The organism is Catellatospora sp. NPDC049111, from assembly GCF_040648615.1.
Lineage (GTDB): Bacteria > Actinomycetota > Actinomycetes > Mycobacteriales > Micromonosporaceae > Catellatospora > Catellatospora aurea.
In genome coordinates this window covers 1-57,671 of record NZ_JBEZEB010000052.1, presented here as the reverse complement: position 1 = coordinate 57,671, position 57,671 = coordinate 1, and the positions used below count along the sequence as shown (strand labels likewise).

Below are 57,671 nucleotides of genomic sequence, written 5' to 3'. Positions count from 1 at the left end.
GAGCAAGGGCGAGCAGGGCTACTGCGGCGAGGGTGAGCAGGCGCAGGCCGGCCAGGGCGCCGAGCAGGCCGCCGAGGGCGGTGACCAGCCCGGTGAGCAGCACCGCGACCGGGCCGTAGGGGGTCGGTGTGTGCCACCACAGCTCGGGCACCGCCGCGGTCCAGGGGCAGCCGCCGTCGGCGACACCCATCGCGTACGGGTCCAGGCCCGCACGCCACAGCCAGCCCTGGCAGGCGTACGCATAGGCGTCGCGGCTGCCCAGCGGCGGTGCGACCAGCAGCGGAGCGGCCCATGCCGCGCCGACGGCCAGCAGCCGCCACGACGAGCCGGGCCACCGTCCGGCCGCACCGGCCCGGCCCAGCCGCCACCACGCGACCGTCCAGCCGGCCAGGCCGGCCAGCCAGCACGCCAGTCCCAGCAGGAAACTCCCCGACACCGCGCCGAATCCGCCCAGCCGCAGTCCAGGCCCTGGATCGCCGCCCGGCAGCGCGCCCGCCAGGTAGGCGGAGACGGCGAGCAGCACGCCCGAGACGCAGCCCAGGGCGACGGTGGCACGGGAGGTGGTGTGGCTGCTGGCTTGGCTGCTGACTGGGGGGAGCACTTGTCGATGATTCCACGGTCCTTGATCGCGACCACGCGACACCGCACACTCCCTGATGTGGACAGGTACGCGACGCGGCGCAACATCACGATCGCCGCCGTGGTGGCGGTGCTGCTGATCGCCGTCATGGCGCTGCTCGGGTACTGCGCGCGCACCGCGCTGGCGCCCTCAGGCGGGGACGGCGCGCCCGCGGCGTCGGCGGCTCGGACCCCGGTGTCGGGGCTGCCCACGGTGCCCTTGCGCGACCTGCCCAAGGAGGCGGTCGCCACGGTCGCGCTGATCGACGCGAACGGGCCGTTCCCCTACGACAAGGACGGCACCGTCTTCGGCAACCTGGAGGGCATCCTGCCCCGGCAGCCGCGCGGCTACTACCGGGAGTACACGGTGCCCACGCCGGGTTCCCGCGACCGCGGCGCGCGGCGGCTGGTCGCGGGCCGCGACGGCGACCTCTACTACACCGCCGACCACTACGAGAGCTTCCGGCAGGTGCTGCGCTGACTCAGGTGGCGCGGTGCACCGCGGCGTCGGCCAGCTCGCGCAGCATCTCGGCCGCCTCCGGCTCGACCGGCGCGGCCTCCAGCGCGGCGAGCGCCGCCGAGGTCAGCTCGGCGATGTACGCCTCCGTGCGGGCCAGCGCGCCCGACTCCGTGATGATCCGGCGCAGCTGCGCCACCCCCGCCTCGTCGAGGTCGGGGCTGCCCAGCGCGGCGGCGAGCGTGTCCCGGTCGGCGGGCGCGGCGTGCGCGAGCGCCATCACGATCAGGTAGGTCCGCTTGCCCTCGCGCAGGTCGTCACCGGCCGGCTTGCCCGTGGCGACCGGGTCGCCGAACACCCCGAGCACGTCGTCCCGCAGCTGGAACGCCTCGCCCAGCGGCAGCCCGAAGGCGGAGTACGCCTCGCTCAGCGCGGCGGGCGCGTCGGCCAGCGCGGCCCCCAGCAGCAGCGGGTGCTCGACGGTGTACTTCGCCGACTTGAACCGGGCCACCTGCGACGCCCGCTCCACCGAGGTGTCCGCGGACGCCTGGGTGAGCACGTCGAGGTACTGCCCGATCATGACCTCGGTGCGCATCAGGTCGAACACCGGCCGGGCCCGGGCCACCGTCACCGGGTCGAGCCCGCTCTCGTGCAGCAGCTCGTCGGACCAGACCAGGCACAGGTCGCCGAGCAGGATCGCCGCCGCCGCGCCGAACCCGGCCGCACCGCCCTGCCAGCGCTCCCGGTCGTGCAGCATCGCGAACCGGCGGTGCACCGCGGGCTCGCCGCGGCGGGTGTCGGAGGCGTCCATCAGGTCGTCGTGCATCAGCGCACTGGCCTGCACCAGCTCCAGCGAGGCCAGCGCGGACACCACGTCGTCACGGTCGTCGCCGCCCGCGCCGCGGTAACCCCAGTAGGCGAATGCCGGCCGCAGGCGCTTGCCACCGCCCAGCACGAACGCCTCCACGGCGTCGGCCAGCGGGGCCAGGCCGGCGTCGATGCCCGCCATGTGCGCCCGGCGGTCGGCAAGGAAGACCGCGAGAGCCTTCTCGACCCGCGGCCGCAGCGCGGCCCGGTCCACCGGGTGAATGGTCATGGGACGAACTTAGTTCACTCCCGGCCGTGTGGATGACCCCGGTAGGTATGACGTGAGCTGTGTGATCAGCTCACTCAGCTCACGGATCGGCCGGGTCTGCGGCCGGGCCGCCAGCCGCACCGACAGCTCGCGGGTCTGCTCGGCCGCCCGCACCGACCCGGCCCGCACCGCCTCGACCGCCGCGTCCGCGCCGACCGCGCAGGCCTGCTCCACCTCGCCGACACCCAGCAGGGCACGCGCATACCAGCCCGCATAGACCGCCCTGGTACGCGGCTGACCGCGGCGCGGCCGACGCAGGCCCGGCTGCTCCAGCAGCGGCAGCGCCCGCACCGGCCGGTCCAGCACGACCAGGCACCGGCCCGTCATGGCGGCCAGTTCCGCCTGGTCCAGCCAGTACAGCCAGGACGGCTCCCGCTCTGGGCGGACCCGGTCGCCGAGCCGCCGGGCCACCAGCAGCCCGTCGGCCGCGGCCCGCCCGTCCCCGGCCCGCGCCGCGGCCAGCGCCGCCCGGTGCGCGAGCAGGGCCCGCAGCCCGGGGCTGCCCGCCCGGCGGGTGCCCGCCGCGGCGATCCGGGCCAGCCGCCAAGCCGCTCGGGGATCGACGTCGCAGAGCAGGTGGGTGGCCGCACCCAGCACGTGCCCGCCCAGCGCCGGATCGCCCGCCTCCATCGCCAGCGCCAGCCCCGCCCGGTACGCCCGCAGCGCTGCCGCCCGGTCCCCGGCGTCGGCGGCGGTCCACCCGGCTAGCTGGGCCAGTTCCGTGATCGGGCGCAGCAGCCGCCGCCGGTCCGTGCCGCGGGCACGATGCAGCCGGTCGGCGGCCTGCTGCCAGCGCCGGTGTGCGATCGGGGCCAGATCCGCGCCGCCGACGAGATCGTCCATCCGCCGCAGCTCGGCGATCTGCCGGTCGAACCCGGCGACCTCATCCCCGCCTGGCCGGATGCGGAGCCGACCGGACGCGATGCGCGCCGATCCGTCGGCGGTGTGGTCCGGCGCGGTGTCGCCGTTCACGGTGTGGCGCAGCCACTGCTCGGCGAGCTGATGCAGACGGGTGACACCGTCGGTGGGAGCGGGCGAGCCCGTGGGCCGCGCGGCGGTGGTCAGCAGGGCGGGCGGCAGGTCGAGCACGAGCGCCAGCCAGGCCAGCCACTGTGCACCCGGCAGCCGGTCGCCGCGCTCCCAGCGGCTCACCTCGTGCCTGGTCACCGTGGTGACCCCGGCCGCCGCGCAGAGCAGCGCGGCGAGCCTGGTCTGGCTGTACCCGCGTCGTCGTCGGGTCTCGGCGATCAATCCGCCCAGCGGTGGACGGGACACGGCGGCCTCCAGGCTCGTCCCACGGCATTACCGGACAACGGCCGACCCCCGGCGCAGGCCCCCATGCGCCGGATCGTTTCTACCGTCCGCGTACGACACTGCCGCCACCACGCCCCATTGCCGGGACAAGATCACTGTCTCAGGTCAGAAAGTGTGGTCCGGCCTCACTTTCTGACCCGAGACGGCGATCACCGCGAGGCCGGCCGCGCCGCCGCGAGCTGCCGGACCCCGAGGCCACGATCTGCGGGTACGGCGGCCGTGCGGAGGGAGATCGCGGTCCATCGTGGTGTCGTAGAGTGCGACTGTTCCGAACGACGGAGGGTGGTCTGCGATGGCGGGCGAGCAGCCTGCGTACCGGCGGGTGGCGGATCAGCTGCGCCGACTCATCCTCAGCGGTGAGCTGGCGGAGGGCACGCGCCTGCCCTCCCTGCGTGAGATCGCCTCGCAGTACGGCGTCGCCGTGAGCATCGCGACGCGTGCGCTCGATGTCCTACGGGCCGACGGTCTGGTGATGGCGCGGCCGGGCGCGGGGACCTTCGTGCGCCGTTTCGAGCGCATCGTGCGTAGCTCGCCGGGACGGCTGGCACGGGACCACTGGGGCGGGGGTTCGGCGATTCAGGACCATGACACAGGCCCGCGGGCGCGGGCCGTCGACATCATCGTCGGTGATGCGCCGGCTTCCGATTTCGTGGCGGAGGCGCTGGGCGTGGAGCCAGGAGCACTCGTGCTCACCAGGTCCCGGCGGTTCGTGGTGGAGGGTAGGGCGGTGCAACTGTCCACCTCCTACCTGCCGACGGAACTGACCCGCGGAACGCGTATCGAGCACACCGATGCGGGTGCGGGCGGCACTTATGCACGGCTGGCCGAGCAGGGATTGGCCCCCACCCACTTCACTGAACGGATCGTGGGGCGTAGCCCGCTGCCGGAGGAGGCTTCTGCCCTCGGTCTGCTCGCCGACGGGGCGCGAATCCTGGAGATCACGCGCCTGGCGTATGCGGAAGACCGCTGTGTCGAGGTGAACCGCATGGTCCTCGACTCTGACGCCTACGAGCTGACCTACTCGTTTTCTGCCTGAGAACTGTTCCGAACAGACGTCGATTGTTCGGAGCAGTTGTGATTGACTCATGTCACCGTCCACAAGGGAGGGCATGTGGCATGAGAACTCCCCTCGATGCTCGAACACTTGGCATATATGCCGATGCGCAGGCGGCGTATGCCCGCCACCTGTTGAAGCTGCATCTACGTGACGGCACCGGCTGTTGCCGGGGCTGCGGCCGGACTCACCCATGCACCGAGCGCCTACACGCTGCGCGACTGATCGCTCATTTCGCGGACTGGCCGATTGACGGCCAATGAGCTGCGGCAACAACACGCATCCGGCTTGAAGAACTGACGTCCGCACTGGTGGCGGGCATGTAAGGACCTAACGCCTCCTGGCCCCTGCACACTTTTCTGCTGGCCCCTCCCACGGGGCGGAATCTTCGCTATGATGAACGGGCTCGCGCTGGTCGACGGCACTCCCAGTCCGGTGTGAGCCGCCGGGGCGGCGCGTCATCTCCCATGGCCTGCGCCGCCCCGGTGCCCTCGTTCGCCCGTACACCCTGGAGGGTCTGATGGAACTGCCCCCGATCGACTGGGAGAACCCGCCGCTGGAGCCGCCGGAGCAGGTGGTGCAGCCGCTGATGTGGCGGCTGGCCGCGCGATTGCTGCACGACCACGTGCCGGGTGCGGGCTTCCGGCCGCCGGTGCACCGCTGCCGGGTGTGCGAGCTGCCGTGGCCCTGCCCGCCGCGGCGCTATGCCGAGCGCGGGCTGCTCGCCGCCTGCCGCCATCCGGCGGTGGGGCGCGGCTCGGCCTCGTTCACGGACTGGTTCCTCACCGGTGAGCAGCCGTGAGCGCGCCGGCCGAGGGCGGTGCGACTGGGGCGGGAGGGGCCCGTGAGCATGGTCACGCGGGGTGGGCGCACCACGCACTGGGACGAAACCGCTCTTCAGGCCGGTGCGCCGATAGAGTCGGCAGGGTGACGCTGCGTGCTCCTTCCACCATGCCGGGACCCCGGCCGACCGTCCGTGAGCTGCTGGTGTCGGGGGAGCCGACGTTCTCGTTCGAGTTCTTCCCGCCGAAGACCGCCGACGGCGAACGGCTGCTTTGGCAGTCGATCCGGGAGCTGGAGTCGCTGCAGCCGTCCTTCGTCTCCATCACGTACGGCGCGGGCGGCAGCACCCGGGACACGACGGTGCAGCTCACCGAGCGCATCGCGACCGAGACGACGCTGCTGCCGCTGGGGCACCTGACCGCGGTCAACCACTCGATCGGCGAGCTGCGCAACGTCATCGGGCACTACTCGGACGCGGGCGTGCGCAACATGCTGGCGCTGCGCGGCGACCCGCCGGGCAGCGACCCGCAGGCGGAGTGGGTGGCCCACCCGCACGGGCTGCGCTACGCCGAGGAGCTGGTGCGGCTGCTCAAGGAGAGCGGCGACTACTGCGTCGGCGTGGCCGCGTTCCCGGAGAAGCACCCGCGCTCGGCCGACTACGCCTCGGACGTGCACCACTTCGTCCGCAAGTGCCGAGCCGGGGCCGACTACGCGATCACGCAGTTCTTCTTCGACTGGCAGGACTGGGCACGCCTGCGTGACGCCGTTGCCGCGGCGGGCTGCGACGTGCCGATCATCCCGGGCATCATGCCGGTGACCAACGTCAGCCAGATCGAGCGCATGGCGCAGCTGTCCGGCGCGGCGTTCCCGCCAGACCTGGCCGAGCGGCTGCGCGCCGTCGCCGACGACCCGCAGGCGGTGCGGGCGATCGGCGTCGAGGTGGCCACCGAGTTGAGCGCGAAGCTGCTGGCTGAGGGCGCACCCGGCCTGCACTTCATCACGTTGAACCGGTCGACGGCCACCCGTGAGGTGTGGCAGCGGCTACGGGTGGGCGCCGCGGTGTAGCTCCCATCCGGGTGGCCCGCGCGAGCGGGCGGACCGGGAGTGGAGCATGGCAGCGCCGACGACGGAAACGAGCTGGGACGGGTACGTCTCCGGCTGGTCGAACTCGCACGACGGATACGACCCCCGCCACGCGGGTCCGCTGCTGCGCAAGTGGCTGCGGGCCGCGTTCACGGTCGGCGGGATGCTGGCGCGGTTCGGGGCTCGGCCCGCGTACGCGATGACGGTCGCCGTGGCCTGCGCGGTGCTGGTGCCGGTCCTCGCGGCCCGGGGCGGCTCGTGGCCCGCGCTGGCGGCGGTGGTGCTGGTGCTGGGCTTGGCCGCCGACACGGTCGGGCAGACGCTGGCGGTGCTGCTGGGCCGGACCTCCCGGCTGGCCTCGTTCTACCGCACCATGATCGATCGGCTGAGCGAGGTGTGCTGGCTGGTCGCGCTGGCGTCGCTCGGCGCGCAGCGCACGTTGCTGCTGGCCTGCGCGGCGATGGTGTGGCTGCACGAGTACATCCGGGCCCGCGCCGGGGCGGTCGGGCTGCGCGCGGCGGGTTCGGCGACCATCGGCGACCGGCCCACCCGGGCCTGGCTGACCCTGCTGTCGCTGCTGCTCGCGGCCGCGTCGACGGCGCAGGTCGGTCCCGATCTGGCCGCGGGCGTGGTGACGATGGTCCTGGTCCTATGGTTCTCCCTGGCCGTGCTCGGCCTCGGCCAACTCCTCGCCGTCGTCCGCAAGGTCCTGACCTGACCGGGACCGGGCCGGGGATCCGCCCACCGCTCGGGGCCGGGCCGGCTGCGTTCCGGGTCGGGCCGAGTCGCGGGCGGTCGGGCCGGCCGCGTTTCGGGCCGGGCGGTCGGCGGGTGGGGGTTGAGCGGGTGCCGTTAGGCACCAAGGTCGTTCGACTGCCAGGCACATGGGCGAAAGCGCGTTCAAGATACGCACAGGTGCCGGGCAAGTCTGACGATCAAGGGCTGCGGCCCGGTGCCGGGGCGGGGTCAGTGGGTCATCGGGAGGGGGCGGCCGAGGACGGCGAAGGGGCGGGGGTCGCCGGGGAAGAGCAGGTGGCGGGAGACGTCGAGGAAGCCGGTGCGGCGGTACAGCCGCCAGGCGCGCGACGCCTGCTCGTCGGCCTCGGGGGTGGACAGCAGCGTGGTCGCCGCGCCGGTCATCGCCAGCAGTGCCCGCAGCTGCGCCTCGCCCAGGCCGTGGCCCTGCGCCGCGGGGCGCACGTGCAGTTCGACGACCTCGAAGCAGTCGGTCAGCCAGCGCTGCCGCGCGTCGGGGTCGAGCACCGAGCTGACCTGGTCGTGCCACCACTGGCCGGGTTCGGAGTGGTAGCCGTAGGCGAAGCCGAGCAGCTGGCCCTGGTCGCTCAGGCTCGCGATCGCGCGAAAGTGCGGGCGCTGCAGGTGCGTGGTGATGTAGCCGCGCCGTACGGCCAGCGCCTGCGGGTGGTACGACATGGCCTCGCCGAACACGGCCAGCACGTCGTTCATACGCCGGCCGAGGTCGTCGGAGGTCCAGGGGACCAGCCTCATGCGACCTCCGCCGGTGTCGCCGAGGTGACCCTCAGCAGCTCCGGGTAGGTGATCGGGAAGACGGCCCGGGGCACCCCGCCCGCCGCCCAGATCTCGCCGTACGCGGCGAGCGCGGTGTCGATGAGGGTGCGCACCGGCTTGGGGTGGCCGAGCGGGGCGACGCCGCCGATGGCCTGGCCGGTGTGCTCGCGTACGAACTCCGGCGTGGCCCGGCGCAGCTTGGCGACGCCGAGGTCGGCGGCGACCTTAGCGGTGTCCACCCGGTGCCCGCCGGAGGTCAGCACCAGCAGCGGCTCGCCGTCGACCTCGAAGATCAGCGAGTTGGCGATCTGCGCGGCCTCGACACCCAGGGCGGCCGCGGCCGCGGCGGCGGTGTGCACGCCGTCGTCCAGGATGACCACCCGGCAGCCGGCGCCGGTGTGGTCACGGGCGTCGGCGGCGTCGAGCGCGTGCTGGACTGCGATCACGTTCGGGTGCGACGACATCACTCGATCCAAGTCTCGGCGTGGGGCACGTCAGCTGACGGCGGGCACACGGGCGGGTGTGCCCGCCTCATTCTGCCCCAGCGGCACCGGCTCGATGAGCGCCGCCACGGGCACCCGGGCGGTCTCGGCCAGCGCCACGCCGATCAGCAGCAGCGTGCCGCCGGCGAGCTGTGCCGGGTTGAGTCGTTCGCCCAGCGTGATCCAGGCCACCGCGGCGGCGAGCACCGGCTCGATCATGCCGAGGATGCCGACACTGGTCGCGGGCAGGTGCCGCAGCGAGCCGGCGATCAGCAGGTACGGCACGATGGTGCCGAGGACCAGCAGGTAGGCGCAGAGCAGCCAGAGCGGGGTGCCGCCGGCGGTGTGCCCGCCCAGTGCGCTCCAGTCGGGGGCGGCGCCGGACAGCGCCCGGAAGAGCAGGCCCGCCACGGCCGACACGCCGAACGCCCAGCCGGTCAGCGAGACGGTGTCGCGGCTGGCCACACCCTTCGCGCCGAGGACGAAGTACGCGGCGAGCAGCACCGCCGCGCCGAGCCCGGCGAGCACGCCGACGCCGTCGAGGCTCAGGTCGCCCCAGATCTCGGCGACGCAGGCCAGGCCGAGCAGGCACAGGGCCAGGCCGGCCCACAGCCGGGGGCGCACCGGCCGGCGCTGGCCGAAGCGGGCCCACAGCGCGACGAACAGCGGAGCGGTGTATTCGAACAGCAGGGCGACGCCGACCGGCATGCGGGCGATCGCCACGAAGTAGAGCATCGGCACGGCGAGGAAACCGGTGATGCCGTACGCGATGAGCAGCGGCAGCTGCCGGGCGGTGACGGCGAACCGGCGCAGTCCGGGACGCAGGGCCGCGCCCAGCGCGATCAGCCCGGCGCACGCGCCCAGCGCCCGCAGTGTGGTGAGGTCGGGCGCGCTGACCCCGGCCCGCAGGATCAGCTTGGAGACCGTGCCGTTGCCGGCGAACAGCAGGCTGGCCAGCGTGACCATGGTGATGCCCAGGGCGGGGCGAGGACGGAACGGCACCGTTCGAGGCTACCTGTTGTCATGTGCGTATCAGCATCTGGTCCTTACGTAAACGATCCGGGTGGCGACACGGCGCGGGCCAGGGTTTACAACGCGATTTTTTCGAACTAACGTTCTACTCGTTGTTCGGACAAGTGTTCGATCATGTCTCGGGGGGAGCGGTTCGCTACCGCGAACTCCGGGCCGGTGTTCGCGGCACCGACCCAGGTCACCGGAGATTCGCGGCTCCGGCGGCCGACCAGGCGGGTGCCACCCGCTGCCCAACGACCCCCGGGCAGCGGGTGGCCGCCCGACCGGCGAGCCGGTCCGGGCGTGGCGTGGGGAAGCTCCACGCCCGGCCGGCAAGCGCTACACCACGTTCTTCCTCCGTGGCTCGGAAAGCGGGCAGTCGCCCGGCCCGGAACGACCCGGGTCCGAATGACAGCCCTGGGGCTCGGCCGGGTATAGGCCGACGATGGAGGGAGCCGCCGACATGAACGCCACGACGAAGGTGCCGGCCCATCTGCTGCCGCACCGCACTCCGATCGAGCTGATCGTCCTCGCCCGCCGCGGGCTCGCCGAGGCCCGGGAGACCGAGAGCCACGCACAGCGCTACGCCATCGCGCACCTGGCCGCCCTGCGCGCCGCGGCCGCCGTGATCGCCGCCCGCGCGCTGCCCGCGCCCGCCCGCCGTCGCCAGATCACCAGCGTGTGGGTGCTGCTGGCCATGGTCGCCCCCGAGATGAGCTCCTGGTCGTCCCTGTTCTCGTCCGGCGCGGCCAAGAGGTCCGCCGCCGAGGCCGGCATCGCCCGGGTCACCGCCGAGGAGGCGGACACCCTGCTGCTGCAGGCCGTTCACTTCACCGATGAGGTGCAGGAAGCGCTGGATCTCGCGATCCAGCCCGCCCTCGCACGGTGAGTTCCGGGGCTCGCGAGGGCGGGCCCTGAGTTCCCGGGCTCGCGGGGGCCACCGCGCCCGCCGGGCTCACCCGGACAGCCCGTTCCCGACGCCGCCCGCCCGCGGCCGCCGGGGACGGGCCACCGGGGATCACGACGACAGATGACCACGTACGACGGGGGGATGACCGCCATGACGGGGCTGAGCATGGCCCGGTCAATGGAGTTGCAGCACACTTCGGTGCGGCGAGCCAGCGACCTCACCGACGAGCAGGCCGGCCTGGGCACGGACCGCATGCTGCCGGTGCTGCCCGAGCTGCGCGAACTGCTGCCCGGCCGGGGGTTGCGCCGGGGCAGCACGATCGCGGTCGCCTCGACCGACGCGCCCGGCTGCGGCGGCACCACCTCGCTGCTGCTGGCGCTGCTGTCCGCCGCGTCGTCCGCCGGTTCCTGGTGCGCCGTCGTCGGGCTGCCGACCCTGGGCATGGCCGCCGCCGCGGAGCTGGGCATCGCCCTGGACCGGCTCGCCCTCGTGCCACACCCCGGCCCGCAGTGGACCACCGTCGTGGGCGCGCTGCTCGACGGGTTCGACGTGGTGGTGGCCGCCCCGACCGGGCCGGTGGCCGCGTCCGTACGCCAGCAGCTCGCCGCCCGTGCCCGCCAGCGCGGCAGCGTGCTGGTGCCGTTCGGCGGCGGCTGGGAAGGCGCCGACGTGGTGCTCTCCCCGGTCCAGGGCATGTGGCTCGGGCTGGGCCGGGGGCACGGCCGGCTGCGCGCCCGCGAGCTGACCGTCTCGGCCCGCGGCCGGGGCGCCGCGGGCCGTCCGCGCCAGGTCACGATGTGGCTGCCCGCCCCGTCCGGCCCGGCGGTCCCCGCGGCTGAGCCCGTGATCGTGTCGCCGCCGCGCCCGCAGCCCCAGGCCGCGGGGCAGAGCCGGGGCCACCTGCGCGTGGTGCAGGGATGACCGCGGCGCCGCGACCTCCTGGGGCGGTGCCGGCCGGTGCCGCGGGTGAGGCGACGTCGCAGCTGGTGGGCAGCGGTCGGGCACGACCGCCGGTGGTGCGCTGATGGGCGAGGCCGCCCAGCGCACCATGCTCGTCTGGTGTCCGGACTGGCCGGTCATCGCCGCCGACCTGCTCGACGGCGTGCCCGCGCACCAGCCGGTCGCCGTGCTGCACGCCAACCGCGTCGTCGCCTCCTCGGCCGCCGCCCGCGCCGAGGGGGTGCGCCGTGGCCTGCGCAAACGTGAGGCGCAGAGCCGGTGCCCGCAGGTGATCGTCATCGACCACGACCCGGTCCGCGACGTGCGGGCCTTCGAACCCGTGGTAGCGGCCGTCGAGGAGATCGCCGCCTCGGTGGCGGTGCTGCGTGCGGGCGTGTGCGCGTTCGCGGCCCGCGGCCCGGCCCGCTACTTCGGCGGCGAGGAGGCCGCCGCCGAGCGCATCGTCGAGCAGGTCGCCCAGCAGTGCGGGGTGGAGGCCCAGATCGGCGTCGCCGACGGCACGTTCGCCGCGCTGCTGGCGGCCCGGGCCGGGCGGATCATCGACCCCGGGCAGACCGCCGCCTTCCTGGCCGCGATGCCGGTCACCACCCTGGACCGGCCCGCGCTGACCAGCCTGCTGCGGCGGCTCGGCGTGCACACCCTCGGGGCCTTCGCGGACCTGCCGCCCAGTGACGTGTTGGCCCGGTTCGGGCTCGACGCCGCGCTCGCGCAGCGCCTGGCCGCGGGCCGCGACGACCGGCCGCTCGCGGTCCGCCAGGCCCCGCCCGAGCTGGAGGTCGAGGAGCGCTACGACGAACCGGTGGACCGCGTCGACAGCGCCGCCTTCGCCGCACGGGCGCTGGCCGAGCGCCTGCACGAGCGGCTCGCCGGATACGGCATGGCCGCCACCCGGCTGGCCATCAGCGCGGTCACCGCCGACGGCCGCGAACTGCACCGGGTATGGCGCCACGACGGCGTGCTCACCGCGCAGGCCATCGCCGACCGCACCCGCTGGCAGCTGGAGGGGTGGATCACCCAGCGCCGGATGACCGCCGGGGTCATCGCGCTGCGGCTCATCCCCGACGGCCTCGTCCAGCAGGCCGGACTGCAGGCCGGGCTGTGGGGCGACGTCGGCCAGGAACGCGACCGCGCCCACCGGGCGATGCACCGGGTGCAGGGCATCCTCGGCCCGGAGGCGGTGGTGACCGCGGTGCTCGGCGGCGGGCGCGACCCCGGTGCGCAGGCGACCCTGGTGCCCTGGGGCGACGAGCGGACGCCCGCCCGCCCGGCGGGTCCTTGGCCCGGCCGGCTGCCCCCGCCGTCGCCGGCCGTGGTGCTGCCCGAACCGCTGCCGGTGCAACTGCTCGACGCCGCCGGCGAGGTGCTGCGGGTCAGCGCCCGGCTCGAACTCAGCGCCCCGCCCGCCCGCCTGGTCTGGGACGGCCGAAAGATCGAGGTCTCCGGCTGGGCGGGCCCGTGGCCGGTCGAGGAGCAGTGGTGGGACGGCCGCCGCACCCACCGCTCCGCCCGCCTCCAGGTCCTCCTCTCCACCGGCCGAGCCCTCCTGCTCACCCTCAACGCCGGCCAATGGTCCATAACCCTCCACTTCGACTGACCTCGCCCCCCGCTCCCGGGTTGATCATGAACTTATGGGCGTGTTCGGCGGCGTGTCGCTGCCACAACTTCATGATCAGCGGACTTGGCCGGTCGGCTTCGTCGGTGGCGCTGGGTTCTCGGCGGGATGGTGGGCTTTGAGTGCCCGGCCTTCGGTCGTGATCTGTTTTTGTGGACGCTGAGTGCTACTGCAGCGACGTCCAGCGTCCGCAAAAACAGATCATGAGTTCTGGGGGCGTGTGGCCGGTTCGGGCCCCTGGAGCCGATCCGTGGTGATGCACCGACCCTGGCTGGTGAGGCGCTGGTCTTGCCGATGACGCCGTCCGCTGGTGGCGTGCTGGTCTTGCCGGTGGCGCGCCGTCCGCTGCCGACGTGCCGGTCCGGGCTGGATCGGGTCCATGGCGGTGGGCGGCTCGGCCCCGTACGGCGGTGCCGGTCTGCCGGCGGGGCATCCCATGGATCGATCATGAAGTTGGGGTAGCGACACGCCGTCGAACACGTCCTTAAGTTCATGATCGACGCGAGGGGTGGGCGGTGGGGGTGAGCTGGGGGTTAGTACAGTTGTTCGAGTGGGGTTTGACAGTCAGAACCAGTTGCCGTGGGGGGAGCTGGAGCGGCGGATGCGGGGCGGCCGGGTGGTCGATCCGCTGGTCGCCGATGGAGGGGACGGGCCGGGGTTCTCCAGGAAGAGGGAGCCGTATCGGGCCGAGCCGGTCGAGCGGCCACGGACCGCGGTGCCGTACGCGGAGCTGCACTGTCATACGAACTTCAGTTTTCTGGACGGGGCCAGTGATCCGGAGGAGCTGGTCGCCGAGGCGGTGCGGCTGGGGCTGGAGGCGCTGGCGATCACCGATCACGACGGGTTCTACGGGGTGGTGCGGTTCGCGGAGGCGGCGCGGGAGCACGGGCTGCCGACCGTGTTCGGGGCGGAGCTGAGCCTGGCCGGGCTGCCGCGCGGCGGGGGAGCGCCCGACCCGGCGGGCACGCACCTGCTGGCGCTGGCCCGAGGGCCGCAGGGGTACGCGAACCTGGCCCGCACCCTGTCCGAGGCGCATCTCGCGGGCGGCGAGAAGGGCCGTCCGAAGTACGACCTGGAGAAGATCGCCGAGACCCTGGCCGGGCAGGCGGTGATCCTGACCGGGTGCCGCAAGGGCGCGGTGCCGCACGCGCTGCTCACCGACGGGGTCGACGCGGCCGCGCGGGAGCTGGACCGGCTGACCGCCCTGTTCGGGGCGGAGAACGTGGTGGTGGAGCTGACCGATCACGCCGACCCGTCGGACGCCGACCGCAACGAGGTCCTGGCGTACCTGGCGCAGCGGGCGGGGCTGGCGGTGCTCGCCACGAACAACGTGCACTACCACGCCCCGGCGCGGCGGCGGCTGGCCACGGTGACCGCGGCGGTGCGCGCCCGCACCAGCCTGGACTCCCTCGACGGCTACCTGCCCGCGGCGGCGACCGCGCACCTGCGCTCGGGCGCGGAGATGGCGGCCCGGTTCGCGGCGATGCCGTACCCGGGCGCGGACCGCGCGGTGGCGTACGCCGCGGAACTGGGCCGGGAGCTGGCGTTCGACCTGCGCCTGGTCGCGCCGAAGCTGCCGCCGTTCACCGAGCCGGACGGCACACGCGTGGACGAGGTGGCGTTCCTGCGGGCGCGCACCTACGAGGGAGCGGCGCAGCGATACGGGCCGCCGCAGGCGTACCCGGAGGCGTACGAGCGCATCGAGCACGAGCTGAAGATGATCGAGCAGCTGGAGTTCCCCGGTTACTTCCTGGTCGTGTGGGACATCGTGCGGTTCTGCCGGGAGGAGAAGATCTACTGCCAGGGGCGGGGGTCGGCGGCGAACTCGGCGGTCTGCTACGCGCTGCGGATCACCAACGTGGACCCGGTCGGCGGGGAGGGCGGGCTGCTGTTCGAGCGTTTCCTGGCCCCGGAGCGCGACGGGCCGCCCGACATCGACGTCGACATCGAGTCCGACCGGCGCGAGGAGGTCATCCAGTACGTCTACCGGCGCTACGACCGGCAGCACACCGCGCAGGTCGCCAACGTGATCTCGTACCGGCCGCGCTCGGCGGTGCGCGACGTGGCCCGCGCGTTCGGCTTCTCGGCGGGGCAGCAGGACGCCTGGAGCAAGCAGATCGACCGCTGGCACGGGGTGTCGGCCAAGGACGTCGACGGCATCCCGGAGCACGTGCTGGAGTACGCCAACGAGCTGCTGCACGCCCCGCGCCACCTGGGCATCCACTCCGGCGGCATGGTCATCTGCGACCGGCCGGTGATCGAGGTGTGCCCGGTCGAGTGGGCACGTATGCCGGGCCGCACCGTGCTGCAGTGGGACAAGGACGACTGCGCGGCCGTGGACCTGGTCAAGTTCGACCTGCTCGGGCTGGGCATGCTGTCGGCGCTGCACTACGCGTTCGACTTCCTGGGCCAGGAGCTGGACCTCGGCGACCTGAAACCGGACGACCCCGAGGTGTACGAGATGCTCTGCCGCGCCGACACCGTCGGGGTGTTCCAGGTGGAGAGCCGGGCGCAGATGTCGACGCTGCCCCGGCTGCGTCCGGAGCGCTTCTACGACCTGGTGGTGGAGGTGGCGCTGATCCGGCCCGGCCCGATCCAGGGCGGTTCGGTGCACCCGTTCATCCGGCGCAAGAACGGGCTGGAACCGGTGGACATCCCGCACCCGCGCATGCACAACTCGCTGGCCCGCACGCTGGGCGTGCCGCTGTTCCAGGAGCAGATGATGCAGCTGGCCATCGACGTCGCCGACTTCACCCCGGTGGAGGCCGACCAGCTGCGCCGGGCGATGGGCTCCAAGCGGTCCATGGAGAAGATGGAGCGGCTGCGCGAGCGCCTGTACGAGGGCATGGCCCGCAACGGCATCGGCCCGGCGCTGGCCGACGACATCTTCGCCAAGCTCGCCGCGTTCGCCAACTACGGCTTCCCGGAGAGCCACGCGATCAGCTTCGCCTACCTGGTGTACGCCAGCGCCTGGCTGAAGCGCTACCACCCGGCGGCGTTCTGCGCGGCGCTGCTCGGGGCGCAGCCGATGGGCTTCTACTCGCCGCAGTCGCTGGTCGACGACGCCCGGCGGCACGGCGTGCAGGTGCGCCGCCCGGACGTCAACGCGAGCCTGGTCAAGGCCAACCTGGAGTGGGCGCCGGGGGACCGGTCGGGCAGCGTGCCGGGGGAGCAGCCGTCGCAGTGGGGGCTGGGCGGCCCGGCCGTCCGGCTGGGCCTGGACAGCGTGCGCACGCTCGGGGAGGACGTGGCGAAACGGATCGTCGAGGAGCGTGGGCGCGGTGGAGCGTACGCCGACATGACAGATCTGGCCCGGCGGGCCGGCCTGCCCGCGGCCCAGCTGGAGGCGCTGGCCACCGCGGACGCCTTCGCCTGTTTCGGCCTGGACCGGCGGGCGGCGCTGTGGGCGGCGGGCGCGGCCGCCACCGACACCCCCGACCGGCTGCCCGGCACGGTCGTCGGCGTGCACGCGCCGACCCTGCCCGGCATGGACGCGGTGGACAAGCTGGTGGCGGACGTGTGGGCGACCGGGCTGTCCCCGGACGACCACCCGATCCGGCTGGTGCGCGAGCGGCTGGCCGCGCAGGGGGCGCTGCCGATCGCCCGGCTCACCGGGGTCGAGCACGGGTCCCGGGTGCTGGTCGGCGGCCTGGTCACGCACCGGCAGCGGCCGGCGACCGCGGGCGGGGTGACCTTCCTCAACCTGGAGGACGAGACCGGGATGCTCAACGTGGTCTGCTCGCCCGGCCTGTGGCTGCGTTACCGCAAGGTGGCCCGGGGCAGCACCGCGCTGCTGGTCCGGGGCCGGCTGGAGTCCGCGTCGGGGGTGCGCAACCTGGTCGCGGACCAGCTCGCGGAGCTGACCGTGGCGACCCCGGCCGCCTCTCGGGACTTCCGTTAGTAGTGTGCTGACTACTACGGGTCCATAAAGGACGACCGTACGTCTTGTGTGGACAGGAATCTGTCGATACCGTTCGCACGACCCATCACCCCTGGGACGAACGGACAGCAGATGCGGAAATCTTCGTCGATCGTGGCGAGTTGCGGCCTTTTGCTGGCCACAGTGGTCGCCTCCCTGCCCGCTCAGGCGGCTCCGGTGCTCACCCTGGACTGCCGGGTGGCCGCCCCCGCCGCCGGGCTCGGCGCGGGGCTGACCGCGGACCGGGCACCGGCCTACGGGCAGTGGCTCGACAGCGAATCGGGCCGCCGGGCCAACCAGGCCGTCCAGCAGGCCGCGCGGGCCGCCCTCGGCCTCGGCGACGGCAAGGAGCGCATCGCCGACCAGGTGCGGCGCGGCTACATCGGCACCGCGATCGACCACAACACGCGGACGGTGACCGTCGTGGTGACCCCGGAGCAGCGCACCCGGGCCGACGCGCTCGGCAGCGGCCTCGCCGCGGCGTCCCTGGCCGCGGACGGCGCGCCCGAGGTCAAGTCGGCCGTCAAGGTCGGCTGCTTCCCGGCCGAGCGCCTGGCCGCCGCCGACGAACTGCTCGCCGCCCGCGCCTGGCACCCCGACGCGGCCCACGCGACGTTCAGCTACCGGCTGCGCGCCGAGGACTCCCGCTACCAGGTCAGTTTCGACCCGCGTTTCCCCGCCGCGGCGCAGGCGCTGCGGGCCGCGCTGGGCGAGGTCGCCGAGGTCACCCTCGAATCCGCGACCCGCACCGGCCGGCTCAACGACGGCGAGGCGCACTTCGGCGGCGCGGGCGTGCGGGTCAACTCCGGCCCGACGAACACCTGCACCACCGCGTTCGTCGCCAGGCGCAGGTCGGTCACCGGGGACACCGCGGTGTACACCGGAGGCATCAGCGCCGGGCACTGCTTCGCCAACGGCAACAAGATCTACTCGTCGACCCAGTACTGGGGCACCGCCTCGCGGGAGAGCGACTACCCCACGTACGACATGATCTTCGTGGGATCGTCCGCCGAGACCTATGACAACGTCATCCACACCGACCCGTGCTGCCCGACCCAGCGCAACATCACCGCCAAGCGCGATCCGGTGATCGGTGACGTGGTCTGCCTCAGTGGCATGGCCACCAAGGCCACCTGCGGTATCACCGTGTTCAGCCTGACCACCTCCATCTGCGACGCCGAGGGCTGCACCTACGGCCTCATGGAGGGCGGCCGCGGCGGCGACGTCATCGTGCGCACCGGCGACTCCGGCGGCCCGGTCTACATCAGATCCGGCGCCAGCAACGCCGTCGCCCTCGGAATGATCATCGGCTGCACCAGCCAGTGCCGGGGCGTCGTCGCGGAGCAGCTCACCAACATCGAGTCCCACCTCAACGCCACCATCCTCATCTCCTGAGGTCGGCCACCGATGAAAGGCTCAACATGAGCGGACAGCGCAGCCTGCCGGCGCGGATCGCCGCGCTCCTGCTCGCCGGTGCGGCCGCCGCCGCGGTCAGCGGGTGCGCCGCGCGCAACCTGCCACCCGCGGACGTGCCGGAGCCCTCGGCCGACGCGGTCGTCGTCACGACCCGGGTGCCGCAGGTGATCGACAGCGCCATCGGGCGGCTCGACAAGGAGTTCGGCAAGGCGGGGCTGGTGCCGCTGGTCACCTACGAGCCCGGGCTGCTGCTGGAGCGGGGCGTCGTCGCGGTCACCGATCCGCCCGGCGGCAGCACCGTGCCCCGGGGCAGCGTGGTCCGGGTGGTGGTGGCCGGGGCGCCGGCGACCCTCGACGAGTACATCCGCGGGCACTGGGAGACGTTCGTCGGCGCCGGAGCCGATCCGAAGGGCACCGTCGTGCTCGGGGTGCACGAGGGCAACAAGCTGCCCGAGGTCGTCCAAGGCGTGGAGAAGTACCTGAAGGGCAAGCCATACCGGCTGGTGACCTGCCCGCACTCGCGGGTCGAGCTGGAGCAGGTGGTCGTCGAGCTGGGCGAGCGCAGGTTCCTGCCCACCGCGGCCACGCTGAAGTTCTCGCTGAGCATCGACGGGGGAGCGTGCGCGGTGCAGTTGCGCGCCGACCTCAACGATGAAGAGACCGCCCAGCTCATGGAGCGCTTCGGCGCGAAACTCGTGATCGAACGGGGCCCGCTCGGCGGCGGCTTGCGGGGAGACGGCTGACGCCCGCCGGGACGGCGTGCCCCGACGGCCGCCCACCGGCGGCCGCTAGGCTCGCGACGTGGAGCGAACTGTGACGACAGCCCGCATTGCCGGACCCCGTACCGCCGTGATCTGGTCGGTGCTGCGCGATGAGCTGGCCGGACACGACGGCCGCCCGCTCGGCGTCGTCGACGTCGGCGGCGGCACGGGCGGCTTCGCCGTGCCGCTGGCCGAGGCCGGGCACACCGTGACCGTCGTCGACCCCAGCCCCGACGCGCTGGCGTCGCTGCTGCGCCGGGCCACCGACGCGGGCGTCGCCGATCGGGTACGCGCGCTGCAGGGCGACGCCGACTCGCTCGGCGACCTCGTCCCGCCCGCCGCCGCCGACCTGGTGCTGTGCCACGCCGTGTTCGAGTACGTCGACGACCCCGACGCGGTCGCGCAGGCGCTGCACGACGCGCTGCGGCCCGGCGGCGCGGCCAGCGTCCTGGTGGCCAACCGGGCCGCCGCCGTGCTGTCCCGCGCGATCGCCGGGCAGTGGCAGGCCGCGACCGCGCTGCTGGCCGCTGGTGGGGAGTCCGCGGAGGCCGGCCGCCGTCCAGGCGGGCCTTCGGGACGAGCCACCAGTGCAGACACGCAGGCTCGGGCCGCCGCGCGGGACACGGTGCGGCGGCGCTTCGACCTGCTCGGCGCGGAGGCGCTGCTGGCCGAGGCGGGACTGCACGTCGAGCAGGCGCACGGGGTGCGCGTGGTCGCCGACCTGGTGCCGGGCGTCGTCGCCGACGCCGACCCGGAGTCGCTGCTGGCGTTCGAGCTGGCCGCGTCCGCCGTGCCGCCGTACCGGGACGTGGCCACCCAGCTGCACCTGCTGGCCCGCCGCCGCGGCTCGTCCGAGGACTGACCCGCCGGGAGGCTTCCGTGTTCGTGGCACCGAGATACGACGAGGGCACGCTCGCCGACGTGCTGCCCGGGGCGCTGGTCGCGCTGGGGGCGCCCGGCGTCGCCGACCGGCTGGGCCTGGCCGACCGGCTGGACGGCGTACGCCGCATCGCGGTGCTGCTCGTCGACGGCATGGGCCATCACCAGCTGCCCGCGATGGCTCCGGTCGCCCCGGTCATCGCCGCGACCCTGCGCGGCGAACTCGGCCTCGCGCTGTCGACGACCTGCGGCTTCCCGTCGACGACCCCGACCAGCCTGGTCGGCCTCGCCACCGGCGCGCTGCCCGGCGCGCACGGCGTGCTGGCGTTCAACACCATCGTGCCGGGCACCGACCGGGTGCTCAACCACACCGTCTGGTCCGACGACCCGCCGCCGCGGCAGTGGGTGCCGGTGCCGCCGCTGTACGCCGCCGCGGCCGCCGCCGGGATCGACACCACGGTGGTGAACCGCCCGGAGTTCGCGGCCAGCGGCCTGACCGCGGCCACCAGCGCGGGCGCGCGTTACGTGCCCGCGGTCGACGCCGACGAACTGGCCACCGGCATGCTCACGGCGCTCAAGGAGGCCCCGGCCCGCGCCCTGGTGTACGGCTACCACCCGCGCCTGGACAAGGCGGGCCACGAGCACGGCCTCACCTCGCCCGAGTGGGCCGCGGCCGCCGCCGAGGTGGACGCCCTGCTGGCCCGGCTGGTCGACGGCTTGCCCGAGGACGCCGCGCTGCTGGTCACCGCCGACCACGGCCAGCTCGACGTGCCCGCGGACCGCCGCGTCGACGCGCACGCCGACCCGGCGCTGTCGGCCGGGGTGCGGGTGGTGACCGGCGAGCCGCGCGTGCGCTATCTGCACACCGCGCCCGGCGCGACTGCGGACGTGCTCGCCGCCTGGCGGGAGCGGGCCGGGCACGTCGCCTGGCTCGGCACCCGCGACGAGGCGATCGCCACCGGCTGGTACGGCCCGATGGCGCAGCGCCACGCGGCCCGCCTCGGCGACGTGGTCGCGGTCTGCCGCGACGACTGGGCGATCCTGGCCACCGCCACCGACCCGCCCTCGGTAACCCGCCTGATCGCCATGCACGGCTCCCTCACCGAACCCGAAATGCGCATCCCCCTCCTCCTCTACCGCCCCTGACCCCGCGCCCGCCCCGACGCCGCGCCCGGCGTTCGGTCGCGCAGTTTCGGGGAAACTGCGCGAATCAGCGCCGCTATTCGTGCACTTTCCCCGAAACTGCAGCACCCGGCAGCCGCCGTGACCCGCTGGGGCGGGGTGGGTGTCTTACCCGGGCGGTAGCGTGACGGGTTGTGGGACGTGCTTCCGGGGGTGGGGCGCCGAAGGGGTTCGGGCCTGACGGCGACGATTCGGGCTGCCCGTTTCTGCACATCGACATGGACGCCTTCTTCGCGGCCGTCGAGGTCCGCCGCCGTCCCGAGCTGCGCGGGCTGCCGGTGGTGGTCGGCGGCACCGGCGGGCGCGGGGTGGTCTCCTCGGCCAGCTACGAAGCACGGGCCTATGGCATACGCAGCGCGATGCCGACCGCGATGGCCCGCAGCCGCTGCCCGCAGGCGATCTTCATCCCGCCCGACATGACCGCCTACGCCGAGGCCTCGCGGGCGGTGATGGCGCTGTTCCGCGACATCACGCCGCTGGTCGAGCAGCTGTCGGTGGACGAGGCGTTCCTCGACGTGTCCGGCAGCCGCCGCCTGTTCGGGCCGCCTGCCGAGATCGCCCGGCTGATCCGCCGCCGGGTGGCCGAGGAGCAGCGGCTCACCTGCTCGATCGGGGTCGCCCCGAACAAGTTCCTGGCCAAGCTCGGCTCCACCCGGGCCAAGCCGGACGGGATGCTCGTCATCCCGGCCGACAAGACGCTGAAGTTCCTGCGCCCGCTGCCGGTGTCGGTGCTGTGGGGCGTCGGTGAGCGCACCGAGGAGGCGCTGCACCGGCTCGGCCTGCGCACCGTCGCCGACGTCGCCGACGCCACGCCGAGCCTGCTGCGGGCCGCGGTGGGGCAGTCGCTGGCCGCGCACCTGCACGAGCTGGCCTGGGGCCGGGATCCGCGCCAGGTGAACACCGAGCACCAGGAGAAGTCGATCGGCGCCGAGGTGACCTTCGACACCGACCTGGGCGAGCCGGAGGCGCTGCGCAAGGCGCTGCTGGCGCTGGCGCAGAAGGTGGCCGGCCGGGCCCGTGCCGCCGGGCAGGCCGGGCGCACCGTGTCGATCAAGGTGCGGTTCGCCGACTTCCGGACCATCTCCCGGTCCCGCACGCTGCCCGGCCCGACCGACGTGGCGCACGACATCCTCGCCACCGCCTGGGAGCTGTTCGAGGCGGTGCGCGCCCAGCAGCGCATCCGGCTGGTGGGGGTGCGGCTGGAGGGGCTGCTGGCGGCCGAGGGGGCGGTGCGGCAGCTGGCCCTCGGCGAGGAGGAGGACGGCTGGCGGGAGGCCGAGGTGGCCAGTGATGCCGTCATCGCCCGGTTCGGTCGCGGGGCCGTCCGTCCGGCCAGTCTTCTCGGTACGACCCGGCGTTCTGCGGGTGCGGCGGCCTCGCGGCCGCAAAATCCCGCTCCGGGCATGGTCGTCCCGCTTTCCGACCCGCCACCGCCCTCGTAGACTGACGGGTAGCAGTCGTCCGGCTGCAACACGTATTCACGGTTTGGCGATCTTCATCTGGGGAATCGGCGCTCTGTCGCACCCTGGAGAGGGGAACGCCGACCTGGCGGACCGGGGAGGAGAGCCGTGCCGCTATCCGAGCACGAGCAGAGGCTGTTCGAGCAGATCGAACGGTCGCTGTCCGAAGACCCGAAGTTCGCTTCGGCAGTCCGCCACAGCGACCCCAAGTTCCACGCCCGCCGGCGGATCATCATCTCCGCCGTGCTCATCCTCGTCGGACTGGGCCTGGTGGTCTACGGCGTCGCCGACAGCGAGAAGCTGTGGCTGGGCGTCGTCGGTTTCGTGCTGATGCTCGGCGCGGCGGCGTTCTGGATGCTGGCGCACAAGCGCAGCCAGACCGCTGAGCTGCGCTCCGTCGGTGGCACCGCGACCCGCCGCACCCGCGGCGGTGGCCGGGGCGGCCGCGGCGGCATCATCGACCGCCTGGAGAACCGCTGGCGCGAGCGCGGGGATTTCGACCGCTGACCCCTGCACCGGCGAGGCCGCGCCGGTGCCCATGACGACGACGAGCGCCGCCCCTGGACGGGGGCGGCGCTCGTCACCTCTGCGTGTTCTGGACGTCTGTGGCTGCTGTGGGGGGTGATCGCCGTTTCCGGTCAGAACCTGCGGTCGCACCGCAGATCATGACCGGAAACAGCGATCATCAGCCTGGTCGGCGCGGCGGCCCGAGGGCCGTGCCGACCGTCGGCCTCGGTCAGCGCAGTAGCCGCCGGGGCCGGAGTGGGCGCAGCACGCGCATCAGGACCTCGCTCAGCCGTGCCGTCCGCGCCGACAGCGCGGTGAGCCCGGTGTAGGTCGCGTTGCGCCAGCGCAGCAGCACCGACGGCGGCATCAGCAGCGCCGTCAGGCGCACACCCCGGTCCGCCTCGCCCGCGATGGCCTGGCGCACCTCGCGGACGGCCGGGGCGAGGCGCTCGGCCGACAGCGGCACCGGCGCGTATCGGGCCCGCTCCTCGGCCAGCCCGAGCAGGCGCGCCTGCTCCACCGCTGGCGACGCGGGCAGCGCGGTGCTGATCAGCCGTTCGACGGTGGCCCGGGGGGTCTCCGCCGGGTCGACCACGAGCCGGTGGTCGATCATCGTGTCGATGAGCTCGTCCCAGGCCGCGTGGGCCTGCCGCCGGGCGGCGTCGGTGTCGCCGACCACGGTCATGGTCAGGTCCGCCGGGGAGACACCGACGGTGGCGAACCCGTCGCCGGTGGCCGTCGCCGCGGCCCGCGCGCTGCGCCGCCGCCGCAGCGTCAGCCGCCGCAGCGCCGGGGTGACCAGCAGCACCAGCAGCACGAGGACGCCGCCGCTCGCCACCCACACCCAGGTGGGCAGCTCGGTCTCGAGGTTGATCGGCCCGGCGAACCCGCCGTCGGGGTCGATCGGGTCGCGGGTCGGCCCGCCCGGTCCCGCCGAGCCGTCGGTCGCGCCGGGGCTGAGCGAGGGGCGCGGCTGGCCGGGGGTCTCCTCCGGCGCGTCCACGTCCGGCGCCCACGCGGTGGGAGCCGAGCCGACCACGTACGTCGACGGGGTCGCGTCGAACGGCACCCAGCCGAAGCCGGAGAAGTACACCTCGGTCCACGCGTGCAGGTTGCGGTTGGTGAGCGTACGCACCCCGTTGTCAGCCGAGCCGCCCAGCGTGAAGCCGAACGCCACCCGGGCCGGGATGTCCGCGGTGCGCACCATCCACGCCAGCGCCGCCGCGTACTGCTCGCAGAAGCCGCGCTTGTTGTTCAGGAAGTCGACGATGGCCGCGCCGGAGGTGCCCGCCGGGGCCGCCACGTCGTACTTGAAGTCGTTCTTGGCGGAGAAGTAGTCGTAGAGGGCCCGGACCCGGTCGTAGTTGTTCGCCTTGCCCGCGACCAGCTTGTTCACCAGGGTGCGGACCTCGGGCACCTCGGGCACCCGGCTGTAGTCGCGCTGGTTGGCGTCGGACGCGGCCATCGTCGGGGCGGTGCGCAGCTGGTCGGGGGTGAACTCGGCCCGCACGTAGTCGAACTCGTACGACAGCTCGGCGGAGTTCGACCGCTGCGAGTAGACGATCTGCAGCGACGGGTCGTAGGACCACGCGGCGTCGAGCCCGCGGACCGACGTCGGCGCCGAGTAGACCGGCAGCAGCGGCATGGCGAAGTTCTCGGTGATCTCGACACGGGCCGTCGCGGCCTGCGTGCGCACCGCGCTGAGGTCGAGCCCCGCCGGGTCGGGCAGGTCGTCGCTGACCGGCTGGCCGGTGGGCTGGTGGCTGGCGAAGCCGCCGCCGCTGATCTGGTCGGCGACGCCGAAGCGCATGTAGAACGGGTCCGGGTCGTTGGTGGTGACCTTGACCATGTCCTGCACGCCGGCCTGCTTGAGCCGGCCGCTCAGCTCGGCGAACAGGTCCACCCGGCCGCTGCCGCGCGGGCCCTTGCCGGCCTGGCCGAGGCCGTCGCCGCTGCCGAACTCGCCGAGCCAGCCCGCGCTCATCGCGGGCACGGCCAGCGGCAGGGCGACCGCGACCAGCACGCCGACCACGGCCAGCCGCCGTCCGGCCGAGGCCAGCGGTGAGGGCTCCCAGACGTCGACGCCGCGTCCCTCGCCGGTGAACCGGCGGCCGAAGCGGCGGACCCGGTCGACGTTGTCGCTGACCAGCAGCCACAGGAAGCCGACCGCGGCGATGATGAACGGGAACGGGTTCACCGAGTCGATGTAGACCGCGACCGGGACCGAGTAGATGGCCAGCATCGGCAGGCCGGCCAGCGCCGGGCGGCGCAGCCCCACCGCGCACAGGTCGACGATGATCGCCACCGCGCCCATGCCGAGCGCGCTGACGAACAGCAGGCCGTCCAGGTCGGGCACGGGCACGTAGCTCTTCTGGACCTCCTCGCCGGCCAGCGCGAACAGCGAGCCGAACTGCGCGAACGTGTCCGGCGTGGGGATCAGGCCTCCGATCGCGGTGTCCCCGCCGAACAGCCACGTCAGGCCGATCAGCAGCGCGACCAGCATGGCCAGCAGCTGGGCCCAGAGCCGCCCGCGCAGCGAGCGCGCGCCCAGCGCGGCCCCGGTCACCATCGCGACCATGAGCCCGCCCTCGAACAGCCAGCTCCAGCCCGCGAAGATCTGCGAGATCGGGGCCGAGGCGAGGATCGTGGCCCCGCCCGCGACCAGGCCCAGATGACGTCGTGAGTTCATCGGCCGCCTCCCATGGTGACCGTCTCGGCCATCGCCGCGCGCACCGCGAAGCCCTGCTGGCCCCGGGCGGCCTGCGGCCACAGCGTGGGCAGCTGGTCGCCGTGCTTGACCCGGACGACCCGCCAGCCGCTCTGCATCAGCGACAGCGCCGCCGCCGCGTGCTCGTGCTCGGCGGCCTCGCGAGCCTGGACGGGCAGGTTGAGCCAGGTGCTGGCGTCCAGGAAGAACGCCACGCAGGTGGTGCCGCTGCTGCGCAGGGCCGACAGCAGGCGCGCCTCCTCGGCGCTGAGCAGGCCCAGCACCGCGATGATCAGGCCGCCGTCGGCGCGCCGCCGGGTGTGCTCCACCAGGCTGCCGACGTCGCCGCGCGGCGAGGCCTTCACCTCGGCCAGGTGGTCGAGCAGCATGCCGTCGCCGACGCCCTCGGTGGCGTCGATGTCGGCGCCCGTGTCGGTGACCAGGCGCAGCCGGTATCCGGCCTGGCGCAGGTGCACCGCGATGCTGGCCGAGGCCGACACCGCCCACTCGAAGCTGGCCGTGGGGCCCTCGCCCCGGTGCGCGCCCAGCCGCGTGTCGAGCAGGACGGTGGCCCGGCTCTCCCACGGCTGCTCCTCGCGGCGCACCATCAACTCGCCGACCCGGGCCGTCGAGCGCCAGTGCACCCGGCGCAGGTCGTCACCGCGGCGGTACTCGCGCGTGGCGGCGTCGTCCTCGCCGTGCACCGCGACCGAGCGGGCCCGGCTGTCGCCGGTGCCGGAGTACTCCCCGGCCAGGCGTACCAGCTGCAGGGCCGACACGTTCGGGATGACGGTGAGTCTGTCCGCGCTGGGGAACGAGCGGGTCAGCTCGCACAGCCCGAACGGGTCCGTCATGCGCAGCGTCAGCGGGCCGACCTCGTAGCGCCCGCGCAGCTCGGCGCGGACCGTGTACGCCACGGAGCTGGCCTGCTGCGCGCCGAGGCGCTCCAGCACCAGCCGGGGCCGGCTGCCCAGCGCGTAGGGCAGCCGGTCCTCCAGCAGCAGCGTGCCCGTGGGCAGCCGGGACATGTTCTGCAGCCGCAGCAGCACCCGCGCGCTGCCGCCGGCCTGCACCCGGTACGGGTCGAGGCTGCGCGTGCAGGCGAGCTTGTAGCGCGCCCGGCCGACGTACATCGCCGCCATCAGCGGCAGCGCCACGAGCAGCACCGCCACCCGCATCAGGTCCTTCTCGCCGAGGGCGAGCGCGCACAGCAGCGCGGCCGCCCCCGCGGCGAGGAACGAGCGTCCGCGGGTGGTGAGCCCGCGCAGCGCCTCACGCATGGGTCAGCCCCGCCGGTCGTAGAAGGAGTTGGGCGGCGTCGCCGGGCGGGTGTCGTAGGGGGAGCGCCCGCGGTCGTGCGGCACCGGCAGGCGGTGCACCAGCTCGGACAGGATCGCGTCGGTGGTGCGCCGGGCCAGCTGGGCGTCGGCGGTGGGGATGACGCGGTGCGCGAGCACCGGCACGGCCAGGGTCTGCAGGTCGTCGGGCACGACGTAGTCGCGGCCGTCCAGGGCGGCGACGGCCTTGGCCGTGCGCAGCAACTGCAGCGTGGACCGGGGCGAGGCGCCCAGGCGCAGCTCGGGGGCCTCGCGGGTGGCGGTCACCAGCTCGACGGCGTAGCGCTTGACGGCCTCGGCGACGTGCACGCTGCGCACCGTGGCGATGAGCCGGCGCACGGTGCCGCCGTCGACGACCGCGGTCAGGTCCTCCAGCGGGTCGTGCGAGTGGTAGCCGTCGAGCATGGCGTATTCGGCGGCGGCGTCCGGGTAGCCCATGGCGATGCGGGCGGTGAACCGGTCGCGCTGGGCCTCGGGCAGCGGGTACGTGCCCTCCATCTCGATCGGGTTCTGCGTCGCGACCACCATGAACGGGATCTCCATGGTGTACGTCACGCCGTCCACGGTGACCTGGTGCTCCTCCATGCACTCCAGCAGCGCCGACTGGGTCTTCGGCGAGGCCCGGTTGATCTCGTCGCCGACCACCAGGTTGGCGAAGACCGCGCCCGGCTTGAACTCGAAGTCGCGCGTCTCCTGGTTGTAGACGCTGACGCCGGTGACGTCGCTGGGCAGCAGGTCGGGGGTGAACTGGATGCGGCGCACGGAGCAGTCGATGGACCGCGCGAGAGCCTTGGCCAGCTTCGTCTTGCCCACGCCGGGGACGTCCTCGATGAGCAGGTGGCCCTCGGCCAGCAGCACCGCCAGGGCCAGCCGCACGGTGGCGGTCTTGCCCTCGATGACCTGCTCGATGTTGGCCACGATGGCGTTGGTCGTGGCACGGAACTCGTCGACCGTCATGGGGTCGGTGAGTTCGCCCCCACTGCGTTGCGTGGTCACATGTCCTCCTGTAGTTCGCAACTGCGGGGCACGGCCCCCGTGGGACGGGCGCTTCCTGCGCTCACCCCGGCCTCCCACCATTCTGATCACCTGCGCCCCGACAGGACGCCGACCTCCGTCGGGGAGGTTGCTTCCCGGTCGACTACCCGGCCGGACGGCCGGGACGACGCGCCGGGCGGCTCGCACGGGAGTGCGAGCCTTGTCCGCAGTGTTCCGTAGGTGCGGCGCTTGCGGCAATGGCGGGCAGCGATACGGGATCTGCTCGGTGGGCGACGCGCCGCGATCAGCCGGTGTGCGTGGCATGCGAGATGCAGCGATTACGCGCTCGGGGGTATCATGCGGGCATGGCTTGGGCCCTGGCGCTCCTTAGAGAGCCGTGCTGACGCGACAGAGCGCGCGTGAGCACGGCGACCCCTCCTGCGTGAGGGGCTTTTTTGTGCCCGTTCGCGGGCACGGGAGCCGATACACCGCGACGCGCTGAGGCGTCCGTACCGCCCGATGACTTTGATCTTGATCTGACTCGTGAGGACCTGGACATGAGCGAGCACGCCGAGACCCCGGCCGACATCCCCCCGTACCGCTACACCGCCGCGTCCGCCAACGCCATCGAGGCGCACTGGCAGGACTACTGGCAGGAGCACGGCACCTTCCACGCGCCCAACCCGGCCGGCCCGCTGGCCGACCCGTCCCACCCGCGCTCGGGCGCGCCCAAGCAGTTCGTGCTGGACATGTTCCCGTACCCGTCCGGCGCGGGCCTGCACGTGGGCCACCCGCTGGGCTTCATCGGCACCGACGTGTTCGCCCGCTTCCAGCGCATGGCGGGCTTCAACGTGCTGCACACGATGGGCTTCGACTCGTTCGGCCTGCCCGCCGAGCAGTACGCCGTGCAGACCGGCACCCACCCGCGCATCACCACCGAGCGCAACGTCGAGCGCTACCGCGCCCAGCTGCGCATGCTGGGCCTGGGCCACGACGACCGGCGCTCGGTGGCCACCACCGACGTCGAGTTCTACCGCTGGACCCAGTGGATCTTCCTGCAGGTCTTCAACTCCTGGTACGACGCCGAGCGCGGCGTCGCCCGCCCGATCGGCGAGCTGATCGAGAAATTCGCCGCCGAGGACCCGACCTGGGCGTCGAAGTCCGCCACCGAGCGCCGCGCGATCATCAACGAGCACCGTCTGGCCTACGTCTCCGAAGCTCCGGTCAACTGGTGCCCCGGCCTGGGCACCGTGCTGGCCAACGAGGAGGTCACCTCCGACGGGCGCAGCGAGCGCGGCAACTTCCCGGTCTTCAAGCGCAACCTGAAGCAGTGGATGATGCGCATCACCGCGTACGGCGACCGCCTGATCGACGACCTGGACACCCTGGACTGGCCCGAGCCGATCAAGGCGATGCAGCGGAACTGGATCGGCCGCTCCACCGGCGCGCACATCGCATTCGCCGTCGAGGGCAGCGCTGAGGTCGTCCGCGTCTTCACGACCCGCCCCGACACCGTCTTCGGCGCGACCTACATGGTCGTCGCGCCCGAGCACGAGCTGGTCGACGGCATCGTGCCCGCGGCCTGGCCCGAGGGCACCCATGAGGTGTGGACCGGCGGGCACGACACCCCGGCCGCGGCGGTCGCCGCCTACCGCGCCCAGGCCGCGGCGAAGACCGACGTCGAGCGCCAGGCCGACGCCAAGGTCAAGACCGGCGTCTTCACCGGGGCGTACGCGGTCAACCCCGTCAACGGCGCGCGCGTGCCGGTGTTCATCGCCGACTACGTGCTGGCCGGCTACGGCACCGGCGCGATCATGGCAGTGCCCGGCCAGGACGAGCGCGACTGGGACTTCGCCGAGGTCTTCGAGCTGCCCATCATCCGCACCGTGCAGCCGACCGACGGCTTCGACGGCAAGGCGTTCACCGGCGAGGGACCGGCGATCAACTCCGGCATGCTGGATGGCCTGGGCATCGCCGAGGCCAAGGAGAAGATCATCGCCTGGCTGGAGGCCGAGGGCCACGGCCAGGGCGCGACCACCTACCGGCTGCGCGACTGGCTGTTCAGCCGCCAGCGCTACTGGGGCGAGCCGTTCCCGATCGTGTACGGCACCGACGGCCAGGCCATCGCGCTGCCCGAGTCGATGCTGCCGCTGGAGCTGCCCGAGGTCGCCGACTTCTCGCCGAAGACCTTCGAGCCCGACGACGCCACCTCCTCGCCGGAGACCCCGCTGTCGCGCAACAAGGAGTGGGTCGAGGTCGAGCTGGACCTGGGCGACGGCCCGAAGACCTACATCCGCGAGACCAACACCATGCCCCAGTGGGCCGGTTCCTGCTGGTACCAGCTGCGCTACCTGGACCCGACCAACGCCTCGGCCTTCGTCGACCCGGCCAACGAGGCCTACTGGGTCGGCCCCCAGTCGGCCGGCGACTCCGGCGGCGTCGACCTGTACGTCGGCGGCGTCGAGCACGCCGTGCTGCACCTGCTGTACGCCCGGTTCTGGCACAAGGTGCTGTTCGACCTGGGCCACGTGTCCAGCTTCGAGCCGTACCACCGCCTGTTCAACCAGGGCTACATCCAGGCGTACGCGTACACCGACGACCGGGGCGCGTACGTCCCGGCCGAGGAGGTCACCGAGGAGCAGCCGTCCGTCTTCACCTGGAACGGCGAGAAGGTCGACCGCGAGTACGGCAAGATGGGCAAGTCGCTGAAGAACGTCGTCACGCCCGACGAGATGGTCGAGCGGTACGGCGCGGACACCTTCCGCGTCTACGAGATGTCCATGGGCCCGCTGGAGGTGTCCCGCCCCTGGGACACCCGCGCGGTCGTCGGGTCGTACCGCTTCCTGCAGCGGGTCTGGCGCACGGTGATCGACGAGACGACCGGCGCGGTCACCGTCGTCGACACCGCGGCCTCGGACGACCTGCGCCGGCTGCTGCACCGCACCATCGCCGGGGTCCGCGAGGACATGGCCGCGCTGCGCTTCAACACCGCGATCGCGAAGCTGATCGAGCTGACGAACGCGGTGACCAAGGCCGGCGCGACGCCGCGCGAGATCGCCGAGCCGCTGGTGCTGATGCTGGCCCCGGTCGCCCCGCACATCGCCGAGGAGCTGTGGTCGAAGCTGGGCCACGGCGGTTCGCTGACGTTCGCCGACTTCCCGGTCGCCGACCCGGCGCTGCTGACCGCCGACCTGGTCACGTACCCGGTCCAGGTCAACGGCAAGGTGCGCGGGCGGGTCGAGGTCGCCGCGGACGCGGCCGAGGACGAGGTCCGCGCCGCCGCCCTGGCCGCGGTCACCGACTCGCTGGCCGGCAAGGACCCGAAGAAGGTCATCGTCATCCCCGGCCGCCTGGTCAGCATCGTCGCCTGACGGTTTCGTCCGAAGGAAGGGCACCTTCTTAACGCTCCGCGTTATAGAAGGTGCCCTTCCTAACGTGACGGCCACTTTGAGCTGCGATTTGTAGCATGGAACGGCCGCGGCGGCGCGACGCCCGCAGTAGGCCTGCGGCTGGCACGCAGTCAGCCTGCGGTCGGCCCGCACCGAGCCTGCGGCTGACCCACAATCGGCCTGGGCCGGCCTGGGCCGGCCTGGGTCGGCCTGGGTGGCGCCTGCTGCTGCGGCGGCGCGACGGCCCGAGTGGGTCGGTCCCGTCGTTTCGGCCCAGAGCCTGGACGATATGCGTTACGCGCCATCTGCAGGCGGCGTCAGGACGCAAGATCTGTTTTTGTGGACGCTGGACGTCGTCCTGGCAACGTCCAGCGTCCACAAAAACAGATCTTCAGCCAGGCCAGCCCGCGGCGCGCAGCGCGGAGCGGACGGTTTCGAGAACTTCGTCCGGCTTGTTGCGTACGGCCCAGGCCGGGAAGCGGAGCACTCGCTCGCCGCTCACCCACAGGGCGTTCTGCCGCCGCATGTCGGCCCAGTACCCGCGCACATCGAGATGCTGCGCACCGTCGATCTCGGCGTGCACGCCGTATCCCTCGAAGAGGGCGTCCAGGTAGCGCTGACGTCCGTCGGCATCACGGCGGCTGACCTGGAGCTTCGGCCGGGGCAGACCGCCGCGGCGGCACAGGGCCAGGAACTGTGCCTCGGGCAGCGACCCGGCTCCGCCAGCGGCGTCGTTGACCGCCTGGACGATCACCGGCCGCCGCCGAACCCCGCTCATCCGCGCGAGCACGGCCCGCACCTCGGCGGCCCCGACCAGGCGCTGCTGCACGGTGGCCGCGACGATGGCGCGGGCCTCGTCGTCGGAGCGCGCCCACTGCGAGGCATCGACGACCGAACGGGCGGGCATGGTGCACGGCGGGCTGCCGAGGTCGTGCACGTCCGCCGGGTCCAGCAGGCGGGTGCGATGCACGAGCACGTCGTGCGGGGCGTCGCGGTCGCGGGCGGCGGTGGGCATGAGCAGATGGATCGCGGGTACGGCGAAACCGCGCAGGCCAAGTTGGGCCAGCGCGGTGCGCCCCGCGGTGACCGTGCCGGGCGGTCCGGCGAGTACTGCGATCCACCGCTGCTGGTCGGCGTCACCTGGTGCCGGTCGCAGCACGTAGACGCCACGGCGTGGCCGCTGCCAGCGCTCCGATGCGACCCGGTGGCGGATCGCGGCGTCGGTGAAGTGGGCCAGTGCCTGCGTGCGGCTGAGCACGTCGTGCTGGCGGAAGAGCAAGAAGTCGAGGTCCAGGGCATCGTCACGCGGCAGCTCACGCACGTCCGCCGAGCCTAATCCGGCCGAACAGGACCAGTGTCCGAGCAGACGCCCGGCGTCGCCATCGCGACACCGGGCGTCCATGGAACGTCAGGCGGTGGCGGGGCGGGGCGTCGTGCGGGACTGGCGGCGCCAGTGCAGGGCGGCGGCGGCGCTGATCAGGATGCCGGTCGCGGCCGGAATGAAGGTCAGCCAGCTCAGTGAGTGCGGCGCGATCGCGGCCGCGCCGATGGTGGCGTAGCTGAACGACGACGGCAGGCCGCCGAGCGCGGTGCCGAGCAGGTAGTGCCGCAAGCGCACCGAACTGGTCCCGTACGCGTACCCGACCAGGCCGAACGGGGCGATCGGCTGCAGCCGCACCACGATCACCGCGAGCAGGCCGCGCCGGGCCAGCCAGCGGTCGAGCCGGGCCAGCCGGTCACCGGCGTGCGCGGCGACGAAGTCGCGCCCGGCCCAGCGCCCGGCGGCGTAGGTGACGGTCGCGGCCAGCAGCGCCGCGGTGAGCGACCAGGCGGCCCCGCCGACCGCGCCGAACAGCGCGCCACAACCCAACGAGATCGCGGTACGCGGCACCAGCGCGCACAGCAGCACCGCGCAGACCAGCACCGCGACCGCGGGTGCGGCCGGACCCAGCTGGTCGACCCAGGTGGGCAGCTGCTCCAGCGGCAGTTTCCACGCGGCGAAGCCCGCGCCCATGACCAGCACCCCGAGCGCCACCAGCCGCGGCCAGTGCGTCGCCGCCCGAACCTGGCCCGGCCTGGCGGTGTCCGCGCCGACGTGGCTCGGCAGCGCGGTGTCCGCGCCGGCCTGGCCTGGCCTGGCGGTGTCCGCGCCGGCCTGGTCCGGCAGCGCGGTGTCCGCGCCGGCCTGGTCCGGCAGCGCGGCGTCCGCGCCGGCCTGGTCCGGCAACGTGGCACCGGTCCCGGTCCCGGTCCCGGTCGGGTCCGGGCTCGCACCGGCCTGAACCGGGTCCACCGAGGCAACGCCGGGTCGGGCCGGGTGGGACGGCGTGGCCGGTGCGGTGCCGGGCTGTGCGGTGCCGGGCTGTGCGGAGGTCGTGGAGGTGACCTCGGGCGAGGCCGTCACACGAGTCCCACGGCGCCGAGGCGCTCGCTGCGCAGGCGGGTGTGCCAGGTGTCGTCGGCCGCGCCGAGGTTCTCCTCGCCGGTGGCCCAGCGCAGCAGCAGGTCGGCCAGGGCCGGGTTGCGCGACAGTGCGGGGCCGTGCGAGTACGTGCCGATGACGGTGCCGGACCACGCGCCCTCGGTCGCGCCGTCGTTGCCGATGCCGGCGCGGACCTTGGCCAGCGGCTTGACCCCGGGGCCCAGGTGGGTGCGGCCGCCGTGGTTCTCGAAGCCGGTGAGCATGGGCAGGCCCAGCGCCGGGTCGATGTCGCCGGCCAGCTCGCCGACGGCCCGGGTGGGGCCGCGGTCGGAGTGCAGGTCGAGCAGGCCGAGGCCGTCGCACTTGGCGCCCTTGGCGAAGAAGCTGTGGCCGAGCAGCTGGTATCCGGCGCACACGGCGAAGACCACCGCGCGGCGGTCCACGGCGCGGTGCAGGCCGCGGTCGGCGGCCAGGCGCTGGGCGGCCAGCGCCTGCGGGCCGTCCTCGCCGCCGCCGATGAGGTAGATGTCGCCGTAGGGCAGGGCCTGGTCGGAGCGCACCTCAAGGGTGTCGACCGGGATGCCGCGCAGCTTGGCGCGGTGCGCCAGGATCAGCATGTTGCCGCGGTCGCCGTACGTGGACAGCAGGTCGGGGTAGACCCAGACGATCTGGAGTGCGCTAGACAACTCGATCCAACTCCGCTCGGATGTCCTGGAACGCGGTGTAGTTCGCGATCACTTCGAGGCGGCCGGGCGGCACCGCCGCGACAGCCTCGTCGAATGTCTTCACGTGGGTGAAGGCGACGTCGTTGACCTGCAGCCGGACCGCGAGGTCGTACGCCCGGTCGCCGGTGATGAGGACCTGGCGGCCGCGCAGTGGGGCGAAGTCGACGTCGAACAGCCAGCTCGTGTCGAAGCCGTCGGGGTCCCGCGCGTTGATCGACAGCAGGGTGGGCTGCTGCTCGGCCATGTCGAAGGCCTCCAGCCAGCTGGCCGGGTTCTTGGCCAGCAGCAGGCGGATGTTGCGCCCGTCCCGGTCGACCTGGGCGTAGCGGCCGGCCACGCTGGCGACCTCGCCGAGCTTGGGCGCGGCGTCGGCGGGGGAGACCCCGAACCGGTGCGCCACGGCCAGCGCGGTGGCCGCGTTGCCGACGTTGACCTTGCCGGGGAGCTGCAGCTTGACCTCGTGGCGTACGCCGTCGGGGTCGATCACGCCGGAGTCGTCGACGGTCCACTGCGGGGTGGGGCGGGCCAGGTCGCCGTTGGCGCAGCGCCACGCGTCGGAGTCGGTCTCGTCGCGCTCGATGTGCGCGCCGCAGGCCGGGCAGACGTGGGCGTCCTCGCGCCAGCGCTGGCCGGCGGAGAACCAGGTGACCCGGCCCTCGCTCGCGGCGGCGTGCGCGGCGGCCGCGTACACGACCATGGGGTCGTCGGCGTTGGCGACGACGTGCACGTCGGGGTGGTCGGTGAGGGCGTCGCGCCACAGCTGCGCCATCATCGCCACCTCCTTGGCCCGGTCGAGCTGGTCGCGGGACAGGTTGAGCAGCGCCACGACCAGCGGAGTGGTGGCCCGCAGCACCTGCGCGAGGTAGTGCTCGTCGACCTCCAGCACGGCGTACGGCGTCGCGCCGGCGCGGGCCAGGGCGGAGGTGTGGCCGGTGGGCATGTTCGCGCCGAACGAGTTCGTCGCGACCTCGCCGAGCACGCCGACCGCCGCCGCGGTGAACCGCGTGGTGGTGGTCTTGCCGTTGGTGCCGGAGACCAGGGCTATGCGCCGCCCGGCCGCCAGGTGGGCGAGCAGGTCGGGGTCGATCATCATGCCTAGTCGTCCGCCGATGACCGACCCGTCGCCCCGGCCGGTGGCGCGCGACAGCGCCGCGGCGGTGCGCGAGACCGATGCCGCGAGCGAGGCCCGCAGCGGCAGCTTGTTCTCCGTCACGCGGGAGAGGCTACCTGACTCCGTGACGGCGTCAGGCCTGTGGCGTGAACCACTGCCCGGCTTCCTGTTTTCCCTGCGTATTGCGCGAATCGGGTCTGAAAGGGTAAAACGATACAGCGGCCGTGCGCGAATGCGCACCACGGTGGCGAGCACTTGGCACAGTGGTGGGCCGCACCCCTGGAAGGACATCGCTGTGCTCGAACTCCCCGAGCGGCGCCCCGCCCGACTGCTGCTGGGCCTGGGCGCCGGTATAGCCGCGGTCAGCCTGCTCGGCGCTCCCGCCGCCAAACCCGCCCCGACCACCGCCAAGACCTCGGCCAGCGCGTCGGCCCAGCCCGACGGGGCGGCCCGGCGCGACCAGCGCCGTCCGTCCGGCGAGGATCCGCAGGCCGACGCCGAGACCGCCGCGCCGGACGCCCGTCCCGAGGAGGACGGCGACGACGCCGAAGCGGACGACGCCGGCGCGTGAGCCACGACCCGATCGCGGCGACGCTCCACCGATCGACGGCCGTATAACCGAGTAGTACCAACAGAGAGCTGTCAAGCACCCTCTGTCACCGCGTTACCACCTCCGGGTGATCGCGCGGAGACGGAGGGTGCATTTTTCTGCGCCGACTCCGGGTGTCAAAAAGATGACCTTGGTAACGCGGCGCGCCGCCCTCCATCGCTCGTTTACGGCCATGAGCTGCGCCTATGTGGAGCGAATCGGCACCCGGAAGGCTGAATCCGCATTGACCGTGGAGGGAAGTGGAGTAAAGTGGGGCGCAATGGCGGGCCGGATGGTCCGCCGGCCCCGGGGGCAACGCACGCCGACTCGTCCGCGAAACGAGACGGCGTCGGTGTCGGTGCTGGAGGGGGTGGGGGCCGATGTTCCTGGGCACCCATACTCCCCGGCTCGACGACAAGGGCCGGCTGATCCTGCCCGCTCGGTTCCGTGACGAGCTGGCAGGAGGTGTCGTGATCACCAAAGGGCAGGAACGCTGTCTCTACGTCTTTCCGACGCCGGAGTTCCAGCGCATCGCGGGCCAGTTGGCCGAGGCTCCGATGACGCACAAGGCGGCCCGCGCCTACAGCCGGGTCTTCTTCGCCAGCGCGCACGACGAGATCCCCGACAAGCAGGGCCGGGTCACCATCCCGGGCCACCTGCGGGAGTACGCGGGACTGGACCGTGACCTCGTGGTCATCGGCGCCAGCACCCGGGTCGAGGTCTGGGACAGGCTGGCGTGGGACGCCTACCTCGAGGCGAACGAGGACGAGTTCGCCGACATCGAGGAGGGGGTGCTGCCCGGCGGTCTGTGAGGACGGGGGTTCGGCACGCGTTCATGGCAGGCCGGGCTCGGCAGTCGTACCGCGAGATCTCCACCCGCTCCGGCACCTGGCGTCACTTCCCCGACGCCAGGCGCATCGCTCTCATCCTCGGCCGCGACGAGGGTGGGAACGGGGAAGCGGTTGGGGATCTGGCGGTACGACGAGGCACAGCGAAAACAGGGGGGTCGAGATGGTGGAGCCACGTGGCGTACACGTGCCGGTTCTGCTTGATCGATGCCTGGAGTTGCTGGCCCCCGCCCTGGACCGGCCCGGACGCGCACCCGGCGGACGCACGGTCTACGTCGACGGCACCACCGGGCTCGGCGGCCACGCCGAAGCCGTGCTGCTGGCGCACCCGGAGACCATCCTCGTCGGGCTCGACCGCGACACCGAGGCGCTGGCGCACTCGGCGCGCCGGCTGGAGCGGTTCGGCGACCGGGTGCACCTGGTGCACGCGGTCTACGACGAGCTGCCGCAGGTGCTGCCGAAGCTCGGCCTGGAGCAGGTCGACGGGATCCTGTTCGACCTCGGCGTGTCGTCGCTGCAGCTGGACGAGGCCGACCGCGGCTTCGCGTACGCGCAGGACGCGCCGCTCGACATGCGCATGGACCAGACCACGGGCATCACCGCCCAGGAGATCGTCAACAGCTACTCCCACCCGGACCTGACCCGGATCCTGCGGGTCTACGGGGAGGAGAAGTTCGCGTCCCGGATCGCGGCGGCGATCCTGCGCGAGCGTGCCAAGGCGCCGATCACGTCATCGGCCCTGCTGGCCGAGCTGGTGCGGGACTCGATCCCGGCACCGGCCCGGCGTACCGGGGGACATCCGGCCAAGCGGACGTTCCAGGCGCTGCGCATCGAGGTTAACGGCGAGCTGTCCACGTGGGAGCGTGCGCTGCCCGCCGCGATCGACGTGTTGGCGCCCGGCGGACGGGTGGTGGTGCTGTCGTACCACTCCCTCGAGGACCGGATCACCAAGCAGGCCTTCGCGGCCCGCGCCCGCAGCACCGGACCGGTGGACCTGCCGGTCGAACTGCCGGGCACCGGGCCGACGCTGCGCCTGCTGACCAGGGGCGGGGCCGAGATGGCGGCGGAGGCCGAGGTGGCCCGCAACCCGCGGGCCGCGTCGGTGCGCCTGCGGGCCGCGCAACTGATCGACAAACAAGGTCCCTGACCGGGGGCCGACAGGCTGCGAGCAAAGGGGGTAGGGATGAACGTGACACCGCTGCGGGCATCGCGCCGCAGCACAACGCCAGCGCAGGAGGCGTCGCGACCGGGGGGTCGGGCCGCGAACCTGAATGCGAAGGCGAGTGAGGAAGGCCGTTCCGGGGACCGTTACCGGACGGTGGGCAGTGCCGCGCTGGCGGTGCAGCCGGAGGTCGCGACGTCGCCGGAGGCACGGCGACCGCGGCTGCGGCTGGCTCCGCCGATGCCGGTGGCGGCGCCGCGAACGCCGTTCGTGCTGCTCATCGTGCTGGTCGTGGTCGCCGGGGTGCTCGGCATCCTGGTGCTCAACACCAAGATCGCCGAGAGCGGCATCCAGCTGACCGATCTGAAGCGGCAGCAGGCGCAACTCGACCTGCGCGAGCAGCAGATCACCCAGGAGATCACGGAGGCGGAGTCGCCGGGTCGCCTGGAGGCGGCGGCCAAGCGGCTGGGCCTGGTGCCGGCGGGCTCGCCCGCCTTCATCCGGCTCCCCGACGGCAAGATCATCGGAGTGCCGCAGCCGGCCACCGGCAAGCCGAGCATCACCAGCCAGTGAACGTCAGGAAGCCGGTGAACGGTTTCCGGTGGCCCGCCGTACGGGCGGGCCACCGGAACCGGCCGCCGGCGCAGCGGCACGGCTCCCCGGGAGCCGTGCCGCGTCTGCCTGTGTAGAGGACTGGCTGCGTAGTCGACGGGAGAGGGCGACGATGGCGCGACGCGACACCGACGAGCCGGAGGACCGGGGGCGTTACCGCCGCGGTGGTATCGGCGACGCGCGTGCCTTCACCCCGCGCGGGCGCACCACCCGTGACGGCGGCTCGTCCGCAGGTTCCGAGCCGGATCCGCAGGCCGAGGCCGAGCTCCAGCGCCGCCGGGCCGAGCTGCGCATGGTGCGCGGCGGCCGGGCCGAGGAGGGCCGCCCGCCGCAGCGCCTGGGCCGGGTCACCGGTGCCCCGTCGATCCGCCGCCCGCGCCGGAGCGACGCCGACGGCGGCGACATCGACGGCGGCTACTTCGACGTCGACGAGCCGGGCCGTGAGGCCCCGCGCCGCCGCACGGCCGCCGCCGGCCGGGGCCGTCCCGCGGCCCGTGGCGACCGCGAGTTCATCGGGCGTACGCAGGCCGCCCGCGCCCGCGAGCCACGCCGCGGCGAGCGGGCCGGACGGGGCCGCCCGCAGGACCGCCGGCAGCGCCCGGTCGCCCCGCCACCCGACCCGCCGAAGATGGGCGAGCCGCGCCGGCGGCTGCGCCTGGCGACCGCCGTGGCGCTGCTGCTGTTCGCCGCGATCGGGGTGCGGCTGGTGCAGTTCCAGCTGGCCGACGCGCCCGCGTTCGCCGCGCAGGGGCTGGAGGACCGGCTCGACAAGATCGTGCTGCCCGCGGCGCGTGGCGCCATCTACGACCGCACCGGCGAGGTGCTGGCCAAGAGCGTCGAGGCCCGCTTCGTGGCGGTCGACCCGGAGCTGGTCAAGGACCCCCGGACGACCGCCGCGGTGCTCGCGCCGCTGCTGGGCAAGGCCCCGTCGGAGCTGGAGCCGCTGCTGCAGAAGGGCAAGCAGGAGGTCAGCGGCGCGCCGATCCGGTTCCGCTGGCTGCTGCGCGGGCTGAGCGTGGCGGACGCCGAGCAGGTGCGCGCACTCGATCTGGACGGCATCATCGTCAAGCGCGACGAGCGCCGCGACATGCCCGGTGACGACCTCGCGGCGAACCTCATCGGGTTCACCGGCACCGACCTCAACGGCCTGGCCGGCATCGAGGCGCGCTACGACCAGCTGCTGCGGGGGCGCAACGGCGAGCTGCAGTACGAGACGGGCAACGGGGACCTGAACAAGCCCATCCCGGGCGGCTACCGCCGGGAGACCGTGGCGCAGCCGGGCAGCTCGCTGATGCTCACCATCGACCGCGACGTGCAGTGGCAGGCGCAGCACATCCTGTTCGAGAGCATGCAGAAGGTGAAGGCGGTCTGGGGCGCCGCCGTGGTGCTCGACGCCCGCACGGGGGAGGTGGTGGCGCAGGCCACGTACCCGACGTTCAACCCGGCGAACCCGGGCGCGGCCAAGCCGGAGGCGCTGGCCGACAACGCCACCTCGGTCGTGGTCGACCCGGGCTCGGTGCACAAGGCGATCGTGCTGTCGGCGGCCCTGCAGGAGGGTGTGGTCGAGCCCGACTCGACGGTGAAGATCGGTCCCTCGATCAAGAAGGGCGACCAGGTCTACTGGGACACCCACCAGTTCCCCGAGGGCACCAAGATCACGCTGCCGGGCCTGATGGCGTTCTCCTCGAACGTGGCCACCATCAAGATCGCCGACAAGCTGGGCGCGGAGAAGCTGTACGAGTACCAGAAGCTGTTCGGGCTCGGCCAGCCCACCGGGATCGGCGTGCCCGGCGAGTCCTCGGGCCAGTTGCAGGCCCCGGCGGACTGGAGTGGCACCTCGCACGGCTCGATCCCGATCGGCCACGAGATGGCGGTGACGCCGCTGCAGATGGCGGCGGCGTACGCGGCGATCGCCAACGACGGCACCTGGGTGCAGCCGCACCTGATCAAGCAGACCATCGCGCCGGACGGCAAGGTGACCGAACCCGCGCCGCCGAAGTCGCACCGGGTCATCAGCGCCGAGAACGCCGCCGCGCTGCGCGAGATCATGGAGGCGGTGACCACCGTCGACCAGGCCACCGGCCGGTCGGCGGCGCTGGCCGGATACCGCATCTCCGGCAAGACCGGCACCGGCTCGCAGGTCGTCAACGGCAAGTACGTCAAGGGCGAGGTCGGCTCGTTCATCGGCATGGCCCCGGCGGAGAACCCGCGCTACGTGGTCGCCGTGTTCGTCAAGACGCCGGGCGTCGGCGCGGGCGGCAAGGTGGCGGGCCCGGCGTTCCGCGACATCATGGCGTACACACTGCGGCACTTCAAGGTCCTCCCGAGCACGGTCAAGTCGCCCAGTTTCGTGACGCATTACTGATCCATGTCACTAGAAGTCAGACACAGCGGGCACAGGTGTGCGATGGGTCATGGGCCAGCGGGTAAGGTCTGACGCCGTGCCCGGGAAACTCAGCTCCACCACCGCACCGCTGCGGCCGGCCCACGTGGCGCCGGTCAGCCTCGCCACGCTCGCGAGCCTCGTGGAGGCGGCCCCGGCCGGCGACGCCGGGGCACTGGCCGAGGTCGAGGTGACCGGCGTCACCCACGCCGGCGACCAGGTGCGGCCCGGGGACCTGTTCGCGGCGCTGACCGGCGCCCGCCGGCACGGCGCCGAGTTCGTGCCCCAGGCGCTGGCGGCCGGCGCGGTCGCCGTGCTGACCGACGCCGCCGGAGCGGCCCACCCGGCGCTCGCCCCCGCGCTCGCGGCCGGAGTGCCGGTGCTCGTCGTCGCCGACGCCCGCGAGGCCCTGGGGCCGGTCGCCGACGCCGTCTACGGCTCGCCCAGCGCCGCGCTGACCGTCATCGGGCTGACCGGCACCGCGGGCAAGACCAGCACCGCCTATCTCGTGGAGGCCGGGCTGCGCGCGGCCGGGCACGTCACCGGCCTGATCGGCACCGTGGAGAGCCGCCTGGGCGCGCTCACCGTGCAGAGCGTGCGCACCACCCCCGAGGCTTCCGAGCTGCACGCCCTGTTCGCGGTGGCCCGGGAGAACGGTGTCACCGCGGTGGTGATGGAGGTGTCCAGCCACGCGCTTAAGCTGGGCCGCGTCGGCGGGGTGCGCTTCGCGGTCGGCGGCTACACCAACTTCGGCTCGGACCACCTCGACTTCCACCCCGACTCCGAGGACTACTTCCAGTCGAAGGCGCGGCTGTTCGACGGCCGCTGCCGGGTCGAGGTGCTCAACTTCGACGACGCGGCACTGCTGCCGCTGCGCCGCCCGGACACGATCACGTACTCCGCCGTCGGCGACCCGGCCGCCACCTGGCACGCCGCCGACATCGTCGAGCAGGGCTTCGGCCAGCACTTCACCGCGATCGGCCCGGCCGGGCCGGTGCCCGCGGCGGTCCGGCTGCCCGGCCGCCACAACGTCGCCAACGCGCTGCTCGCGCTGGCCTGCCTTACGGCCGTCGGGGTCGACCCGCGCACCGCCGCCGCCGGCGTCGCGGCCTGCCCGGGCGTGCCCGGCCGGCTGGAGCAGGTCGACGCGCCCGGCCCGGTGGTCGGCGTGGTCGACTACGCCCACAAGGTCGGCGCGATCGAGGCCGCGCTGCTGGCGCTGCGCTCGCTGGCCGACGTCCGCGGCGGTCGGCTGATCTGCGTGCTGGGCGCGGGCGGCGACCGGGACACCGGCAAGCGCCCGCTCATGGGCGCGGCCGGGGCGCAGGGCTCCGACCTGCTCATCGTCACCGACGACAACCCGCGCACCGAGGACCCCGCGCTGATCCGGCAGGGCGTGCTCGCGGGCACCGCGGGTTTCGGAGCCGAGGTCGTCGAGATCGGCGGCCGTCGGGCCGCCATCGCCGAGGCCGTGGAGCGGGCCAAGGACGGCGACGTCATCGCGCTGCTCGGCAAGGGCCACGAGACGGGCCAGGAGATCCAGGGTAAGGTCCTGCCCTTCGACGACCGGATCGAGCTGGCGGCCGCGCTGACCGCGCGCTTCGGCTCCGAGACCGCCGCCGCGCCGACCGGCGACGCCGCCGGACACGCCGTGGCGGCCGAGCAGCACCCGGCCGACCGGGCCGCCGAGCAGGAGGAGGGCCGATGATCCCGCTGACCCTGGCCGAGATCGCCGCCGCGGTCGACGGCACGCTGCACGGCGGCGACCCGTTGGCGCGGGTGACCGGCACCGTGGAGTTCGACTCGCGGAAGATCGGAACCGGCGGCCTGTTCGTCGCGTTCGCGGGGGAGAAGGCCGACGGGCACGACTTCGCGCCCGCCGCCGCGGCCGCCGGCGCGGTGGCGGTGCTCGGCACGCGCCCGGTGCCCGAACTGCCGACGATCGTGGTCGCCGACCCGCTGGCCGCGATGGCCAGGCTCGCCCGCGCCGTGCTGGACCGCCTCGACACCACCGTCGTGGCGATCACCGGCTCGTCGGGCAAGACCACCACCAAGGACCTCATCGGCGGCCTGCTGAGCGGGCTGGGCCCGACCGTGGCCCCGCCCGGCACCTTCAACAACGAGCTGGGGCTGCCGTACACCGCGCTGAAGGCCGACGCCGACACCCGCTTCCTGGTGCTGGAGATGGGCGCGCGCGGCATCGGGCACATCAAGGACCTCTGCGAGATCGCTCCGCCGAGCATCGGCGTGGTGGTCAACGTCGGGGTGGCGCACCTCGGAGAGTTCGGTTCGGTGGAGGGCATCGCCCTGGCCAAGTCCGAGATCGTGCAGGCGCTGCCCGCCGACGGGCTGGCCGTGCTCAACGGCGACGACCCCCGGGTGGCGGCGATGGCGGGCGTCACCGCAGCGCCGTCGGTGCTGGTGGGCCAGGCCGAGAACGCGGACCTGCGGGCCGTGGACGTGGTGCTGGACGAGCGCGGGCGTCCCTCGTACACCGTGGTGCGAGGGGCTGAGTCCGCGCGGGTGGAACTGGGTCTGACGGGCGCGCACCAGGTGGGCAACACGCTGCTGGCGGCGGCCGTGGCGCTGCGCTGCGGCATGCCGTGGGCCGAACTGCCCGTGGCGCTGGCCCGGTTGCGCGCCGTCTCGACCCGAAGGATGGATGTTTTCGACCGTGCCGACGGTGTCACGGTCATCGACGACTCGTACAACGCGAATCCGGCCTCGACGGCGGCGGCGCTGCGCGCGCTGCACACCCTGGGCGGCGCAGGTCAGGCGGGGCGGCGCACCGTTGCGGTGCTCGGCTACCACGCCGAGCTGGGCCCGGCGGAGCGCGACGGCCACGCGGAGGTGGGAGCGCTGGCGGCTACGCTCGGCGTCGGCCTGCTGATCGTGGTGGGCGAGTCCGCCGCGCCGATCCTCGACGGCGCGGCCTCGGTGCGGCATTGGGAAGGTGAGTCGGTGCTGGTCAGCGATCAGTCCGCGGCGATCGGCGTGCTGCGGGAGCGGCTGCGGTCCGCAGACGTCGTACTGGTGAAGGGTTCGCGCTACCGAACCTGGGACGTGGTGGACGCACTGCGCGAGACGCGCGCCCTGGCGGGCGCGAGTGACGGAGACGGCCACCGATGAGATCCATCATCGTCGCGATCCTGGTGGCGTTCGCGGTATCCCTCTTCGGCACCCCCATTGCCATCAAAGCCTTCACCCGGCTCAAGGCGGGCCAGCCCATCCGCACTGACGGACCGCAGGCCCACCTGGGTAAGAAGGGCACGCCCACGATGGGCGGCGTGGTGTTCATCTTCGCCACGGTCATCGCCTACGTGGTGGCTCACCTGAGCCTGACCACCCTGCCCGAGAAGCAGATCGCCCAGATCACGCCGACCATCACCGCCCTGGTGCTGCTGGGCCTGTTCGTGTTCTCCGGCGCGGTCGGCTTCATCGACGACTTCCTGAAGGTGCGCCGGCGCAACAGCGGCGGCCTGAACAAGCGCGGCAAACTGCTCGGCCAGCTACTGGTCGGCGCGGCGTTCGGCATCATCGCGCTGAGCGACCCCGGCTCGAACACCGAGACGGTCGGCTCCACCAAGATCTCGTTCATCCGGGACATCGACTGGCTGGACATCGGCAAGGTCGCCGCGATCGTGCTGTTCGTGTTCGTCGTGCTCGGCGCGACCAACGGCGTGAACCTGACCGACGGCCTGGACGGCCTGGCCACCGGCACCTCGGTGATGGTGATCGGGGCGTACAGCTTCATCGCGGCCTGGCAGTACCAGCACTGGTGCGCCGACACCTCCGGCTACGCCTCGAACCCCACCAACTACTGCTACTCGGTACGCGACCCGCTGGAAGTGGCGATGATCGCCGCTGCGGCGGCCGGCGCGCTGGTCGGCTTCCTGTGGTGGAACACCTCGCCCGCTCGCATCTTCATGGGCGACACCGGCGCGCTCGCGCTGGGCGGCCTGATCGCGGGCCTGGCCATGTCGACGCGCACCCTGCTGCTGCTGCCGATCATCGGCGGCCTGTTCGTGATCATCACGATGTCGGTGGTGATCCAGGTGATCTCCTTCCGGACGACAGGAAAACGTGTCTTCCGCATGTCGCCGCTGCAGCACCACTTCGAGTTGGCAGGCTGGAGCGAGGTCAACATCGTCGTCCGGTTCTGGATCGTCGGCGGCATCGGCGTGGCGATCGGCCTGGGCATCTTCTACAGCGACTTCCTGCGCGTGATGGGGTGACATCGATGTACGAGGGCCGTTCGGTGCTGGTGGCCGGGGCGCGGGTGGCCGGAGCCGCCTGCGCCACCGCCCTGGCGGGCCTCGGCGCCAAGGTGACCGTCGTCGACCGGGCGGCCTCGGAGACCACCGAGCGGCTCGCGGCCACGGGCATCCCCGTGGTGATCGGCGAGCCGGACCCCGGGCAGTTGCTGTCCGGGGTCGACGACCTGGTCGTCACCCCGGGTATCCCGCCGCACCATCCGCTGGCCGTGGCGGCCGCGGCCGCCGGCATCGACGTGTACAGCGAGCCGGAGCTGGCCTGGCGGCTGCGCAAGCCGGACGGGCCGCGCTGGCTCGCGGTGACCGGCACCAACGGCAAGACCACCACGGTCACCATGCTCGCCGCGATCCTGAAGGCGGCGGGCCTGCGCACGGCGGCGCTGGGCAACATCGGCGTGCCGCTGGTCGACGCGCAGGCCGGCGGCCCGACCGGGTACGAGGTGCTGGCCGTCGAGCTGTCCAGCTTCCAGCTGCACTGGTCCTCGACGCTGGCCCCGCACGGTGGGGCGATGCTCAACCTCGCCGACGACCACCTGGACTGGCACGGCGGCTTCGACCACTACGCGGGGGCCAAGACCGCCGTGTGGCGCTCGGCGGCCACCGGAGGCACGGCAGTCGGCAACCTCGACGATCCGCGCGTCAGGGCGCTGCTGGAGGGGCTGCACGCGGCCCGGGTGACCGGCCCGCTGGTCGGGTTCACCCTCGACGTGCCGCCGCCCGGCTGTGTCGGCGTGGTCGAGGACGTGCTCGTGGACCGCACCGGTGCCGGTGACGCCCACGAGCTGGCCACCCTGGCCGACATCCACCCGGTCGGCGCGCACAACGTCGCCAACGCCCTGGCCGCCGCCGCGCTGGCGCTGTCGGTGGGCGTGCCGCACGAGGCGATCCGGCGCGGCTTGGCCGGCTACGTGCCCGAGCCGCACCGCAACGCGAAGGTCGCCGAGGTCGGCGGCGTGACCTGGGTGGACGACAGCAAGGCGACCAACCCGCACGCGGCCCAGGCGTCGCTGACCTCGTACGAGCGGATCGTGTGGGTGGCCGGCGGGCAGCTCAAGGGCGTCGACATCGACGAGCTGACGGCGCGGATCGCGCCCCGGCTGGCCGGTGCGGTGCTGCTCGGCGTGGACCGCGCCGAGATCGCCGCGGCATTGGGGCGACACGCGCCGCACCTGCCCGTGGTGGACGTCGCCCGCACGGATGATGGGGCGATGGCGGAGGTCGTGCAGGCGGCCGCGCGGCTCGCCGAGCCGGGCGACACCGTGCTGCTCGCGCCCGCTGCCGCGTCCCTGGACATGTTCCCCAGCTACGCCCGCCGCGGCGACGCGTTCGCCGAAGCGATCCGCGCTCTGTCCGCGGCCGGCTGACAGGCCGCCGTTTTGCATAGACGTTGGCCTATCACGTCGAAAATGAACGGCTCGTATTCGATGTCATAGGCCAACGTCGATCGCAAGCCGAGCTCCGCCCGCACAACAGAACAGCACCCGTCCGCAGCGGCCGAGATCGGAGTCCTCTCGATGACCGGTGACGCCCGTACGGCAGCCCCGCCCGCGGAGGCGGCCACGCCGGCTCCCCGCGCGCTGCGGGTGGACCTGTTCACCTGGCTCGCCGCCCTGCGCGGCCTGCTGTCCCGCCCACTGGCCTCCTACTACCTGCTCCTGGCCAGTGCCGGCCTGCTCCTGGTCATCGGCCTGGCGATGGTCTACTCGGCGACCAGTGTCGCGGCGTACAGCGCCAGCGGCAACGCGTTCGCGGTCATCGCGCAGCAGGTCATCGCCGCGGTCGTGGGCCTGGCCGCGTTCTGGGTCTGCCAGCGCCTGCCGCGGCGCACCTTCCGGGCCATGGCCCCGGTGGCGCTGACCTTGTCGATCGTGCTGCTGGTGCTGATGGACGGCATCGCGCTGCTGTACGCCTCGAAGGTGCTGCCCAAGCCCCAGATCGGCTTCATCCACTCCGAGACGCTGTGGCTCTACCTCGGGCCGGTGCAGTTGCAGCCGTCGGAGCTGGCGAAGTTCGCGCTGGTGCTGTGGGGCGCGGACGTGCTGACCCGCAAGGGCAACTCGATCGTGCGCCTGAAGGAGCTGTTCACCCCGCTGTTCCCGCTGGTAGGCCTGCTGTTCGTGCTGGTCGGATACACCGACCTGGGCACCATGCTGTGCCTGCTGATCCTGTTCGTCGGCCTGCTCTGGGCGGCCGGCACACCGATGCGCTACTTCGGCATGCTGATCGGCACCGGTCTGGCCGGCATCGCGCTGCTGATCGTCGCGCCCGGTCTGGGCGGCTACCGGTCGGACCGGTTCGGCGCGTTCTTCCAGACCGACGCGGAGATCATCAGCTGCACCGCCAACGACGACACCTGCTACCAGTCCAAGCAGGGCCTGCTGGCGATCTCCGACGGCGGCTGGTTCGGGGTGGGGCTGGGCAAGAGCAGCCTGAAGTGGAACTGGCTGCCCAGCGCGCACAACGACTTCATCTTCGCGGTCATCGCCGAGGAACTCGGCGTGGTCGGCTGCCTGGTGGTGCTGTCGCTGTTCGCCGTGCTGACCTTCACCGGGCTGCGCATCGCCCGCCGGGTCAACGACCCGTTCCGCCGGATGGCGGCCTGCGCGGTGACGCTGTGGCTGGTGGCGCAGGCGGTCATCAACATCGGCGGGGTGGTCAAACTGCTACCGATCACCGGCCTGCCGCTGCCGTTCATCTCCGACGGCGGCACGGCCCTGGTGGTGACCCTGGCGGCGGTCGGCATGCTGGCGTCGTTCGCCCGCGCGGAGCCGGATGCGGCGCGAGCCCTGCATGCCCGTCCGGCCCCGAAGTGGGCCCAGCTAGTGTGGGCCCCGTTGCCACCCCTGCCGTCGCCGGCGCGACCCGCCGACGCGGCGGCCGCCGCGACCGCGGCGACGGGGGTGGCCAAGGCGCGCGAGCCGCAGGCGAAGGAGCCGGCGTCGCGCGCGGGTGGCCAGTCCCCGGGGGACCGCCGTTCGGGCGGCGCGCCGGGGCGAACCACCAAGGCAGGTGGCCCGGGTGAGAGGAGACGGTGATGGTGTCAGGTGACGGCCGGTTGCGGTCGGTGGTGCTGGCCGGTGGTGGCACCGGCGGGCACATCTATCCGCTGCTGGCGTTTGCGGACTGTCTGCGCCGCCACGACCCGGACCTGCGCATCACGTGCCTGGGCACGCCGCGCGGCATGGAGACGGAGCTGATCCCGGCGGCCGGCTACGACCTGCGGCACATCCCGGCGTACCAGCTGCCCCGCTCGGTGAACATGAACCTGCTGCGCACCCCGGACCGGATGTTCCGGTCCACCAAGGCGGCGCGCGCGGTCCTGGACGAGGTCGAGGCGGACGCGGTGGTGGGCTTCGGCGGTTACGTCAGCGTGCCCGCCTACCTGGCGGCGTGGCGGCGGCACACGCCGATCGTGATCCACGAGGTGAACGTGCCGGCCGGTGTGGCCAACAAGATGGGCATGCGCTTCACCGACCACCTGGCGGTGGGCTTCCCGCACCAGCCGCGCCAGGACGAGTCGCTGCGCGGCGCGACCGTGGTCGGCGTGCCGCTGCGCCAGTCCATCGCCACGCTGGACCGGGTGGCGCTGCGCGAGCGGGCCCGAGCCCACTTCGGGCTGGACCCGCACCGGCCGACGCTGTTCGTGTTCGGCGCGTCGCAGGGCGCGCGCTCGATCAACCTGGCCGTGGCCGCCTCGGCGAAGGCGCTGACCTCGGCGGGCGTGCAGGTGCTGCACGTGATCGGGGCCCGCAACGAGGACTTCGACGTGCCGAGCGACCTCGACGCGCCGTACGTGCGGGTCAAGTTCATCAACGAGATGGAGCTGGGCTACGCCGCCGCCGACCTGGCGCTGTGCCGCGGTGGTGCGATGACCTGCGCGGAGACCGCCGCGCTCGGGGTGCCCGCGATCTACGTCCCGCTGCCGTACGGCAACGGCGAGCAGCGGCGCAACGCGCTCCCGGTCGTTGAGGCTGGTGGTGGACTTATCGTGGATGACGGCGAGCTGACCCCGCAGTGGATCGAGCAGAACGTGCTGCCACTGGTGACGGACCCGGCCCGGCTGGCCACGATGGGCTACGCGGCCGCGGCGTACGGCCGGCGGGACGGCGACGAGCAGCTGCGCTCGTTCCTGCTGAACGCGCTGGCGTCGGCGAAGCGAAACTAGGGAGGCGTGCAGTGGAGACGGCGGAGATGATCCCGGCGGGTGTGCTCACCGCGGAGGACCTGGGCCGGGTGCACATGATCGGCGTCGGCGGCGTCGGCATGAGCGGGCTGGCCCGTCTGCTGCTGACCCGCGGCGTGCCGGTGTCGGGTTCGGAGCTGCGCGAGTGGCCCGCGCTGGCCGCGCTGCGGGCGCTGGGCGGCACCATCTACATGAGCCACGACGTGTCGAACCTGGACGGCGTCGACACGGTCATCTACTCGACCGCGATTCCGGCCGACCACGTGGAGCTGGCCGAGGCGCGCAAGCGCGGGCTGCGCGTGCTGCACCGCTCGGAGGCGCTGGCCGCGTCGATGACCGGGCGGCGCACCATCGCGGTGGCCGGCACGCACGGCAAGACCACCACCACCTCGATGATCACCCTGATCATGCAGCAGGCCGGGCTGGCGCCGTCCTTCGTGATCGGCGGGGAGATCTCCGAGGTCGGCTCGAACGCCCACCACGGCACCGGGGAGTTCTTCGTCGCCGAGGCCGACGAGAGCGACCGGTCGTTCCTGCTGTACCGGCCGCACGTGTCGATCATCACGAACGTGGAGGAGGACCACCTCAACACGTACGGCACACTGGCCAACCTGGAGGACGCGTTCGTCGAGTTCGGCACGCTGGTCGAGCCGGACGGCTTCGTGGTCGCCTGCGCCGACGACCCGGGCGCGATGCGAGTCACCGCGCGGCTGCGCGAGCTGGGCCGCACCGTGTACACCTACGGCGAGTCGCCCGAGGCGGACCTGCGGCTGACCGAGATCACCACGACCGCCGCGGGCGTGCGCTACCTGGCCTCGCTGAACGGGCAGGAGCTGGGCGAGTTCTCCATGCCGGTGCCCGGCCGGCACCTGGGCCTGAACAGCGCCTCGGCCGTGCTCACCGCGCTCAAGCTCGGGGTAGACCCCGAGGTGGTGGCGGCCGGGCTGGCCGCGCACCCGGGCGTGCGGCGGCGCTTCGAGCTCAAGGGCATCGTGGGCGGCGTGCGGGTGTACGACGAGTACGCCTACCACCCGACCTCGATGACCGCCGCCCTGCACACCCTGCGCGAGGTCGCCGGCGACGGCCGCCTGGTCGTGGTGTTCCAGCCCTACCGCATGTACCGCACGCGGGACCTGCAGGAGGAGATGGCCGCCGCGCTGGCGCTGGCCGACGAGGCCGTGATCATGGAGGTGTTCGGCCCCGGCGAGGTGCGCGAGCCGGGCGAGGGCGGCGTCGCGCTGACCGCGGCCGTGCCGCTGCCGCCGGAGCGGAAGATCTTCGTGCCGTCCTGGGAGGACGTGCCGGGCGAGGTGGTCCGCCGGGTCCGCGAGGGCGACGTGGTGGTGACCATGGGCGCCCCGCCGATCTCGCTGATGGGCGACGAACTGATGGCCGCCCTGGCCGGGCGCGCCGAGCCCGTCTCCCCGAACGGCTACGTCGCCCGCCACGCCTCGCCGGACGCCCGAGAGTCGGCCTGATGCCGGAAGGCCCCGACGACGGATCGCGGCGGCGCTGGCGGCTCGTGCGGGCCGGCACCGACGCCGTCCCGCCCTGGGTCCGGCAGTTCATGCGGCGTACCCGGATCCCGCTCTCGCGGGCGGGCCGGGTCCGCCGCAACCGGCGGATCGTGGCCCGACTGGGCCTGGCGACCGGCGCGCTGCTGGTGCTCGGCGCGCTGGGCTGGCTGATCTTCGTCTCGCCGGTGCTCGGGGTGCGCGAGGTCTACGTGCAGGGCGCGCTGATCCTGGAGCCGGACCAGGTGCGCGCCGCCGCGGCGGTGCCCGACGGCACCCCGCTGGCCCGAGTGGACACCGACGCGGTGCGCGCCCGGGTGGCGGCGCTGGCCCCGGCCCGCGCGGTCACCGTGTCCCGCAGCTGGCCGTCCACTCTGGTCATCGAGGTGGTCGAGCGCACACCGGTCGGCGCGGTGCCCAACGGAAAGAAGTACGATCTTTTCGATGATCATGGTGTGATCTACCGTACGGTCTCCGGCGTCCCGTCCGGCGTCGTGCGGGTGCAGTTGGCCACGCCCGGCCCACAGGACGTCTCCACCCAGTCCGCGCTCGCGGTGCTGCGGTCGCTGACCAAGCGGCTGCGGTCCGAACTGGTCACCCTGGTCGTCGAGGGCCCGGCGCGGATCAGGCTGGAGATGTCCGGAGACCGGGTCGTGACCTGGGGCGACGCGGAGAACAGCGACGACAAGGCGAAGGCGGCGGACGCCCTGCTGGCCAAGCCGGACAAGCGCATCGACGTCAGCGGCGTGCCGGAGGTCGTGACCCTCGGCTGAGCCGTCCGGCGGCCGTCGCGGCGGCGACGTGCGCGAGGTCTCCATAGTGGAAGGCGAGACACGCCGCAGTGGTCCTTGGATCACAGCGTGCCGACGCTTACGTTTCCGTACAAGACAATGATTGACATAACCGTAAGGCTCTAGTAGAGGTTTAGGGTTCCCGCCCCGAACCGCTGCCGGAGCGGCAGTGACCGGAGGTCCGCCTCCGCCGCTGCGGCAAGCTAGGCCGGGTGGGGGTGTTGCCCTCGCCCTTGTGGCACAAGAGCCTCGAAGGAAGGGTCCGATGACACCTCCGCACAATTACCTCGCGGTCATCAAGGTCGTCGGCATCGGCGGCGGTGGCGTCAATGCCGTCAACCGCATGATCGAGGTCGGCCTCAAGGGCGTGGAGTTCATCGCCATCAACACCGACGCGCAGGCGCTGCTGATGAGCGACGCCGACGTCAAACTCGACGTGGGCCGCGAGCTGACCCGGGGCCTGGGCGCCGGGGCCAACCCGGACGTCGGCAAGAACGCCGCCGAGGACCACCGCGACGAGATCGAAGAGGTGCTCAAGGGCGCCGACATGGTATTCGTCACCTGCGGCGAGGGCGGCGGCACCGGCACCGGCGGCGCGCCCGTGGTGGCCAACATCGCCCGCAAGCTCGGCGCGCTGACCATCGGCGTGGTGACCCGGCCGTTCTCCTTCGAGGGCAAGCGCCGCCAGGTGCAGGCCGAGTCCGGGATCGAGGAGCTGCGCAACCAGTGCGACACGCTCATCGTCATCCCCAACGACCGGCTGCTGGCACTCGGCGACCGCGGCATCACCATGATGGACGCGTTCCGCCAGGCCGACCAGGTGCTGCTCTCCGGTGTTCAGGGCATCACCGACCTGATCACCACGCCGGGTCTGATCAACCTGGACTTCGCCGACGTGAAGAGCGTCATGAGCGGCGCGGGCAGCGCGCTGATGGGCATCGGCAGCGCCCGCGGCGACAACCGCGCGGTCGAGGCGGCCGAGCGCGCCATCTCCAGCCCGCTGCTGGAGCAGAGCATGGACGGCGCGCGCGGCGTGCTGCTGTCCATCGCGGGCGGCTCCGACCTGGGCCTGTTCGAGATCAACGACGCGGCGCAGCTGGTCACCGACGCGGCCCACCCGGACGCGAACATCATCTTCGGCGCGGTCATCGACGACGCGCTCGGCGACGAGGTGCGGGTGACCGTGATCGCGGCCGGCTTCGACGGCGGTTCGCCGTCGTACAAGCCGGTGGAGATCCCGCGCAAGGTCACCCCGCCGGTGGAGGCGCCGACGCTGCGCCACCCGACGCCGACCAACAGCACTCCGCCCGCGCAGTCGCAGCGCAAGGTGCTGTTCGACGACGTGGATGTGCCGGACTTCCTGAAGAACGGCTCTTAGCCCTTGGGGCGGTCGCGTACCGCACCAAGGTCATTCGACTTGCCTGGCACCTGGCCGAAAGCGGGCTCAAGATACGCACATGTGCCCGGCAACTCCGATGATCTAGGGCGGCGCGGCCGGTCTGAGCGGAAGCTCGGTGTGAAGAAGGGATCGTGACCCGCTCAGCGGCTCTCGTGATCGAAGCTCCGGTCATGCGGTATGAACAGCATGACCGGAGCTTTCTTCGTACCTGGAGTGGATCTTGACTGACGAGCAGCGGCGCGAGCAGATCGCGGCGAACCTGGCCGCCGTGCGCGAGCGCATCGCGGCGGCCGCCGCGCGGGCCGGACGCGCCCCGCAGGAGATCACCCTGGTCGCGGTCACCAAGACCTACCCCGCCGCCGACGTGCTGCACCTGGCCGCGCTCGGGGTGGCCGACGTGGGGGAGAACCGCGACCAGGAGGCCGCCCCCAAGGCCGCGCAGACCGCCGCCGCAGGGGTGGACCTGCGCTGGCACTTCATCGGGCAGCTGCAGCGCAACAAGGCCCGCTCCGTGGCCTCGTACGCGGCGATGGTGCACTCGGTCGACTCGGTGCGGCTGGCGGCGGCGCTGGGGGCCGCGGCGGCGCGGGCCGCCGAGCAGGGCCGGCCGGGGCCGCTCGACGCGCTGGTGCAGATCAGTGTGGACGGTGACCCGGACCGGGGCGGGGCACTGCCCGCCGGCGACGATCCCGATCGGGCGCTGAGACGTGTCGCGGACGCGATAGCCGCCGACCCGGCGCTGCGGCTGCGCGGCGTGATGGCGGTGGCGCCGCTGGGCTGGGCGCCCGAGCGCGCCTTCGCCGAGGTGGCCCGGTGCGCCGCGCTGATCCGGGCGGCGCATCCTGATGCGACGGTGGTGTCCGCGGGCATGAGCGACGATCTCGACGAGGCCGTGGCGTGCGGCGCGACACATGTGCGCATCGGCAGCGCAATTCTCGGAATGCGACCACCCCTGCGGTAGCCTGGCGGTCGCACCGAAATTACACGAGTGTGGTTAACCCACGTGAGTGAAGATGAAGTGCGGCAGGCACTGGCTTGGTGGCGGGCTTTGATGGAGAGCTGGTGTCTGCGCGAGAGCGGCACAGGCACGGGGGTTTGTGCCGCACGGCGGACGGAGGGGCGCGGCAATGGGCGCACTGCGGAAGGCGGGTGTCTGGCTCGGGCTGGTCGAGGACGATGACGAGCACGAGTACGACGAGCCTGCCTACGACAAGGGTTATTCCTCCGGTTACCGCGACCGCGGGGGTCGCCGCGGCGACCGGGCGGAGGACCGCTACTCGCGTGACGGGGGCCGGTACAACGACGACTTCGAGGACGACGACGACCTCGACGAGGCGCCGTCGGTTCCGCGTACCCGGATGGCGGCCGACCGCAGCGGTTCGGCCCGGCTGGAGGCCGCCCGCGAGTCGGCCCGGGCGGAGGCCACCCGGCTGAACGTGGAGGCGCGCCTGGAGGCGGCGCGGGCCGAGCGGGCCACGGTCCGCCCGATCACCCGTCCGCTGACCGCGGCCCCGGCCACGGCGTCGGCGTCGGGTGGTACCACCGCGGTGCGCGACAACCTGGCGCTGGCGCCCCAGGTGCAGCCGCAGCAGCGGGTGGCGGCGACGGCCGAGGACGACCGGCGGCCGCAGATCACCACGCTGCACCCCACCACGTACAACGAGGCGCGGCAGATCGGGGAGCGGTTCCGGGACGGCACGCCGGTGATCATGAACCTGACGGAGATGGACGAGGCGGACGCCAAGCGTCTGGTTGACTTCGCTGCGGGACTCGCATTCGGGTTGCGGGGTACGATCGAGCGCGTCACCAACCGGGTGTTCCTGCTCTCACCGGCCAACGTCCAGGTAACCGCCGAGGACAAGGCCAAGATCGCCGAGGGTGGGTACCTCAACCAGAGTTAGTCCTACCGAGGGACTCCGACTGTCGTGTTTTCGCCTGTGCTGCAGGTCGTGTACATCGCGATCTACGTGTTCTACCTGGTGCTCCTGGCCAGGTTCGTGATGGGGTACGTGCTCTCGTTCAGTCGGCGCTGGCAGCCGGCGCGGGGGTCGGCGGCCGCGCTCGAGGTGGTGTGGAGCGTCACTGATCCGCCTCTCAAAGCGTTGAGGCGTGTGATCCCACCGTTGCGCATTGGTACCGTGAGCATCGACCTGAGCTCCATCGTCCTGTTGATTATCCTTTTCGTGCTGATGTTTATCGTCGAGGGACTGCTCTGACGGGTGACCCCCATCCGTTCGAGCGTTCCTCAACGCGGCCGCGACTGACCCGAGGAGTTTCGATGCCGCTCACCCCGGCCGACGTGCACAACGTCGCCTTTAAAAAGCCTCCGATCGGCAAGCGGGGGTACGACGAGGAGGAGGTCGACGCCTTCCTCGATGAGGTCGAGCGCGAACTCGCCCGTTTGATCGAAGAGAACAGCGAACTGCGCATGCAGGTCGAGCGCGGCGGCGGTGGCCGCCCGGTCGGTCCCGGCGGCCCCGACCCGCGGCTGGCGGCGGAGCTGAACGAGATGAAGGCTCAGCTCGACCGCATGCAGCGCGACAAGTCCGCGGCCGAGCAGGCCGCCCGCGCCATGCAGAACGAGCTGGAGCAGCTGCGCGGCGGCGGCATGGCGGCCGCGGCGGCGATGTCCGGCCCCGAGGGCGAGCAGCAGGCCCTGCGCGTGCTGATGATGGCCCAGCGCACCGCCGACGACCACGTGTCCGACGCGCGCCGCGAGGCCGACAAGGTGCTGTCCGAGGCCCGTTCCAAGGCCGAAGAGGTCACCCGGGACGCCCGGGCGAAGGCCGACGCGCTGGAGCGCGACGCCCGCCAGCGCCACCAGGAGGCGATCAGCGGCCTGGACGCCAAGCGCACCGCGCTGCAGCAGCACATCGACACGCTCAAGCAGTTCGAGCGGGAGTACCGCACGCGCCTGAAGGCGTACCTGGAGAGCCAGCTGCGCGACCTGGAAGGCCGCGGCCAGAGCCTGGAGGCCGAGATCGGCCGCGAGGACCGGCCGGCCGGCGGTGGCCTGGCCGCTGCCGGCTCCGGTTCGGGCTCCTTCAACGGCCGCTGAGGCGGCTTGGCCACCGGGTGGCACGACCGGCGTCCCACGGGCGGTCCGTTTCGGCGGACCGCCGGGGCGCGGCCGGTCTCCCGGCGGCCTGAACCACACCAGTAACACCCCTCACGCACAGCCAGTGTCACCGCGGCAGCCTCACCCCTCGTCGCTGCCGTCGCACCGCAATGGAAAACGGGCCTGGGTGCCTCCGAGCCGGGAAACGGCGCGGCGCCCCGGGTTCGCCGGTGTGGGACCCTCCCGCGCCGGTAGCGAGACGGCGGGTTCGTGAGCGCTTCCCCCCGGGTGATGCCCAGGAGCGTGTCCCGGACCAGCCGAGACCTGGATCGCCGACGCGGCGGGGGTGAGCTGTGATAGTCGCAAGTCTGCTGCTCATCCTCGTTGCCGTTGTGCTGCTCGTGCTGGGGCTGACGGACGGATCGAGCGGGTTGCTCGTCGGTTCGATCGGCACCAGCCTGCTGGCCGCGGTCGCCCTTGTGGTGGGCGCACGCCAGGCTGCCGCCGCGCGTGCCGCGGCCGGGCTCCTCGACGATGACGAGGACGAGCAGTTCGACGGTGACGAGGATGACGAACCGGTCGGCCGGCGTGCCGGCGGCCGGGCTGTGGTGCCGCCCAGGGTTCCTGAACGGGACGACTGGGACGACGAGCCGGCGCGCCAGCCGGTGCTCGGCCGCACCGACACCGAACCGATGTCCGCCGGATACCAGCAGACCGAGGTCATGCTGCCGGCGCAGGGCTCGGGCGGGCGGGCCGACGATTTCGACGACGAGGACCCGCCGGACGAGCCGGTGGCCCAGCGCGTCTCGCCGGCCGACGCGGCGCGGATCGCCCGGATGTCGGCGGACGTGCTCGTGATCGACGGCCGGCCGCGCTACCACGTGGCCGGGTGCGTGCACCTGCTGGGACGGCCGTACGAGCCGCTGCCGGTCTCCGAGGCCGTCGACCTGGGCTTCAGCCCCTGCGGTCTCTGCGAGCCGGACAGCGCGCTGCTGGCAGACGCACGCCGGGTCTGATCGGCTCCGGTCCTCCGCTGAACGACGGCGGTAGACGGACCGCCCCGCGCCCCCCCCCCAAGGGGGGGGGCCGGGGGGGGGCGGGTAACCCGGGGCCCCCGAA

The 57,671-nt window shown here is 73.0% G+C and carries 47 protein-coding genes and 1 pseudogene (1 of these 48 running past the window's edge); 35 read left to right on the top strand and 13 right to left on the bottom strand.

The features are described from left to right. Positions 1 to 601, bottom strand: partial view of a polyprenol phosphomannose-dependent alpha 1,6 mannosyltransferase MptB gene (gene mptB, locus AB0B66_RS38950; protein ID WP_360539809.1) — the 5' end (the start) only. The gene continues 863 nt to the left of window position 1, outside the view; the window shows 601 of its 1,464 coding nt (coding positions 1-601); its start codon is at positions 599 to 601; its stop codon lies off the left edge, out of view. A 57-nt stretch (positions 602 to 658) separates the two neighbouring features. Between mptB and AB0B66_RS38945 the strand changes: the two genes are divergently transcribed. After that, on the top strand, positions 659 to 1,099 hold the full coding sequence (locus AB0B66_RS38945; protein WP_360539807.1) for a ribonuclease domain-containing protein: 441 nt from the start codon (positions 659 to 661) through the stop codon (positions 1,097 to 1,099). Position 1,100: 1 nt separating this feature from the next. Here the strand turns inward: AB0B66_RS38945 and AB0B66_RS38940 are convergent, their stop codons facing one another. Then, positions 1,101 to 2,171, bottom strand: a complete 1,071-nt coding sequence (locus tag AB0B66_RS38940) for a polyprenyl synthetase family protein (RefSeq protein WP_360539805.1) — start codon at positions 2,169 to 2,171, stop codon at positions 1,101 to 1,103. A gap of 9 nt (positions 2,172 to 2,180) precedes the next feature. Next, positions 2,181 to 3,485, bottom strand: a complete 1,305-nt coding sequence (locus AB0B66_RS38935) for a transcriptional regulator (protein ID WP_360539803.1) — start codon at positions 3,483 to 3,485, stop codon at positions 2,181 to 2,183. Positions 3,486 to 3,816: 331 nt separating this feature from the next. Here AB0B66_RS38935 and AB0B66_RS38930 point away from each other — a divergent pair, with 331 nt between their 5' ends. The 4 genes from AB0B66_RS38930 (at position 3,817) to AB0B66_RS38915 (ending at position 7,162) form a co-directional block, all read left to right on the top strand. Beyond that, on the top strand, positions 3,817 to 4,560 hold the full coding sequence (locus tag AB0B66_RS38930) for a GntR family transcriptional regulator (protein ID WP_360539801.1): 744 nt from the start codon (positions 3,817 to 3,819) through the stop codon (positions 4,558 to 4,560). A 538-nt stretch (positions 4,561 to 5,098) separates the two neighbouring features. Continuing rightward, positions 5,099 to 5,380 carry a hypothetical protein gene (locus tag AB0B66_RS38925; RefSeq protein WP_360539799.1) on the top strand — a complete coding sequence of 94 codons (282 nt, stop codon included), beginning with the start codon at positions 5,099 to 5,101 and terminating at the stop codon, positions 5,378 to 5,380. Between the two features lie 125 nt (positions 5,381 to 5,505). After that, positions 5,506 to 6,426: a methylenetetrahydrofolate reductase [NAD(P)H] gene (gene metF / locus AB0B66_RS38920; protein ID WP_360539797.1), complete on the top strand. Its 921-nt coding sequence runs from the start codon at positions 5,506 to 5,508 to the stop codon at positions 6,424 to 6,426. Positions 6,427 to 6,472: 46 nt separating this feature from the next. Then, positions 6,473 to 7,162 (top strand): CDP-alcohol phosphatidyltransferase family protein, encoded by a 690-nt coding sequence (locus AB0B66_RS38915; RefSeq protein ID WP_360539795.1) that lies wholly within the window; start codon positions 6,473 to 6,475, stop codon positions 7,160 to 7,162. Positions 7,163 to 7,410: 248 nt separating this feature from the next. Here AB0B66_RS38915 and AB0B66_RS38910 read toward each other — a convergent pair whose 3' ends face one another. From AB0B66_RS38910 to AB0B66_RS38900, 3 genes are read right to left on the bottom strand one after another with little or no spacing between them, the layout of a single operon-like run. Then, positions 7,411 to 7,953 (bottom strand): GNAT family N-acetyltransferase, encoded by a 543-nt coding sequence (locus AB0B66_RS38910; protein WP_360539793.1) that lies wholly within the window; start codon positions 7,951 to 7,953, stop codon positions 7,411 to 7,413. Next, complete coding sequence (locus AB0B66_RS38905) at positions 7,950 to 8,438, bottom strand: YbaK/EbsC family protein (protein ID WP_203687957.1); 489 nt, start codon at positions 8,436 to 8,438, stop codon at positions 7,950 to 7,952. The genes AB0B66_RS38910 and AB0B66_RS38905 overlap by 4 nt, the downstream gene beginning before the upstream one ends. A gap of 30 nt (positions 8,439 to 8,468) precedes the next feature. Further along, on the bottom strand, positions 8,469 to 9,458 hold the full coding sequence (locus tag AB0B66_RS38900) for an EamA family transporter (protein WP_360539791.1): 990 nt from the start codon (positions 9,456 to 9,458) through the stop codon (positions 8,469 to 8,471). 472 nt (positions 9,459 to 9,930) lie between these two features. Between AB0B66_RS38900 and AB0B66_RS38895 the strand changes: the two genes are divergently transcribed. The 10 genes from AB0B66_RS38895 (at position 9,931) to AB0B66_RS38850 (ending at position 23,073) form a co-directional block, all read left to right on the top strand. Continuing rightward, the gene (locus AB0B66_RS38895) at positions 9,931 to 10,356 is read left to right on the top strand and encodes an SAV_6107 family HEPN domain-containing protein (RefSeq protein ID WP_360539789.1); all 426 of its coding nucleotides are present in this window, start codon (positions 9,931 to 9,933) and stop codon (positions 10,354 to 10,356) included. A 162-nt stretch (positions 10,357 to 10,518) separates the two neighbouring features. After that, positions 10,519 to 11,298, top strand: a complete 780-nt coding sequence (locus AB0B66_RS38890) for a hypothetical protein (protein WP_360539787.1) — start codon at positions 10,519 to 10,521, stop codon at positions 11,296 to 11,298. Between the two features lie 103 nt (positions 11,299 to 11,401). Continuing rightward, the gene (locus tag AB0B66_RS38885) at positions 11,402 to 12,931 is read left to right on the top strand and encodes a DNA polymerase Y family protein (protein ID WP_360539785.1); all 1,530 of its coding nucleotides are present in this window, start codon (positions 11,402 to 11,404) and stop codon (positions 12,929 to 12,931) included. A gap of 568 nt (positions 12,932 to 13,499) precedes the next feature. Continuing rightward, complete coding sequence (locus tag AB0B66_RS38880) at positions 13,500 to 16,850, top strand: error-prone DNA polymerase (protein ID WP_360539783.1); 3,351 nt, start codon at positions 13,500 to 13,502, stop codon at positions 16,848 to 16,850. 111 nt (positions 16,851 to 16,961) lie between these two features. Beyond that, complete coding sequence (locus AB0B66_RS38875) at positions 16,962 to 18,263, top strand: hypothetical protein (RefSeq protein ID WP_360539781.1); 1,302 nt, start codon at positions 16,962 to 16,964, stop codon at positions 18,261 to 18,263. A 26-nt stretch (positions 18,264 to 18,289) separates the two neighbouring features. Then, positions 18,290 to 19,027: a PASTA domain-containing protein gene (locus AB0B66_RS38870; protein ID WP_360539779.1), complete on the top strand. Its 738-nt coding sequence runs from the start codon at positions 18,290 to 18,292 to the stop codon at positions 19,025 to 19,027. A gap of 58 nt (positions 19,028 to 19,085) precedes the next feature. Beyond that, complete coding sequence (locus tag AB0B66_RS38865) at positions 19,086 to 19,907, top strand: methyltransferase domain-containing protein (RefSeq protein ID WP_360539777.1); 822 nt, start codon at positions 19,086 to 19,088, stop codon at positions 19,905 to 19,907. A gap of 17 nt (positions 19,908 to 19,924) precedes the next feature. Further along, positions 19,925 to 21,070, top strand: coding sequence for an alkaline phosphatase family protein (locus AB0B66_RS38860; RefSeq protein WP_360539775.1), 1,146 nt, complete (start codon positions 19,925 to 19,927; stop codon positions 21,068 to 21,070). A gap of 170 nt (positions 21,071 to 21,240) precedes the next feature. Next, positions 21,241 to 22,548 (top strand): DNA polymerase IV, encoded by a 1,308-nt coding sequence (locus AB0B66_RS38855; RefSeq protein ID WP_360539773.1) that lies wholly within the window; start codon positions 21,241 to 21,243, stop codon positions 22,546 to 22,548. Between the two features lie 126 nt (positions 22,549 to 22,674). After that, entirely contained in the window at positions 22,675 to 23,073 is a 399-nt protein-coding gene (locus AB0B66_RS38850; protein WP_360539771.1) for a DUF3040 domain-containing protein, read from the top strand. A 229-nt stretch (positions 23,074 to 23,302) separates the two neighbouring features. Here AB0B66_RS38850 and AB0B66_RS38845 read toward each other — a convergent pair whose 3' ends face one another. The 3 genes from AB0B66_RS38845 to AB0B66_RS38835 are packed head-to-tail and all read right to left on the bottom strand — an operon-like array spanning position 23,303 to position 28,074. Then, on the bottom strand, positions 23,303 to 25,762 hold the full coding sequence (locus AB0B66_RS38845; RefSeq protein WP_360539769.1) for a DUF3488 and transglutaminase-like domain-containing protein: 2,460 nt from the start codon (positions 25,760 to 25,762) through the stop codon (positions 23,303 to 23,305). Beyond that, positions 25,759 to 27,060, bottom strand: a complete 1,302-nt coding sequence (locus AB0B66_RS38840) for a DUF58 domain-containing protein (protein ID WP_360539768.1) — start codon at positions 27,058 to 27,060, stop codon at positions 25,759 to 25,761. Before AB0B66_RS38840 ends, AB0B66_RS38845 begins: the two co-directional genes overlap by 4 nt. A 3-nt stretch (positions 27,061 to 27,063) precedes the next feature. Beyond that, positions 27,064 to 28,074 carry a MoxR family ATPase gene (locus tag AB0B66_RS38835; protein WP_360539830.1) on the bottom strand — a complete coding sequence of 337 codons (1,011 nt, stop codon included), beginning with the start codon at positions 28,072 to 28,074 and terminating at the stop codon, positions 27,064 to 27,066. Between the two features lie 575 nt (positions 28,075 to 28,649). Between AB0B66_RS38835 and leuS the strand changes: the two genes are divergently transcribed. Then, positions 28,650 to 31,463 (top strand): leucine--tRNA ligase, encoded by a 2,814-nt coding sequence (gene leuS, locus AB0B66_RS38830; protein ID WP_360539766.1) that lies wholly within the window; start codon positions 28,650 to 28,652, stop codon positions 31,461 to 31,463. A gap of 409 nt (positions 31,464 to 31,872) precedes the next feature. On the opposite strand, the gene AB0B66_RS38825 is transcribed toward leuS, so the two are convergent. From AB0B66_RS38825 to AB0B66_RS38810, 4 genes are all read right to left on the bottom strand, one after another. Next, a complete protein-coding gene (locus tag AB0B66_RS38825) occupies positions 31,873 to 32,802 on the bottom strand; it encodes a DUF559 domain-containing protein (RefSeq protein WP_360539764.1) in 930 nt (309 codons plus the stop codon). Positions 32,803 to 32,889: 87 nt separating this feature from the next. Further along, complete coding sequence (locus tag AB0B66_RS38820) at positions 32,890 to 33,885, bottom strand: VTT domain-containing protein (protein WP_360539762.1); 996 nt, start codon at positions 33,883 to 33,885, stop codon at positions 32,890 to 32,892. Then, positions 33,882 to 34,595, bottom strand: coding sequence for a glutamine amidotransferase (locus tag AB0B66_RS38815; RefSeq protein ID WP_360539828.1), 714 nt, complete (start codon positions 34,593 to 34,595; stop codon positions 33,882 to 33,884). The genes AB0B66_RS38820 and AB0B66_RS38815 overlap by 4 nt, the downstream gene beginning before the upstream one ends. Beyond that, positions 34,582 to 35,826 carry a MurT ligase domain-containing protein gene (locus AB0B66_RS38810; protein WP_360539826.1) on the bottom strand — a complete coding sequence of 415 codons (1,245 nt, stop codon included), beginning with the start codon at positions 35,824 to 35,826 and terminating at the stop codon, positions 34,582 to 34,584. The genes AB0B66_RS38815 and AB0B66_RS38810 overlap by 14 nt, the downstream gene beginning before the upstream one ends. A 208-nt stretch (positions 35,827 to 36,034) precedes the next feature. Between AB0B66_RS38810 and AB0B66_RS38805 the strand changes: the two genes are divergently transcribed. The 19 genes and pseudogenes from AB0B66_RS38805 (at position 36,035) to AB0B66_RS38715 (ending at position 57,568) form a co-directional block, all read left to right on the top strand. Continuing rightward, the gene (locus AB0B66_RS38805) at positions 36,035 to 36,310 is read left to right on the top strand and encodes a hypothetical protein (protein ID WP_360539760.1); all 276 of its coding nucleotides are present in this window, start codon (positions 36,035 to 36,037) and stop codon (positions 36,308 to 36,310) included. A 398-nt stretch (positions 36,311 to 36,708) separates the two neighbouring features. Beyond that, positions 36,709 to 37,140 (top strand): division/cell wall cluster transcriptional repressor MraZ, encoded by a 432-nt coding sequence (mraZ, locus tag AB0B66_RS38800; RefSeq protein ID WP_203687972.1) that lies wholly within the window; start codon positions 36,709 to 36,711, stop codon positions 37,138 to 37,140. Positions 37,141 to 37,339: 199 nt separating this feature from the next. After that, positions 37,340 to 38,323, top strand: a complete 984-nt coding sequence (gene rsmH, locus AB0B66_RS38795; protein WP_360539758.1) for a 16S rRNA (cytosine(1402)-N(4))-methyltransferase RsmH — start codon at positions 37,340 to 37,342, stop codon at positions 38,321 to 38,323. A 171-nt stretch (positions 38,324 to 38,494) separates the two neighbouring features. Next, positions 38,495 to 38,911, top strand: a complete 417-nt coding sequence (locus AB0B66_RS38790) for a hypothetical protein (RefSeq protein WP_360539756.1) — start codon at positions 38,495 to 38,497, stop codon at positions 38,909 to 38,911. Positions 38,912 to 39,062: 151 nt separating this feature from the next. Continuing rightward, a complete protein-coding gene (locus tag AB0B66_RS38785; RefSeq protein ID WP_360539754.1) occupies positions 39,063 to 41,315 on the top strand; it encodes a penicillin-binding protein 2 in 2,253 nt (750 codons plus the stop codon). 76 nt (positions 41,316 to 41,391) lie between these two features. Next, a pseudogene (locus tag AB0B66_RS38780) lies at positions 41,392 to 42,939 on the top strand (UDP-N-acetylmuramoyl-L-alanyl-D-glutamate--2,6-diaminopimelate ligase); the annotation flags it as partial. Between the two features lie 98 nt (positions 42,940 to 43,037). After that, positions 43,038 to 44,462 carry a UDP-N-acetylmuramoyl-tripeptide--D-alanyl-D-alanine ligase gene (gene murF, locus AB0B66_RS38775; protein ID WP_360539752.1) on the top strand — a complete coding sequence of 475 codons (1,425 nt, stop codon included), beginning with the start codon at positions 43,038 to 43,040 and terminating at the stop codon, positions 44,460 to 44,462. Continuing rightward, positions 44,459 to 45,568: a phospho-N-acetylmuramoyl-pentapeptide-transferase gene (gene mraY / locus AB0B66_RS38770; protein ID WP_360539750.1), complete on the top strand. Its 1,110-nt coding sequence runs from the start codon at positions 44,459 to 44,461 to the stop codon at positions 45,566 to 45,568. Before murF ends, mraY begins: the two co-directional genes overlap by 4 nt. Before the next feature lie 5 nt (positions 45,569 to 45,573). Next, positions 45,574 to 46,971: a UDP-N-acetylmuramoyl-L-alanine--D-glutamate ligase gene (gene murD / locus AB0B66_RS38765; RefSeq protein ID WP_360539748.1), complete on the top strand. Its 1,398-nt coding sequence runs from the start codon at positions 45,574 to 45,576 to the stop codon at positions 46,969 to 46,971. Positions 46,972 to 47,121: 150 nt separating this feature from the next. Continuing rightward, complete coding sequence (locus tag AB0B66_RS38760) at positions 47,122 to 48,642, top strand: putative peptidoglycan glycosyltransferase FtsW (RefSeq protein ID WP_360539746.1); 1,521 nt, start codon at positions 47,122 to 47,124, stop codon at positions 48,640 to 48,642. Further along, complete coding sequence (gene murG / locus AB0B66_RS38755) at positions 48,642 to 49,772, top strand: undecaprenyldiphospho-muramoylpentapeptide beta-N-acetylglucosaminyltransferase (protein WP_360539744.1); 1,131 nt, start codon at positions 48,642 to 48,644, stop codon at positions 49,770 to 49,772. Before AB0B66_RS38760 ends, murG begins: the two co-directional genes overlap by 1 nt. A gap of 26 nt (positions 49,773 to 49,798) precedes the next feature. After that, the gene (gene murC, locus AB0B66_RS38750; protein WP_360539824.1) at positions 49,799 to 51,268 is read left to right on the top strand and encodes a UDP-N-acetylmuramate--L-alanine ligase; all 1,470 of its coding nucleotides are present in this window, start codon (positions 49,799 to 49,801) and stop codon (positions 51,266 to 51,268) included. Then, the gene (locus AB0B66_RS38745) at positions 51,268 to 52,077 is read left to right on the top strand and encodes an FtsQ-type POTRA domain-containing protein (RefSeq protein WP_360539742.1); all 810 of its coding nucleotides are present in this window, start codon (positions 51,268 to 51,270) and stop codon (positions 52,075 to 52,077) included. Before murC ends, AB0B66_RS38745 begins: the two co-directional genes overlap by 1 nt. Positions 52,078 to 52,360: 283 nt before the next feature. Beyond that, the gene (gene ftsZ / locus AB0B66_RS38740) at positions 52,361 to 53,473 is read left to right on the top strand and encodes a cell division protein FtsZ (RefSeq protein ID WP_360539740.1); all 1,113 of its coding nucleotides are present in this window, start codon (positions 52,361 to 52,363) and stop codon (positions 53,471 to 53,473) included. Positions 53,474 to 53,711: 238 nt separating this feature from the next. Beyond that, the gene (locus AB0B66_RS38735) at positions 53,712 to 54,455 is read left to right on the top strand and encodes a YggS family pyridoxal phosphate-dependent enzyme (RefSeq protein WP_360539822.1); all 744 of its coding nucleotides are present in this window, start codon (positions 53,712 to 53,714) and stop codon (positions 54,453 to 54,455) included. Between the two features lie 166 nt (positions 54,456 to 54,621). Next, complete coding sequence (gene sepF / locus AB0B66_RS38730; RefSeq protein WP_360539738.1) at positions 54,622 to 55,395, top strand: cell division protein SepF; 774 nt, start codon at positions 54,622 to 54,624, stop codon at positions 55,393 to 55,395. Between the two features lie 24 nt (positions 55,396 to 55,419). Next, positions 55,420 to 55,710 carry a YggT family protein gene (locus AB0B66_RS38725; protein WP_360539736.1) on the top strand — a complete coding sequence of 97 codons (291 nt, stop codon included), beginning with the start codon at positions 55,420 to 55,422 and terminating at the stop codon, positions 55,708 to 55,710. 62 nt (positions 55,711 to 55,772) lie between these two features. Next, positions 55,773 to 56,552 carry a DivIVA domain-containing protein gene (locus AB0B66_RS38720; RefSeq protein WP_120316109.1) on the top strand — a complete coding sequence of 260 codons (780 nt, stop codon included), beginning with the start codon at positions 55,773 to 55,775 and terminating at the stop codon, positions 56,550 to 56,552. A 353-nt stretch (positions 56,553 to 56,905) separates the two neighbouring features. Beyond that, positions 56,906 to 57,568, top strand: a complete 663-nt coding sequence (locus AB0B66_RS38715; RefSeq protein ID WP_360539733.1) for a hypothetical protein — start codon at positions 56,906 to 56,908, stop codon at positions 57,566 to 57,568. Positions 57,569 to 57,671 lie beyond the last annotated feature (103 nt).

Coding starts and splice junctions, on each gene's coding strand:
- AB0B66_RS38845 (WP_360539769.1), bottom strand. CDS start 25,762: ATGAACTCACGACGTCATCTGGGCCTGGTCGCGGGCGGGGCCACGATC.
- AB0B66_RS38840 (WP_360539768.1), bottom strand. CDS start 27,060: ATGCGTGAGGCGCTGCGCGGGCTCACCACCCGCGGACGCTCGTTCCTC.
- AB0B66_RS38890 (WP_360539787.1), top strand. CDS start 10,519: ATGACCGCCATGACGGGGCTGAGCATGGCCCGGTCAATGGAGTTGCAG.
- AB0B66_RS38835 (WP_360539830.1), bottom strand. CDS start 28,074: ATGACGGTCGACGAGTTCCGTGCCACGACCAACGCCATCGTGGCCAAC.
- AB0B66_RS38720 (WP_120316109.1), top strand. CDS start 55,773: ATGCCGCTCACCCCGGCCGACGTGCACAACGTCGCCTTTAAAAAGCCT.
- AB0B66_RS38925 (WP_360539799.1), top strand. CDS start 5,099: ATGGAACTGCCCCCGATCGACTGGGAGAACCCGCCGCTGGAGCCGCCG.
- AB0B66_RS38905 (WP_203687957.1), bottom strand. CDS start 8,438: ATGTCGTCGCACCCGAACGTGATCGCAGTCCAGCACGCGCTCGACGCC.
- sepF (WP_360539738.1), top strand. CDS start 54,622: ATGGGCGCACTGCGGAAGGCGGGTGTCTGGCTCGGGCTGGTCGAGGAC.
- mraZ (WP_203687972.1), top strand. CDS start 36,709: ATGTTCCTGGGCACCCATACTCCCCGGCTCGACGACAAGGGCCGGCTG.
- AB0B66_RS38760 (WP_360539746.1), top strand. CDS start 47,122: ATGACCGGTGACGCCCGTACGGCAGCCCCGCCCGCGGAGGCGGCCACG.
- murF (WP_360539752.1), top strand. CDS start 43,038: ATGATCCCGCTGACCCTGGCCGAGATCGCCGCCGCGGTCGACGGCACG.
- AB0B66_RS38870 (WP_360539779.1), top strand. CDS start 18,290: ATGAGCGGACAGCGCAGCCTGCCGGCGCGGATCGCCGCGCTCCTGCTC.
- rsmH (WP_360539758.1), top strand. CDS start 37,340: ATGGTGGAGCCACGTGGCGTACACGTGCCGGTTCTGCTTGATCGATGC.
- AB0B66_RS38785 (WP_360539754.1), top strand. CDS start 39,063: ATGGCGCGACGCGACACCGACGAGCCGGAGGACCGGGGGCGTTACCGC.
- AB0B66_RS38895 (WP_360539789.1), top strand. CDS start 9,931: ATGAACGCCACGACGAAGGTGCCGGCCCATCTGCTGCCGCACCGCACT.
- leuS (WP_360539766.1), top strand. CDS start 28,650: ATGAGCGAGCACGCCGAGACCCCGGCCGACATCCCCCCGTACCGCTAC.
- AB0B66_RS38930 (WP_360539801.1), top strand. CDS start 3,817: ATGGCGGGCGAGCAGCCTGCGTACCGGCGGGTGGCGGATCAGCTGCGC.
- AB0B66_RS38915 (WP_360539795.1), top strand. CDS start 6,473: ATGGCAGCGCCGACGACGGAAACGAGCTGGGACGGGTACGTCTCCGGC.
- AB0B66_RS38910 (WP_360539793.1), bottom strand. CDS start 7,953: ATGAGGCTGGTCCCCTGGACCTCCGACGACCTCGGCCGGCGTATGAAC.
- ftsZ (WP_360539740.1), top strand. CDS start 52,361: ATGACACCTCCGCACAATTACCTCGCGGTCATCAAGGTCGTCGGCATC.
- AB0B66_RS38745 (WP_360539742.1), top strand. CDS start 51,268: ATGCCGGAAGGCCCCGACGACGGATCGCGGCGGCGCTGGCGGCTCGTG.
- AB0B66_RS38940 (WP_360539805.1), bottom strand. CDS start 2,171: ATGACCATTCACCCGGTGGACCGGGCCGCGCTGCGGCCGCGGGTCGAG.
- AB0B66_RS38885 (WP_360539785.1), top strand. CDS start 11,402: ATGGGCGAGGCCGCCCAGCGCACCATGCTCGTCTGGTGTCCGGACTGG.
- murG (WP_360539744.1), top strand. CDS start 48,642: ATGGTGTCAGGTGACGGCCGGTTGCGGTCGGTGGTGCTGGCCGGTGGT.
- murC (WP_360539824.1), top strand. CDS start 49,799: ATGATCCCGGCGGGTGTGCTCACCGCGGAGGACCTGGGCCGGGTGCAC.
- murD (WP_360539748.1), top strand. CDS start 45,574: ATGTACGAGGGCCGTTCGGTGCTGGTGGCCGGGGCGCGGGTGGCCGGA.
- AB0B66_RS38875 (WP_360539781.1), top strand. CDS start 16,962: ATGCGGAAATCTTCGTCGATCGTGGCGAGTTGCGGCCTTTTGCTGGCC.
- mraY (WP_360539750.1), top strand. CDS start 44,459: ATGAGATCCATCATCGTCGCGATCCTGGTGGCGTTCGCGGTATCCCTC.